The sequence below is a fragment of the Achromobacter sp. UMC46 genome (genome assembly GCF_014170335.1).
Classification (GTDB): domain Bacteria; phylum Pseudomonadota; class Gammaproteobacteria; order Burkholderiales; family Burkholderiaceae_B; genus Achromobacter.
In genome coordinates, this window is record NZ_LZZS01000006.1 from 1 (window position 1) to 57,274 (window position 57,274).

A 57,274-nucleotide genomic window follows, 5' to 3' on the forward strand; every position below is an offset into this window, starting at 1 on the left:
CCTTCCCCACCGCCCGCTCCTGCGCCTGCTGGCCGCGGCCCTGCTGCCGCTGGCCCTGGCCGCCTGCAATGGCAATGGCGATGACGACGATGACACGCCAGCCGTCGCGCCCCCACCCGTAGTCGTCGATCCGGCGCCGGAAGTCGAAACGCCTGCGCGCAACACCGCCTATCTGAAGGCCAAGGCCGGCGACGTCATCCAGGTTCGCATCGAAGAGCTGCGCCCCACCCAGGCCGCCATCGGCTACGACCAGATCTTCTACAAGCTGGGCCGCTGGCAGGGCGACTTCAACCGGTCCACCTGGGCGGCCGACGCGGCCTTGCAGCTGGACTACCTGGACCGCACTGTCGGCAAGAAATTCGACGACTACTGCGAAGACATGGGCGGTACCGAGCGCGCGCAGAAATTCGCGGACATCGCCGCGGCCCGCGCCGCGCGCCTGGACCAGCCGGCCACCTTCGCCTGCAAGGACGCGCCGGGTACGCATACCGAAAACCTGAAGACCGTCGTGGTCGGCTGGGACGGCAACCTGTACCTGACCGACGGCCACCACACGTTCTCGTCCTTGCGCACGATTTTCGACGGCGGCCCCAAGTTGCCGGTCTGGGTGAAGGTCGACGCCAACTACAGCGACGTGGCCACCGCCGCCGCATTCTGGCAACGCATGGTCGACGAGCGCCGCGCCTGGTTGCGCGACGGTCAGAACCAGCCCATCACCGTTGACCAGTTGCCCAGCCGCCTGGGCATGGCCAGCGCCGACGAGGCCGGCGGCATGCAGGAAGACCGCTACCGCTCGCTGGTCTATTACACCCGCGACGTCGCCTACAAGAACGGCAGCCTGCCGGAGTTCGCGGAATTCCTGTGGGGCGACTGGCTGCGCCGCCAGGCCGCCGCAAGCCAGTTGCCCGCGCTTGACCAGTACAAGATGCAGGCGCCCGCCACGCCCGCGCAGATCCTGGCGGCCAGCTCGTTCAATGCGACGCTGGCGCCCGGCGGCGCGAACGACAGCTACGCCGCCGCCGTGCGCGACGCGTCGTTGAAGATGGGTGCCCTGGCTGCTACGGACATCGTTTTCGACGATCGCACGGCCGCGAGCCTGGGCGGCATCCCCTTGACGGCGAACGTCGCCGCAGGCGTCTCCGTCAAAGGGTCACGAGACACGCTGGACGAGCTGGCCCGCAACGACGTCAAGAGCGATGGCACGCCGCGCAATGCCGGCAAGCTGTGGTTCGCCGTCAACTACCGCGCTTGCGGCAAGCCCGCGGCAGGAACCTGCTGGGGCTGGTAGGACGGCTTGCCGTCCTAGGCGGCGATCTGCATGGACGGCCGGGCGTTGACCCGGTCGCACCATGCCTGCACATGCGGGTGATTCTGCACGGCGCCCATGAAGGCGCTGTACCCGACCACCGATCCGACGACCAGGTCAGCCAGCGAATACGTCGCACCCAGAATCCAGGGACGCTGGGACAAATGGCCGTCCAACACGGCCAGCAGCCCATCCATATCCTCCAGGGCGATCTCGGCCTGCCGCGCATCGCGACGCGTGTCGTCCCCGTAGGCCGCGTGATACGCCCGCCCCAGCACTGCGCCATACGACACATAGCTCCACGCGCACCATGACATCGCCAGCAAGCGCTCCGGCGTGTTCGGCGCCGGCCAAAGCCCGGCGTCGACGCCATAGCGTTCGCCGAGCCACAACTGAATCGCCAGGGACTCGAACATCGGCGCGCCATCCACCGTCAGCGTCGGCACCTTGCCGTTGGGGTTTAGCGCCAGGAATTCCGGACGGCGCTGCTCGCCCGCTTCAAGATCGACCACGACGCGCTCGTGGGGCACGCCCAGTTCGGTCAAGGCGCAGGCAATGGGGAGTGCGCTGGACTTGGGATGCCAGTAAAGGACGACGGACATGGGCAAATCTCCTATTCATCTGCAGAAAGCTTCGTCCGCGGCGGAATGCCACGGTCAGCAGGCGCCACTGTAAAAGCCATTGCGGACAGATTCCGCCCTCGATTCGCGTTATCGTAGGCGATGCTTACCGCCAGCAATCGCCTGCTCCGCCTGCTCTCGCTGCTGCAAACCCGCCGCCACTGGGCGGGCGCCGACCTTGCCGAGACGTTGGCCATCCACCCGCGCACCCTGCGACGCGACATCGATCGGCTGCGCGAGCTGGGCTATCCCATCCAGGCCAGTAGCGGCGTGGCGGGCGGCTATGCCTTCCGCGCGGGCCACGCGTTGCCGCCGCTGCTGCTGGACGACGACGAAGCCCTGGCGGTGGCCATCACGTTGCGCACGGCGGCCACCGGGTCGGTAGGGGGCATCGAGGAGTCCGCGCTACGTGCGCTGGTGAAGCTTGAACAGGTCATGCCCACGCGCCTGCGGCGCCGGGTGGAAGCATTGAAATCGGTCATTGTTCCCATAGACCGTGGCGGCCCCACTGTCGACGCGGGCTTGCTCGCCACGCTGGCCGCCGCCTGCCGCGACCAGTTCCTGATCGAGTTTGGCTACACCGACATCCGTGGACGTACCAGCCGCCGGCATGTCGAGCCGCACGGCATGGCGCACACGGCACAACGCTGGTATCTGGTGGCATGGGATCCGGCTCGCGACGACTGGCGCACATTCCGCATCGACCGCATCGCGGGCGCGCCGCGCGTCGGCAACCATTTCACGCCACGCCCGCCGCCCGAAGGCGGAGACTTGCGGGCGTTCGTCTCACGGTCGATCAACTTGGCGCCCTATGCCACCCAGGCGCAAATCATCCTGTATGCGCCACTGCGGGTCATGGCGCAGAAGCTTGCCGAATCCGCCAGCCAGCTTCAGCCCCTGGACGATGCGCGCTGCCTGCTGCAATGCGGCGCCGATTCGCTGGATTCCCTGGCGTATTGGCTGATGACGCTGGATGTCGATTTTCATGTGCTCGCGCCTGCCGCGCTGCAAGACCGCCTGAAGGCCGTAGCGCAGCGCCTCGCACGCAGTGTCGAGCGCGCAGAAGGCGGTGCCGTCCGCAGCGCGGCACGCTAACGCCGGACCACCCGCGCGGATGGCGCGGTCTGACCCCCGATCCTGCCGCTTTTCGCGCTATTAAGATCGGTGTATTTTTCACGCGCTTCGAGTATCTTGTGGCTCTTTCCGCCCTTTTCGAGACCCGAACAATGAGCATCGATTCCCTCTCCGTCCAGGACAAGTCCGCCGCCCCCGGCGCCGACGCCTTTCTGCAATTCCTGGTCAACCTGGTGAACAACGGGAGCCAGATCGAAAGCATCGGCGTAACGTTGCAGATGGGGGGCATGATGGTGTCGGGCTCGATCGTGTCGGGCGCGGAATACTTCGACCGCTTCGCCGCCAGCTTCACGAATTCGCTCAGCACGGTCGACGCGGAGACCCGCGCCAGCGTGCATACGTCGTTGGCCGAATTGGGCGACGTATTCCGCGTGCCGCAGCCCGCCGACCCGCTGCCCAACTACATCCACCTTGCCGACGCGCTGTTCTTCGCGGCCGACGGGTCGCCTGTCGCCGGGCAGCCCACGCTGTGGCGCGGCCGCACCAGCGCGGTGGACGGCTTCATCCTGGGCCGCATGCAGTCCGACACGGCAAGCTGAACCGCCACGGGCAATAGCGCCATGGCCGCCCGAATCCCGATTCGGGCGGCCATGGCGCCACGTCAGCTGGCATAGCGCGTCGTACAGGCAAGGAATGACCGCCACGCGCCGCTATCGGCTTGCAGCCAGGTATCCAGGCATTCGGGGCTGAGCGGCGCGGACATCGCGGCACCGCGGAACAGCAGATTGCTATGCAGGCGCATCCATGCGAAATCGCGGATATCGTCCACACCGCTTGCGACCACTTGCAGGTTGGCGCTCCAGGCGCGCTCCATCAGGGTGAAGAACCTTCCCTGCAGCGGACGGTCTTCGGACAAGCCCAGGGGTATTTGCACTTGCAGCCCTTCGGCGCGCAACAGCCCGTATTCGGATGCGACGCCATTGATGAGGCTGGGCACCAGGCGCACGCGCAGACGAGGCAAGAAGTCCGGATAGCGCGTCAGGACGTCCGCGCGCTTGGACAGCCTGCCGCTAAGCGGCAGCGTGAACGTGATGCGTGATGCCGCGACCGTCAGGGGCGCGATACCGTCGTGGCAAGCCTGCTTGTTGACCCATATCGCTTCGTTGACCAGCCCGATGCCGAGTTCGACGCACAGGCGTTCCGCCAGGCATCCTGCGGCATTCACGTCCAGCGCGTGTTCGAACGACAGTTCGATCGGGGCGTTGAACCGCTTGAAGAACGCCACGCCGGCCTGTAGCCCGGCCCCTCCTCCGGAAGACCTCAGCCCGTTCCACAGGGATGCCCGGCTGCGCCCCAGCACCGCGTATTCGTGGAGTTGGCCTTGCGCCGTGAAGACGGGCTGAAAGCGCAGTAGAACGGATGCGTCCTGCAGCGGCCAGGATCGGGCGTCATCCTTCATGGGTCAAAGTCATTCTGTTCTCGATTAGCGTCTGGCCGCGGCACAACGGCGGCTGCACAGCACGTGAACCGGCCGCGTTGCGGCATCGTGGAGGAATCCGAGTCAGGAGTTCCAGGTCGTGCCAATACTGCCCACGCCTGCTCAACAAATGAACAAGAAAGTTCTTAAAGCGGCAGGCCAGACGATCCATGTCAAACCGGAGCGCGCCTGCGTACGCGAGTCAAGTCACGTCACCGCCCCCCCGTTCACTTTGAGATTCTTCTTATTCCTCTGGTAAGCAGGTGTTTCTATCATGGGAGCAATGCTGGTAGAAGACCGCGGCGCTCTCGCCCTTGAACCTCAGGCCGCGCCGCGCGCGGCTTCCTTGCTGCTGCATTTCCTTGCGGTGGCTTTGCTCGCGTGCATCGCCGCGGGCGCCACGCTCTACCTGTACTGGGCCTTCAACGACGTCGTGTCCACCTACCGCCGCCACATGAATGCGGCCGCCTACGATGCGCAGCAGTTCTTCGACCAGCGCGAGGCGCTGCTCCGGTCCGTTTCGGCATCCGCCGTGCGCAACAACGGCTCCCGATTCATGGAAGAAGCGCTTGCCCGCGCAGGTGCGGCCCCGCAGATCGAGGTCTTGCCGCTGCAATCGACGCCGGGCGCCTACGACTGGGCGCTGGTGCTGACTCACCGCGACCTGCAACGCGTGGCGCTGGCCAGCACCAAAGTGGTCTACAGTTCGCCCCGCGATGCCAGCGCGCTGCGCGTATCCGCCCGCGACCCGCTTACCCTGTCCCCGATCTCCACGGATATCCAGGAATGGCTGACGCGCACCCTGACCAATATCGATATCCGCCCGGCCACCCACGGGCAGTCCCGGATCATCTGGCTGCACCCGCCGCAAGACACGGCCAAGCGGCTCTTCCTGTTCACGCCGCTGGACCCCGGCGAACCCGAAGCGGGCTGGATCGGCCTGGAAGTCCGGGGCGTCGAATCCGCCGTGAACATGCCCCGGGCGGGCGCAGGCAACTACGTGCTGTTCGACGAGCGCAGCCGTCCCGTGCTGCATAGCCCGGGCGGGACGGCCGCCGACCGCACGCTGGCCCACACCACGCGCGAGGACGCCTTCGGCCTGCAGGGCCAAGGGTGGATCCCCGACTATCTGGTGCTGAGCAAATCAGTGGGGGAAGACGGGTGGCGGCTGGTGTATTACACGCCGTTCCTGCGCGTGCTGCAGGACAACGCCGTCGCCTTGCAGACGGCGGCCTTCGCGTCCCTGCTGCTGACCATCGCCGTGGTCCTGCAGGTGCGCTACATCCGCCGCCAGCTCGTCCTGCCCGCGTTGCGCCAATACGAAGCCCTGGCCGACAGCGTATCGCTCAATCAGAAGCTGATCGAGGTCGCGCCGGTAGGCCTTTGCCTGCTGCGCCGCACCGACGGCGCCCTCGTGCTGTCCAACGACATGGCACGGCGCTGGTTCCGCGGCACGCCGGGCTGGCGGGCCGAAATCCTGTCCCGCGACGGCAACGAGACCACCCGCGAGTACAAGCTTGGCGACGGCCGCAGCGCTTACCTGACGTTCGCCCCCACCACCTATCGCGGCGAAGCCGTGGTGCTTTGCGGCATCAGCGATATCTCGCCGTTAAAGCGCGTGGAGCAATCGCTGCTGCAGGCCAAGCGCGACGCGGAAGCCGCCAACGAGGCCAAGACCGTCTTTCTCACCACGATGAGCCACGAGATCCGGACACCACTCTATGGCATTCTCGGCACGCTCGAATTGTTCTCGCTGACCTCGGTCAGCGGCCAGCAGGCGCAATACCTCGAGACCATTCAGCAGTCGTCGGCAAGCTTGCTTCGCACCATCAACGACACATTGGACATCTCCCGCATCGAAGCGGGCCATACGGCACTGCAATGCGCCCCGTTCTCTCCGGTCGAACTCATGAACAACGTCGTGGCCAGCTTTGCCGCGCGCGCGCATGCCAAGGGCTTGCGCGCCTATGCCGTCGCCGACCCCGACTCCCCAGCGGCGGTCATCGGCGACGCCACCCGAATCCGCCAAATCCTCGACAACCTTGTCAGCAACGCCATCAAGTTCACGGAATCCGGCCAGATCGTGTTGCGCCTGAAGCTTGACGGCAGCGATCTCGAAGGCGCCGACCTGAGTTTCCAGGTGGCGGACACCGGCCCCGGCATCGCTTCTGCACACCAGAGCCGACTATTCGACCCTTACTATCAGATTGCGGCTGACGGCCCGGCAGCGTTGCCTGGAACCGGATTGGGCCTGTCCATCTGCCGCCGCCTTGCTGAGATGATGGACGGCCAGCTCAATGCCGTCAGCGAATCCGGCCTTGGCACGAGCGTCACATTCGAAGTCCGTCTGCCGCATGCCCCGGACGCACCCGAACCGGCCTCCCCCCGCCTGGAGGGCACGGCGGTGTATGTACTGGGCGCGGTGCCCGAAATCGTCAACAACCTATGCGAGTGGCTACGCCGCTGGGGCGCGGTGGCGTTGCCCTATCCCGCAGGCGGCGCCACGCCGCCGTGTCCCGGCGTGCTGGTGCACGCGTGGCCGCACGCGTCACGGCGCGGCCAATGGCGCGAGCCCCAAGTCATCATCCACCCCCCAGGCCTGCCCGCGCAGGGTGAAGACAGCCCCAGCACCTGGTTCGCCAACGCCTATAGCCTGGCCAGCATCCGCCACGCCGTCCTCCTGGCGCAAAGCGGTTCTGTCCGCAGCCTGACGCCTGACGCCAAGACGCCGATCGACACCTTGAATCTGCGGGTGCTCGTCACCGAAGACAACCCCATCAGCCAGTTGATCCTGCGCGAACAACTGGAGCACCTGGGCTGCGCCGTCGTCTTGGCGGGCAATGGCGAAGAAGCGCTGAACCTGCCCGACCTGATGCGCTTCGATGCCGTGCTGACCGACCTGAACATGCCCCGGCTGGACGGCTACACGTTCACTCGGCGTTTGCGCCAGCGCGGTTATGCGGGCCCTATCCTCGGCATCACCGCGAACGCCTTTCCCGATGAGCAGCGGCGCGGCATGGAAGCCGGCATGACCTGTTTGCTGGTCAAGCCCCTGGCGCTGGACGCATTGCGCCAAACCCTGCAATCCATCAAGACCATTCCGAACTGACAATGCAATCTGCTTGCCGTGCCACGAAAGGGAACGGACATTCGTTTCGATGCGCCGCCGGGCTTCGACCGGTGTTCCTGGAAACCATGAACAGCGATCTGGCGGCATTGGAGCAATCGATCGCAAGGCGGGACGTGCAGGCGGCGCGGCACACCCTGCATCGCATGCGAGGCGCGCTGTCCATGGTAAAAATGACCGCGCTATCGGCTGACCTCGAATTCGTCGAATCCAGGCTCTGCCGCCAGGGCTGGGGCGCGCAGGTGTCCCGGAAGGCCCGCAGCCTGGTGCAGGCGCTTCGGAAATTCTTGGTTCAAGTGTGAACCGTGGCGCAAAATGATTCCGATGCTCTACCCGTTCATTTCACAGCCCCCTCGCATGGAACGAATCAGAATAGTTCTTGCCGACGACCATCCGCTGGTGCTGATGGCCATGCGCGACCTGCTCGAAAAAGAGCTCAGCTTCGAGATCGCCGCGACACTGGCCAGCCCGACGGCGCTGATCGAGCATCTGCGCCGCGACCTGCCTGACGTGGTCATCACCGACTATTCGATGCCGGGCGACGAGACCTATGGCGACGGCATCCGTCTGGTCAAGTACCTGACACGGCACTTTTCCGGCGCGCAGGTCGTCGTGCTGACGATGGTGTCCAACCCCATGATCATTTCGGCCCTGTATGACACGGGCGTATCCGCCGTGGTGCTCAAGCGCGACCATCTGGGCGAAATCGTGACGGCCCTGCAGACGCTGCGCGCCGGCCGCACGTACTATCCGCCGGATTTTCAAGGCGAAGGCACCACGGATTCACGCACCAAATTCATCGGCGAACGCATCAACAGCCTGTCGCCCAAGGAATTTGAAGTGCTGCGCCATTTCGTCCAGGGCGAATCCATGATGCAGGTCGCCGAAACGCTCCAGCGCAGCGTGAAGACCGTCAGCGGACAAAAAATCTCGGCCATGCGAAAGCTGAACGTCCGGACTGACCAGGAGCTCGTGGCGTTTTGCGTCGAAATCGGAATCTTCCAATAGCTTTTGCGGACGCATGCACCCGCCCCCCGCTTCAACGCCAGGCGCTGCCCACCTGGATGTAGAACGCGTTCTGGTCCTTGCTGTGCGCCACGTCTATCCCGACCGACAACCCCATCTTCCTGGCGATCAGGTAGCGGAAGCCCGTGCCCACGCTGACGACCGTGGAGGCCTCATTGAACGAGTGCCAGCGGCCATAGGCCTTGCCCAGGCCCGTGAACCCAAGCAACGACCAGCGGGGCGTGACGTTCCAGCGCAGTTCCAGTTCGGTCGCCAATGCGGTCTTGTCCTGATAGCGGCCTCGGGACACGCCGCGCAGGTCGATAGAGGGCTGGGCGTAGAACGGCACCGCGCCGCTGGTCGTCTGGCCATCCGCGCGCACGCCCAGGTTCCATTTCGGATTCAGCGGGATCCAGGTGTAGCCGCGGGCGCGATAGGTCTCGAACGACTGCGAACTGCCCAGCCAGCCGCGCGCGAACTGCGCTTCCAGCTCCGCGTAGCTGCCCTTGGTGGGGTAGAACATGTTGTCGCGGTTGTCGTAGTCCACCACCAGGCCCAGCTTGCCGATGCGCCGCTGCTGGTCGGCCGTATTGAGCTCGGAAGCGGCCTCGCCGGTAAAGCGCGTATCGGAATTGAAGTAGGTGTAGCGCGGCCCGATATACCAGCGCGAGTCGCCCACCCGGGCCAGCAGTTGCTGCACCAGGAACGTGCCCTTCAATTCATAGCTGCGGCCGCGGTTCAACAGGCCGTAGTAGTCCAGGTTCATTCGCCCCTGCGCAAGCGCGCCCAGGTAGCGGTATCGATCGCCGCCCCAGGTATGGAAGTGGAACAGGCCGCCAAAGCGGCTGCCGTTCTCGGTCAGCGCGCCGCCGACGCCCGTGACGTTGGGCGGCGCCAACGTGCCGCGTTCTTCCTGGGCTTTGCGCTCGGCATCGGCCAGCGATTCGGAGAAGTACAACAGCATCAGCCCGCCGCCGTAGCCCACCGCCGGCTCCGTGATGATGGCGGGCACCGGCATGACGCCTTTGCGATGCAGCAGGAAATCGCTGATGTCGAACGCGCCGTCTTCCGGGTCTTTGAACGATGAGGAATCCGCGGCAACGGCATTGAACGCCAGCCCCAGGGCTGCGATAGCCGCCATTGCCGCCATGGCGGCGGACGCGCGCCGATGGCGTGGCGCCTTGAGGACCGCTGTCCGGGAAACTGCTGGCGAACGGTTTACCGGGACCTCGCATTGCACGAGCATAGGCTGTTCCTTCCGACTCGATTCGACTTGCGTGAACAGGGTGAAGAGAACTTGCGACCTGCGAACTAGCAGACAAGACAGTATCGAAATGGAAGGCATTCGACAAGTCGCGGAAACGGGCCAAACAGGATTGGGTATCCTAGAGGCCGCCCCGGCGCGCGTGGAGCATTCCGGCCCCGCCCCGGCGCATCAAACCGAGAGTTCAGGCATGACGCAAGACACAATTGAAACCGTGACCGACCTAGAGATTGACCGCAAGGCGATGGAGGCCTTGATCGAAGGCGCGGCGGGCCGTCCGCTGTCGTTCCAGGACTGCGATTTCCAGGATGCCGATTTTTCGCGCCTGGACTTGCGCGGCGCGCAGTTCACGGCCTGCGCCATTGCAGGCGCCTCGTTCCAGGGCGCCACGCTGGCCGACACGTCGTGGGTGCGTTGCCGCGGCGGACAAGCCAATTTCGCGTCGGCCGATGCCAGCGATGCCGTGTTCCAGAATTGCGACCTGAACAACGCCAACTGGCGCCGGGCCCGGTTGGCGGCCGCCACGTTCCAAGGCTGCAAACTGACTGGTTCCGATTTCGACGGCGTCGCCTGCCTGGGCTGGACCGTGGAGGAATGCCTGCTGGTGGGCGCGCTGCTGCGCGGCGTGTCGTTCCGCAAGTCCAACATCATGCAGCTGGACTTCTCGGACGCCGACCTGGCGGGCAGCGATTTCCGCGACACCGTGTTCCATGGCGGCAGCCTGCGCAACGCGAATCTGAAGAACGTCCGCTTCGAGGGCGCCGACCTGCGTGAAGTGGACTTGAGCGGCATCGACCTGACGGTTGCCGCGCGCCTGGCTGGCGCCACCATTTCCAAAGCGCAGGCCGCCGTGCTGCTGGCCGAGTTGCGCATCAGCGTGATCTGAGGCGCCGGCCATGGGCTACCGCCTGACAGCAATCGCCCATAGCGCCCCAGGTGCGGCCTTTGCCTACTCGCCCGACCCCATCGCCGGATCGCTCACCGTGTGCTTGCCGGTCTCGACGCGGCCCGCAAAGCGACGGTAGTAAGCGGGATCGCTTGCGCAGGTGACGGCAAAGTCATACCACTGCGCACTGCCCTCCAACGACCAGTGCAGCGACGCCGTCGCCTTGCCCGCCACCGTCTGGCGCCACGGCCCGTCCTGGCGATACGCCATGGCGGTCACCGTGAAGTCGGCGGCCTTGGCGCCGGCGTTCATCAGTTCGGCGTAGACGTCGCCATTGGCGATGTCGTAACAGACCCGGATCTCGGGCGCGACCTCCGCATCGGCGATGCGGCTGGTGTCGCCCTTGAAGTGGCGGTGCAGGCCATTGGGGCCCAGTACCCACAGGTCGTAGCGGCCCAGATTGTCCCGGAACGCGTTCCAGGCATCCGACAGCGACTTCTCCGCTTCCACGACATACCGGCGCGGGACGCGGGACAGGTTCAACCGGTCATAGACATGGAAGACCGCCGCCTGCTTGCCCGTGTTCGAAAACAGCAGTTCGACCATGCCTTCGGCGCTGCAACGCGCGCTGACATGCAGCTCGTAGGGCAGCGCCCGCGACGGGCGCGTGCCGCTGGCCTGGACGGGCAGCTGCATGTCGGTCGGCAAGGGCATGGCGGGCAGGGCCTCCTGCGCGCTGCGCAACTGGTCAGCGGCGCTACGGGTGCTGCGCCCGGCCAGGGTCGGCAGCGTTTCGGTATTCGGCGTCTGGAAGTTGAAGGCGCTGGTCAGGTCGCCACAGACGGCGCGGCGGTACGGACTGATATTGGGTTCCTTGACCCCGAAGCGGGTCTCCAGGAAACGCAGCACCGAGGTATGGTCGAACACCTGCGAATTGACCCAGCCTCCGCGGCTCCAGGGTGAAATCACGAACAAAGGCACGCGCGGGCCGGGGCCATAGACCCGGCCGTCCGGCGCGGGCTGGCTGCGGCTGCCCGCTGGCGCGGCATGCGAGAAATACTCGAACGCCATGTCGATATCGCTCAGGGTCGACTTGCCCGCCTTGGGCAGGCCCGAATCGGGCGACGGCGCCGACGGGGACGGCACGTGGTCGAAGTAGCCGTCGTTCTCGTCGAAGTTCACCAGCACCACCGTCTTGCTCCAGACCTCGGGCACGGCGGTCAGGGCGTCCAGCACTTCCTGCAGGAACCAGGCGCCTTGCACCGGACTGGACGGGCCGGGATGCTCGCAATAGATCGACGGCGCGTTCATCCAGCTGACCTGCGGCAGCTTGCCTTCGCGGATGTCGCGCTTGAAGGCGTCCAGATAGTTCTCGGGCGCGGTGCCCGGCAAGGTGTTGGCGATGCCCTTGTACAGCGGGTTGCGCGCATTGTCGGTCGCGGCATCGTAGGCATGGTAGGGCAGCGCCTGGCCGGTGTTGGCGTATGGCACGCCCGGCTCGCCGCCGCTGGACACCGGAAAGCCCGACGCGATGTTCGCGCGGCGGAAATTCTGGAACGCGCCCAGCATGTTGTCGCCCCATTCGTCCGGCATGTTCTGGTACGAGATCCAGCTGACACCGGCGGCTTCCAACCGTTCGGCGTAGGTCGTCCAGGTGTAGCCCCGGTTCTGGGTGGCGGCTTGCCCGTCGATCCAATCCCATTCGTTGTTGACGAACGACGCGCCGCCTGCCGAGGCGCCATTGGTGCCCGTCAAGTGGAAGGACCGGTTGGCGTCGGTGCCGGTATGCATCGAACAGTGATAGGCGTCGCACAACGTAAAGGCGTTGGCCAGCGCGAACTGGAACGGGATTTCGCGCTCTTTGAAATAGCCCATCGAAATATCGGTCTTCTCGGCGGGCCACCGCGTCATGCGGCCGTGGTCCCAGGCGGCCTGGCTGTCCACCCAGGTATGGTGCGCGCCGTCCGCGCGCTGCGCGTTGTTGGCGCTGCCGTCCAGATGGTAGGGCGTCAGCACGGCGCCGTTGGCGCGTTCCTGCTGCCAGACTTTGCGCCCGTTGGCCAACGGGATCGTGAAGCGGTCGCCAAAGCCGCGCACGCCTTTGAGCGTGCCGAAGTAGTGGTCGAACGAGCGGTTCTCCTGCATCAGGATGATGACGTGTTCCACATCGGTGATGGTGCCGGTGGCATTGTTGGCCGGAATGGCCAGTGCGCGGCGGATGCTGGGCGGGAACGCGGCCAACGCGGCCGCGGCAAAGCCCGCGCCCGTGGTGGTCTGCAGGAAGTTGCGGCGAGAGGTCATGTTCGGGATTCGGAGTCGTTGGAGTCGGGACGAGACGGGTTGGGCCGGCGTGGCTCGGATCAAGGCGCGCAACGCAGCAACGGTGCCGGCGGCTTGGGTTGCTCCGTGACGGGAGGCTCGGGATTGGCCGTCGAGGGGTCGCCGTTGTCATCGCCGCCACAGGCGGACAAGGCGACGACCGCGAGCAGCGTGGCCGCAAGCATTCTTGCTAGGCTTTTGGAGGGCATGGGAAGTTCGGAGTGGATAAGGGGAGCAGGCCTTCATACCGCTGTCAGCCGGCATGCCCCCGGGAGTCTAGGAACGCGACGTGACATCCCCGTGAATAGGCGGGCACGCCCGGCACCGGTGATGTATCGGCGTATTTCCGCAGCGCATATAGCCAATCGGCTGGCGCCCCCATACACTCCCGATTTCCCAGTAAGCCGTCGAAGCCAGCCTTGTCTACCAGGAGCGAACATGCTCAGCACGGACAGCATTCAAGCGCGGAAGCAGCACGGAGTGAAGGCCCGGGCACGGGCCAAGCGATCGTCCCACGGCATCGCCGGCAATACCGACCGGGACCCGGTCAAGCTCTTGCGCATCAGCAGCGCCGACCGGGTGACGGCGCTGATCCCCTTGCGCTACGGGCGCATGGCGGCTTCCCCCTTCACTTTCTTTCGCGGCAGCGCCATTCTTCAAGCGCACGATCTGGCCGGCACGCCCGATACCGGCATCGACATCCCCGTCTGCGGCGACGCCCATCTGCTGAACTTCGGCGGTTTCGCCACGCCTGAACGGCAGTTGGTGTTCGACCTGAACGACTTCGACGAAGTGGCTACCGGCCCATGGGAATGGGACCTCAAGCGGTTGACCGCCAGCTTCGCCATCGCCGGGCAGCACCTGGGCTTCAGCCGCGGCGACGTGGCCGACGCCGTGATGGCCGCGGCCACCGAGTACCGGCGGCGCATGGCCGAATATGCGCAGAACAGCGCGCTGGACATCTGGTACGAAGGGATCACGTTCGACCGCATGCTGGAAGATGCGCAGACCCCGCAAGGGCGCCGGCTGATCTCCAAGAGCATGGAGAAGGCCGCCGGCCGCACGCATGACAGCGTGCTGCGAAAAATGGCGTTCAAGCAGGACGGCCAGTGGCAGATCCGCGACGCGCCCCCTGCCCTGTTCCACCCCAATGGCCCCAACTCGTTGCTGGATGGCCCGAACGCCTGGCCCGACACGGCAACGTGGAAGAAGAAGATGGCCAAGTGCTATGGGCACTACCTGGACAGCCTGGCCCCCGACCGCCGTGAACTTCTCAAGCACTTCACCACCCAGGACGTGGTGTTCAAAGTCGTGGGCGTGGGCAGCGTCGGCACGCGCTGCCTCGTCATGCTGCTGACCGACAGTTGGGACAACCCGCTGTTCCTGCAGGTCAAGGAAGCCCGGCGCTCCGTCGTCGCCCGCTATTCGCGCGCCAAGTCCGAACCGCACGAGGGCTATCGCGTCGTCACCGGACAACGGCTGCTGCAGGCGGCCAGCGACATCTTCCTGGGTTGGGCCAGCGGCCCGCGCGGCCGGGACTATTACTTCCGGCAGTTGCGCGACATGAAGGTTTCGGCCGACGTCGAGAGCTTCGACGCGCGGCTGTTGGCCGGCTACGCGCGCATTTGCGGCTGGGCGCTGGCGCGCGCGCATGCGAAGGCCAGCGGCCGCGCCATTGAACTGGCGGCGTACATGGGCCGCGGCGACGCCTTTCCCGACGCGCTGGTCGAGTACGCCCGCGAATACGCCCGCCAGAACGAAAAGGACTACCGCGCCTTCACCGACGCCTGCCGCTCGGGCAAGTTGCCGTTGCGCACGGATGAGGACATGGCTGCGGATTTTCGGGTTTGATCCCGAACTTCCTGACGGGCTTGATTCCGGGTTCGGTCCGGATCAGCGGCGGCGCAGGAAGCGTTGCTCGACGACCACGCTGCCCCATTGGCGGCCTTCTGATTCTTCGGTCAGGACAAACCCCGCCGCCTCGTACAGGTGGCGGGCCGCGTCCAGCCCTTTGAAGGTCCACAGGTAAGTCTCGTCATAATGCGCGTCGGCGAACGCCAGCGCCCGGAGAAGCAGCGCCCGGCCCACGCCCATGCCGCGCAGCGACTCGTCGACGATGAACCAGCGCAGGTGCGCCTGGCGGCTGGCCAGGTCGCCGTCGATCACAATGGACGCCAGCACCCTGCCCCCGTCCACATACAGCCACAGGCCTTTGCCTTGCGCGGGCAGGCCCTCGGCGAAGGCGCCCAGTTCGCTGGCCACCTTGCGTTCGAAGTACACGCCGAAACCCGAGGCCTGCGCGTAGTAGCGCGCATGCAGGCTGGCCACGTCGCCGATGCAGCCCGGCACATAGCCTTCGAGGATCTGGTCGGCGATACCCGTAGGCGCGCCCGGCGCCACGTTGGGATTTTCGCGCGACAGCGCAGCGGCGTACAGGGACAGGAAGCGGACCAGCGATTGCTGGTCGTCCGGCGCCAGCTGGCGCAATGCGCGCGACACCTGATCGGTGGCGAACTGGTCGATGCGTGCGCGCAAGGCGCGTCCCGCGTCGGTCAGCGCCAGGCGGGAAGCGCGCGCGTCATCGGCGTCGGTTTCACGCGTGACCAGGCCCGCGGATTCCAGTTTGGCCAACTGGCGGCTGGTGTTGGACTTGTCCAGCCTGAGGATGCCCGCCAGATCGCGGGCCTGGATCCCCGGCTGCAAGCCGATCTCGATGATGGCATGCACGGCCGACGGCGCAAGATCGCTGCCCGCCAAGGACGTGCGCATGAAGCCCAGTTCGCGCACCAGCTTGCGGGAAAACTCCCGCAGGTCCCGAATGGTGTCTTCGCGGGACTGGGAGGGAAAATCGATGAGATCCATGGCGGCCTCGGCAAGTTGCGGTTCGCAACCAATATACTTGCGAGTCGCAACCAAATCAAGCTTTTCCCCGCCGCCCCCTACCAGGCATAGCGCACCCCCAATTGCCCCGCCGTGCCGCGCACATATCCACTGTCCACGCTTGTCGTGTAGGAAACCTTGCCGTAGAAGCCCATCCGGTCCGTCATCTGCGCCGTGACGCCCAACGCAAACTCCAGCGCTGTGCTGCTGCGCGGCGTATCCACGCCGTCACTGCCCAGCACGACCCGATTCGTGCCGCTGAATGTGCGCCACAAGTTGGCCCGCGCATAAGGCCGCCATTGCGTGCCCGCCGATTCATACGCGCCCTGCAGGCGCACGCCGATGCGACCGGTCAGCGCGTTGTCGTTGCTGATGCTGACCGGGGAGACATCGTCCTCGAAATCGTCGACCCGCGTGCGCTGATACAAGATCTGCGCCTGCGGTTCCAGACGCCAATTCTGCGATACGGGGAACGGCATGCCGGTTTCGACGGATGCCGTGAATGTCGACCCATTGGTGCTGGCGGTGCGCTGCGCTTTGGAGTCGGTATCGATATCCAGCCAGGTGTTCATCAGTACTGAATCCACATACCAGCCAGATGCGCCGATGCGGGTCCAGTATCCGCCCAGGCTATAGCCGTCTACCGTCAGCCTGCCGGCGCCGATATTGCTGCGGCCCGACACCGATCCCGTCACATCGCCGCGCGCATGCGTGTAGCCGGCGAATAACCCCAGCCGGTCCTGCGTATTGGTGTCTCCGGTCCTCGCGTACAGATCCTGACCGATCTGCAGACCGGTCAGATCGCCGTCGAACGCCGGTTGCGCATCGCCGTCCAGCGCCTCCTTGAAACTGCCGCCAAAACCGCGCGCCCAACCCGAGGACCGGGCGCCGTCGCGGCGCAACAGATCCTGATCGCCTTGCCGGTCGTGAAAGGTGGACAACTGCGTCAAGCCGACCTGCCGCGCCACCATCGGAATGGCGCTGTAAAGCGCCACTTCCGGCCGATAGAAGTTCACGGATGCGATAGCAGGCGCCTCCCCTCCCGTTTGCCCGGCGATTTCCGCGGCGATGGCCTCGGCTTCCGGCAAGCTGCCGACCACTTGCCCGTCCACGGCATAACCGCGCGATCGCAAGAACCAGCTATCCGGGTCGCCACCCAGGGCGCCGCCGCGGTACAGGTGGTAGTCGTAAGCACCCGCCGTCAGCGGCGTGGCCAGAGAGAAGGCGCCCGTATTGGTGGTGGCGCCGTTCACGGCCTGCACCACGGCAATGCCGTCGGCCGCAGTCAGCGCACCGGCGCCGCCGCGATTGACGACCGTGATGGGCGTGGCGCCACTGGCCTGCCCACCGTCGATGACAAGGCGGTCGGACGGCGAATTGTCGGCGCCCAGTTGCGTGTTCAATGTCAACGAACCGCCCGCGCCGACGTAATTGCCGCGTACGGTCAAGGCGCCGAAGCCGGTGCCGTCGTTCGGGCCTGGTCGGATTTCACCGGCATTGTTCAAAGCGCCCGCGAACGTGCCGGTGCCCGCCAGGACCGCGCCGGCAGCCAGCGAGTTGGCCGGGCTGCCCAGTGTCCCGGTCAGGAAGAACGTGCCGCTTTGCAGCGAAATGCTGTCGGTGAATGTGGAATCGGATGTCCACCGCCACTGCTCGCCCCGCATCGTCAATGTGCGAAAGTTGGTGAACGCGTTGTCGGCCACGCCCTGCCCTTCCAGATAGGCGTTGCTGGCGGCGCCGCCCCCGTCCGCCACGCCGCGGATCACGGACCCCGTGCGAAGGATCAGCGTGCCCGTTCCCTGTGGCCCCATGAACACCGCCGTGTTGCCGGAAGCTCCCCCGTAGCCTTCGACATACCCCGCGTTGATGAACGTGTCGTTGCCGTTATGGCCGCGATAGGCGTAGGAATGGTCTGCGATGATCGATCCGCCGGGCAGGTTCTCCACGCGCGAGAAAAACCCGTTGGGGTTGGTCGTATTGACGTACACGCCATCGGCCCCAGCCGTGCCATTGGAGCTGGCACCCCGGGCGCGGATCGAGCCGCTGTTGATGAGCACATTCGCCAAGCCGCTGCCGCCTTGCAGGAAAACACCTTTGGCATCCGTGCCGCTGACATCGACAGTACCGGTGTTGGTCACCAGATTGCCGGGCCCGTTGACGGCGATGCCATGCCCGCTGGTGCCTGACGTGACGATGCTGCCGGCATTGGTCACCCGGGTCCCGGTACTGCCGGTGTTGGGGACTGAAATGCCGCGCACCAGCGCACCGGCCATCGCGATGGAACCGTTGTTGATCAGCGTGTTGTTGTTGCCGAAGCCCACCATCGCGCCACGCGACGATCCCGATCCGCCCTGGACGGTGATGGTGCCGTTGTTGACGATAGTACTGGCGTCTTCCACCGAAAAGGCGCGCGTCGCATTGGTGATGAAGCTGGCGCCCGGCGCGACGGTGATCGACACGTTCTGGCTGCCTGCGGCGGCCTCGACCGACCCGCTGGCCGTCGCCCCTGTACAGGTCACGCTTTGACCGGTGCCCGGCGAGGTCGTGGGACTACAGGCCGCCGCCGCCAACCCCGGCAGCAAGGCCGGGCTTAAAAGCAGCGCCCATAGCGCGGGCCGCGACCACTTGGGAAAATAGGACGAATATTGCGAATGGAACCGGCGTGTCGAAACGATCAATCTCTGCTCCAGAGTGCCGCTGCAAGGGTTCAATTGCTTTATTTCGCTCGAATACTGGCGGATTCCTCCTCCTGCGGCAATCGAATTGATGTACGGAATCGTGTCACGTCGGCATTGCGCCGCAGCATCGATCCGGCATGCCCACACGCTACCCCGGCCGCTTGAAAGCAGCCCGGGCGGCCTCGATCGCCGGCCGGCATGCGCAACCGCTCATGTGGTCGTTGACCATGCCAACAGCCTGCATGAAGGCGTACATCGTGGTGGGGCCTACGAAAGTCCAGCCACGCTTTTTCAAGGCGCGCGACAGGGCGGCCGACGCCGCCGAAGTCGGGTTCCGGTTCCAGTAATCCAGGTCCACCGCCGTCGGCCGCTCAGAGGCGGGCGGCTCGTGGCGCCACAACCAGCCGGACAGCGATCCCGTTTCGTCGGCCAGCGCCAGCGCCCGGCGCGCATTGTTGATGGTGGACAGGATCTTGGCGCGATTGCGCACGATGGCGGGGTTGCCCATCAGCCTGTCCACGTCGTGGTCCGTATAGCGCGCCACCCGCTCAAAGTCGAAGTCGTCGAACGCCTCGCGGAAGGCATCGCGCTTGCGCAGGATGGTGATCCACGCCATGCCCGCCTGGAAACCTTCCAGGCAGATCTTTTCATACAGCCGGCGATCGTCCCCGACCGGGCGGCCCCATTCGTGGTCGTGATAGTGGGGCATGGACGGCTGCCAGAAGCAGCGCGGCACGCCCTGCCCGTCCAGCACCAGCCCGGCGTTGTCCGCACCGCCCGCGGGATCCGCGGCGCCTGGCACCGTCATTGCCTGCCCGGCACGGGGCAGCTCAGGTCGCCTTCCTCGCACTTCAGGTAAGCGTCGAGTTCCTTGGTGCGCGCCTGCGTCAATGTGTCCAGGCATCGGCTCAGCACCATCGGGTAGCCGCTGCCGCCTGTCGTGCCGCTGGCCGAGAACGCGCATTCCGCGTCGCGGAAGAATAGCCAGGCCTTCTGGGCGGCTTGCAATTGCGTCGTCTTGGTCCGGTCGTCTTTCAGGCGCTCGATCACGGTCTTGTAGGCCTTGTTCAGCGCGGCGTCCGACTGCCTGTAGGCCTGATCGGCGCACAGGTTCATGTCGGTCTGCGTAGCGGCATTGGCGCAATTCAGCGGTTGCGCCTGGGCGCTGGCCGCCAGGATCAGCGCGGCGGTGGCAATCGCAATACGCATGGGCGTTCCTCCTGGTTGTCGGGGTGAGTGGGCGGTTCCGATGGGAAAGTGTCGCATAAGATATCGGGCATGAAGATCCAACTGCTCTCCGACCTGCATCTAGAATCCGACCCGACCTTCCTGGCGCGGCCCACGCCGGGCGCCGACCTGCTGGTGCTGGCCGGGGACATCGGCTCGTACCAGCGGGGGTCGAAACTGAATGGCTCGGACTTCGGCCTGGGCAGCTACGCGCCGCGCAACGGCTGGCCCACGCCCGTGGTGTTCGTGCCCGGCAACCACGAATACGACAACCTGGATTTCGATGAAACGCACGACCGCCTGCGCGAACTGTGCCACGCGCTGGACATCCAGTGGCTGGAGCGCGAAACCTGCGTCATCGACGGCGTGCGGCTGGTGGGCACCACGCTATGGACGGACTTCGACGCGTTGGCCGCCGACAGCGACACCCTCGGCGCCGCGCTGACCAAGCGCGCCAAAGCCTTCCGCGCGGCCGACTTCTATCTGGAAAAGGCCGCGATGCACCGCCACGGCGCGCCCTTCATGGCCGAGCAGATGCGCGAACAGGGCCTGGCCTGTCAGCAATGGCTGGACGCGGCGCTGCGCGTGCCGTTCGACGGCCCGACCCTGGCCATCACCCACTTCGCGCCCACGCTGGCCAGCGCCGATCCGCGCTATGGCGTCACGCCCGGCACCGCCGGATTCTGCAACGCGCTGGACGCGCTGCTGCCGCTGGCGCACACGTGGATGCACGGCCATCTGCATTGCGCGCACGACTACGTGAAAGACGGCTGCCGCATCGTGGCCAACCCGTTGGGCTATGCCAAGAAAGGCGAACAGGACGACTTCGCGCCTGATCGCCTGTGGGAAATCAACGCCTAGGGCTTCAATCCCGCCACGGGCAACGCAAACAGCACCACTGCGGGATTGGCGACCACAAAGCCGGTGCCTGCCAGGAACGTGACGGGCGACAGCAATTTCATGGCCTCCGCGCTGCCCTGGGAATCCTGCACGGTGATGAGATAAGGCTTGTCCAGCACGGTCTGCCGGCCCAACCCGGCCTGCGCCGGGCTGGGCGTGCCAAGCTGCGCGACGTAGCGTTTGCCTTCAAGGTGGAACGTGTAATAGACCAGGCCTTCCTTCGTGGTCTGGTAGTGCATGGCGTACGCCTGTTGCCGATCACGGTCGGTGGCGTCGTCCGTCAACTGCAGCCGGACATATCCCCAGGCATGCCCGCCGGCCCCCACATGGAAATCCCGAAGGACGACGGCGGTCAGCCGCGTCCGGAAATCCGACGTCAACGACTGCGCCATCGCCGGCGGCATCTCGAACAGGTAGTGGTACTTCGGCCCCAGGACCGCGAAGGTCTTGCTGTCCGAAGACACCATCAGCGCAGAGACCGATTCGGTGTAGGGCTTGGTGGAAGCGCAGCCCGCCGCGGCGGCGGCAAGCGCCGCCGATAGCAGCGATGCCAATACGCGTGTCACGCGCCAGCGGGCCGCTTGCGGCATCAGGGCGCCGGATTCGGATGGCGCACGTGGATGGCGTCCACCGCCTTCAACACGTCGGGCGACAAGGTCACGTCGACGCTGTCGATGTTCTCTTTCAACTGCTCAAGCGTGGTGGCGCCGATCAGGTTGCTGGTGACGAACGGACGCTGGTTCACCCAGGCGAGAGCCAGGTGCGTGGGCGACAAGCCGTGCTCGCGCGCCAGCGCCACGTATTCGGCGGTAGCGGCTTCGGCCTGCGGATTGCTGTAGCGGGTGAAACGCGTATAGCGGGTCAAGCGCGCACCCTCGGGACGCGCGCCGTCCAGGTACTTGCCGCAAAGCATGCCCATGGCCAGCGGCGAATACGCCAGCAAGCCCACGCCTTCATGATGGGTGAACTCGGACAAGCCGATCTCGAACACGCGGTTCAAGAGGCTGTACGCGTTCTGGATCGACACGATGCGCGGCAGCGCCTGGTTGTCGGCGTGGCGCAGGAACTGGCCGACGCCCCACGGCGTTTCGTTGGAGACGCCCACGTGGCGCACCTTGCCGGCACGGACGAAGTCCTGCAGGACCGACAGCGTTTCCTCGATCGGCACGGTGTGGTCGTCGTCCACCCAGGGATAGTTCAGTTGGCCGAACGTGGCGGTGGTGCGGTCGGGCCAGTGCAGCTGATACAGGTCCAGGTAATCCGTCTGCAGCCGCTTCAGGCTGGCGTCCAGCGCCGCCGTCAGGTTCTTGCGGTCCAGGAAGGTCTTGCCATCGCGGATGTGGCCGGGGCGCTTGGGGTCGCGCACGGGGCCCGCCACCTTGCTGGCCAGCACGATGTCCTGGCGGCGCTTGCTGCGCGCCAGCCAGGTGCCGATATAGGTTTCGGTCAGGCCTTGGGTCTCGGGCTTGGGCGGCACCGGATACATCTCGGCCACGTCGACCAGATTGACGCCGCGCGACAGCGCGTAGTCCAGTTGCTGATGCGCTTCGGCCTCGGTGTTCTGTTCGCCCCAGGTCATGGTGCCCAATCCAATCAGGCTGACATCCAGGTCGGTACGGCCGAGTTTGCGGGTTTTCAAGTTCTGCTCCGTGCGGGGGGTCTTGGTCGGGAATCGACACCTTACTCCAAGATGTTGGCGTTTCGCTGACAAGCCCCCGGGGATCCGGCAGCTTGCCTGCCTGCCGCAATCCGCCTACGCTGGCGTGTCCGCGAGGAGGGGCGCCATGCTCAGGAATTTCGACGAATCCTATCTGTTCTTCATCGGTGTCATCGTCTTCCTGGGCATCATCGAGCTCTGCTTCCGGCTGGGCCGCCGGCAGCGCAAACCGGCCGACGAGTCGCACCGGACGCACATCACCGCGCTGCAAACCGCCTTGCTCGGCCTGTTGGCCTTGCTGCTGGGCTTCACCTTCGCCATGTCGGTCACGCGATTCGAAGCCCGCAAGAACCTGGTGCTGGAAGAGGCCAACGCCATCGGCAACGCGTACTGGCGCTCACAACTGATCGCCCCGTCCGCGCGGGCGCAGGTGCCGCGACTGCTGTTGGAATACACGAAAGCGGGCCTGGAACTGCACGACGCGGAAAACGACATTCCCCGCTTCGACGCGGCCAGCGCCACGTCGCGCCGCATCGAACGCCAGATCCGCACCTTGGCCGCCGACACCGCCGACAACCCGCCGGCCGTATCGACAATCATGTTCATCCAGGCCATCAACGAGATGGCGCAGGTCAACGAAAAGCGCCGCGTGGCGCTGGAGAATCATGTGCCCGAGCCGGTGTTCTATCTGCTGTTCATCGTCAGCGCGGGCGCCGTGGCCTACATCGCCTACGGCACCGGCCTGCACGGGCGCAGGCGGCTGACGTCGACCGGCCTGTTCGCCGCCCTGATCGCGCTGGTGCTGACCTTCATCGTCGATATCGACCTGCCCGGCACCGGCGTGATCCAGGTCAACCAGGAAAGCATGGAACGGATGCAGAAGACACTGGAGCAAGAGCTGTAGCGCACCTGCTCAACGGTCGCGCAGGGAGACGGCTCAAGTACCGGATGTCAAAAAAGATACTCCAGCACCTCGTCGCCCGCCGCGTCGAACGAGCCTGTCGACCGCCATCCCAGATGGCGATAGAACCCGTAGGACCGCACGGCCGGATCGGTGGCGCAGCCCAGAAACAAGCGCGCGAAGCCGCGCTGGCGCAAGAGATCGGCCGTCATGCGCAAGACCGTCTTGCCCACGCCCTGGCCCTCGTATTCCGGCAGCAGCGCAAGCACGACGATTTCTCCCGTGTCACGGTGCCCGAAGCAGTAGCCGGCCAGCGTGCCGCCGTCGACCGCGACCGCGCCTGGATACAGGCCTGATTCGATGCCGGCGCTCCAGGTCGCTTGCGTGATTCCGGCGCCGGCCAATTCGGCTTCGGTCACGGCGTTCTCGCGAGTGAGGCCGCGCAACACGATGCATGCGGCGGCGTCTGCAGGGAGGGCAAAACGGTAGGTTAGGCTCATCGGGAGGCTTGAAACAGTGTCTTCAGGAAAGGGGCCGTCGCCCCGGCGCCGGCCTGGCTGACAGCACGCGGCGTGCCTTCGGCGACGATACGGCCGCCCTCTTCGCCCGCGCCAGGGCCGACGTCGATCATCCAATCGCTGCCCGCGACGACGCGCAGGTCGTGTTCGACGACCACGACGGTATTGCCGGCGTCCACCAGCCCATGCAGTTGCGCCATCAGCTTATCCACATCCGCCGCGTGCAAGCCGGTCGTGGGTTCGTCCAGCACGTAGAGCGTGTTGCCGCGCTGGCTGCGCTGCAGTTCGGTGGCCAGCTTGATGCGCTGCGCTTCGCCGCCGGACAGTTCGGTGGCCGGCTGCCCCAGGCGAAGGTAGCCCAGTCCGATCTCGTGCAGCAGCGCCAAGGGGCGTTGCACCACGGGTTCGTCCTGGAAGAAAGCCCGGGCCTCATCCACCGTCATCGCCAGGACTTGCGCGATGTTGCGGCCGTTCCATTCGATTTCCAGCGTCTTGGCGTTATAGCGACTGCCGTGACAGGCGGGGCAAGGCGCATAGACGCTGGGCATGAACAGCAGCTCGATATGGACGAAGCCCTCGCCCTCGCAGGTGTCGCACCGGCCTTGGGCGACATTGAACGAGAAGCGGCCGGCGCCGTACCGGCGCGCCTTGGCTGCCCGGGTTCCGGCGAACAGCTTGCGGACGTGGTCGAACAGGCCCGTGTAGGTGGCCAGGTTGGAGCGGGGCGTGCGGCCGATGGGCTTCTGGTCCACGTTCACCAGCCGCTTGATGGCATCGGCGCCCCCGTCGATGCGGCCCGTCGTGCGGGCCAGGCCGCCGGGTTGCGGCAGATCGCCTTCGGTGTCTTCGACGGCGGGTTCGTGGCCCAGATGCTCGCCGATCAATTCCACCAGTGCCTGGCTGACCAGGCTGGATTTCCCCGACCCCGACACCCCGGTCACCGCCGTGAACGCGCCCAAGGGGAAACGGGCGTCCAGCCCATGCAGGTTGTTGCGGTGGATACCCCGCAACGACAACCATCCCGCGGGTTCCCGGGCGGGCCGGACGGGTGCCGCCGCGCCGTTGAACAGGTACCGCGCGGTCAGCGACGCGCCGACTTTTCGCAGACCCTCGGGCGGGCCGCTGTACAGCACCTGCCCGCCATGCTGGCCGGCGCCAGGCCCTACATCCACCAGCCAGTCGGCACGCCGCAGCGTGTCCAGATCGTGCTCCACGACGAACAGCGTGTTGCCGGCCGCCTTCAACTGGTCCAGCGCGCGGTGCAGCGCCTGCCCGTCCACCGGGTGCAGGCCGGCGGACGGTTCGTCCAGCACATACACGACGCCAAACAGGTTCGACCGGATCTGGGTCGCCAGCCGCAGCCGCTGCAGTTCGCCTGGCGACAGGGTGGGCGTGGAACGGTCCATCGCCAGATACCCCAGGCCCAGCGCCTGCAAGGTCCCGATGCGCTCGACCAAATCGTGCGCGATGCGCTGGGCTGCGACGTGGCGTGCACCGTCGGCCGCCGCCCCGTCGGCATGGCCGCTGGCGGCAGGGGCCAGGACCTGTGCAATCCGGGCTAGCGGCAGCCGCGACAGCGAGCCGATATCCAGCCCCGCGAACGTGACCGACAGCGCTTCGCGCTTGAGGCGCCGGCCGTCGCACACGGGGCATGGCGCCCCGGTCATGAAGCGCGCCACGCGCTTTTTCATCATGGCGCTCTGCGTGGTGGCGAACGTATGCATCACGTAGCGCCGTGCGCCCGTGTAGGTGCCCATGTAGCTGGGTTCTTGCTTGCGGCGCAACGCGGCGCGGGTTTCGGCCGGCGTGAAGCCCGCGTAGACCGGCGCCGTCGGCTGCTCGTCGGTGTACAGGATCCAGTCGCGGGCCTTCTTGGGAAGGTCGCGCCACGGCTTGTCCACGTCGTAGCCCAGAGTGACCAGGATGTCGCGCAAGTTCTGCCCGTGCCAGGCAGGCGGCCACGACGCGATGGCGCGCTCGCGGATGGTCAGCGACGGGTCGGGCACCATGGACTGCTCGGTCACGTCGTAGACATAGCCCAGGCCGTGGCAATTGGGGCACGCGCCCTGCGGCGTGTTGGGCGAGAAATCTTCGGCATACAGCATGGGCTGACGCGCGGGATAGGTGCCGGCTCGCGAATACAGCATGCGCAGCATGCTGGACAAGGTGGTGACGCTGCCGACCGTGGAACGCACATTGGGCGTGCCGCGCTGCTGTTGCAGCGCGACCGCCGGCGGCAGGCCATCGATGGCGTCCACATCGGGCACGCCGACCTGGTCGATCAGGCGCCGCGCATAGGGCGACAGGGATTCCAGGTATCGCCGCTGCGCTTCGGCGTACAGCGTGCCGAAGGCCAGTGACGACTTTCCCGATCCCGAAACGCCGGAAAACACCACCAGCGCATCGCGCGGGATGTCCACATCCACGTTCTTCAGATTGTGTTCGCGCGCGCCGCGGACGCGGATGCAGGCGTCGGCGCGGGTCTTGGGGGGTGTCTTCCGCTGGCTCATGGAGCCATGATAATGGACGCCGCCCGGTACGCAGCGCCGGACAGCGTCGACGTCCACGCGGGACGGGGGATCAGCGCAAGCCGGCCACTGAGCGCGCCAAGTCCAGGTACTTGCGGCGCAGGATCTCTTCAGCCTGATCGCGCGGCGTCAGCATATCGGCCGGGTCCTCTTCCAGCTTCGCGGCCTGCACCAGCGGCAACAAATCCCGATTGTTGGAATCCGACATTGGCGTGAGGGTCTGATCCATCCGCTTGCCCTTGATGTACATCGTGACCTGCGTAGACTGGCTGCGCGACTCGCTTAACGACGCCGACTTCAGCACGCCTTCTTCATAAGCCAGATTCGTCGTGCTTCGGGTCGTATCGTGAATCTCGTAATACCGATAGTTCTGTGATTCTTTATCCTTGGTCAGGGCCAAGGTCATTTGGGGAGTAAGCGCCCTGTGGAAGCTGGCGGTCAGCGTGCTCTGCTGCTCTTGCGACACGGCAAGATCCCACCGGGCTTGCCCCGAGACCGTGCTGCTTTGCGAGGTCTGGAACGAGTATCCGTCCACCTCTTTCGGTTGCGCCGGATTCTTGGCATCGCGCATTTGTTCGATCGACGCCGAGAAATCCGCCAAACCGGACAACAGGCTGCGATGCGCATCGGACGCCGGCAGGCGAACGACGGTTCGATCCGAAGCGGCCGCTGGAACCTGCGCCGCGCCATAGCTTCCGTGCATGGCCGAGAACATATCCTTGAACGTGGCGGTCAGCCCTTCGTCGCCTTCCCCCCGCCGCTGGGCACGGTCAAATTGCTGCAGGTATTTGCCGATTGCCGCCGACTGTTGTTCGGCCGAACCAAGCGTCACCGGCTTCGTCAGATCGACGGCCACCTTGACAACGCCCATCAGCCCCGAAACGGTCATCGACCGCTGCGTGCTGTCCGCCTCGAAGTCGATCGTTTGCACGACCACGCCCGCGACCTGGCGGGTCTCGCGCAAGCTCATCGATGACAGCAGCGGCGAACTTGCATTGGCCAAGCGAGCCAGCGACCAGCGCGGCGGGTCTTCCGCCAAGCCGTCCAGGGCATCCTGGAAAGCGCCCGACAACCCCGCGATCGCCTTGCGCTCGTCTTCGTTCAGTTCCCCGTCGGCCACTTCGATCTGCACCGCCATGCCCTGGGCGCCGCGCTCCAACGTGAGATCGACCTTGACCCCACTGGCGGTGGCGATCCGCAAAGAAACGGTGTTGTCAGCGCGCAGCGCCGCTTGCGACGTCGTGTCCGCCACGCCATCCGGCGCCCCGATCGTCTGCGCGGCCGGCACCCACAGGGAAAGGCTTGTGCCGTCCGTCCTGAAACGGTTCAGCAGCGCGGCTCCCACATCGGTGAAAGGTCCGGCCATGCCGCGAGTGCCGACATTCCGGCTCATCAATGCCGAAATCCCATCGGTAGCGGCACCCGTTTCCGTATACGTCGAGGCCCGGATGTCGGCCGGGCCTTGGCGCAACTGCACAACGGCCGAGGCAGGCGCCTCAGTGGGCAGTGCGGTGTTCGCGATGCGCGAGTTGGTGATGGGGGTACTGAGCGCGGCGATGCTCTGCACATTTCCCGACGAGCTGATGGTAGTCATGGGCGATGTCATCCAAACGCGTGGGCAGTTCCTGCCCGGATTCTGTCGATATCTCTTCGAGTTGTAACGGCAGGTGGCCCGAAAACTTAATGAATGACACGCCGTCCTTTTCCCTAAGGCTGATCCAGAAACGCGCGCACCGCGTCCAGCACGGCGTCTTCACGCTCGCGGTGGGGCACATGGCCGCAGCCGGGCATCGGCAGCATCGACGACGGTCCGCCCGCCAGCGCCACCAGCTTTTCGGGATGGCGCATGGACCCGTATTCGTCGTTTTCGCCATGGATGGCCAGGAGCGGCACCGTCACGCGGGGCAAGACCGCGTCCAGGTTCCAGCCGGCGAATTCGGCGGATTGCCAAGTCTTGACCCAGGCGTCCAGCACCCATTGCGCCTTGTCGCCGTGATAGCGCTTGAGGCGTTCCAGCTGCGCCGGGTCCTTGAATTGCTCGCCCGCCACCCGAATGCCTTCCAGGGTGCGGTCTTCCACGAACTCCTGGGCCGATTCCGTCATGACGCCGAGGCAGCGCCGCGGGAACGCCGCAGCGACAGACACCGCCATCCCGCCGCCGACGCTATGGCCGAAAACGAGGAAGCGGGCCAGATTGAAGTGGTCCGCCAGCGCGGCGAAGGCGTCCCGGGCTTCGTCGGCCACGAAGTCCGGCAGAAGACGGCCGGGGTGCGGGTCGGACTGGCCGAAACCCAGCCGGTCGTAGGCGATCACGGCGCGACCCGTGGCCTGCGCCAGTTTGGCGGGAAAGTCCCGCCACAGGTCCACGCATCCCAGCGAGTCATGCAGCAGGACGATCGGCGCGCCGCCCGCCTGCCCCGGCACCTGCCAATAGCGGGCGTGGATCCGGCCGCGCGCGGTCGGGATCATCGTGTCTTCGGGCGCGGCGGCGGCAGTATCGGCCATCATTCATCCATCCTCGGTGCAGTTCATGGGAATGAGGAATTCTGCTTCCAACCGCGCCGGTGGGCAACTGCGCGCGATCCTTAATCCACGCGAATGCGCTCGACCTGGTTTTCCAAGGTGCCCCTCGCCGACGTCACGCGCGTGGAGATGGCCAAGTTGTAGGCCGTCAACCAGACAAACTTCAGCTCCGTCTGCTTGACGCCGTTGCTATTGAAATCCGTGCAAAGCAAATCGATCGCGCGGCCCGGCGTCCCCTGGATAAAGCGATTGGCGTCGTAGAAGGTCTGGGACTCGCAATGCCGATTCCTAAGGAACGACTGCGCCAGCGGATCCCGGATACTGGAGGAACCCTCGAACGAGTAGACCGAATTCTCGCGCACATCGGCCAGGGAATCCCAAGCCTTCACGCTGCGCAGGAACATGATCGGGTGCGCGGTTTGATTGCGCAGCGCGGCGACCTGGATGGCCATGTTCGCCACGCCGTGGTAGTTCAACTCGAAAGACATTCCGCTGGGCAGGCCGTTCGAGAAGGTCTGCTCGATGATGCGCACGGCGCCATTGTTCCCGTCATTGATGTAAGTCGTCTCGTAGGTGACCTTGACCGCGTCCGGTTTCTTTTCGGCCCCGGCCACGAGCGATTCGCCATAGACGGTCAAGCGTTTGAAACCCAGCCGCTCGGCGCCCGGCGACGCCAGCACCCCCGGCGGCACAACCACTCGCGCCGACGAGAAATTCGTGGCCGAATAGCCTTCGGGATCCGCCACCATCGGTTTCACCTGAACCGGGCCCGCGCAACCGGCCAGCACCCCTGACAAGATGATCGGCACCGCCAGCTTGGCCGAAATCGAACGCATCACCATCATTACTCCTAATCATGAATCAGAAAACGGGATATCCGCCGCCCGGCGGGACTTTCCAGAACCGCCTGCGGCTATTCGACGACCACGCTGTCGTACTCGTAGCGGTCGGAGGCCTGCGCGCGTTTGGTCGACAGGTCCAACGCCAGGCCAAATGCCGCCAGGAATACGTGCGCGGTCTCGGCGACCATCACGTCCTTCTCATCGAAGTGCCTGCACGTCAGGTCGATCGCCCGGCCGGGAATGCCCGGCCTGAACGTCGCGGCGTCGTAGAACACGCCGGAGGCGCAACGCAATGATCTCGGGACACCCAGGTCGAACAGCTCTGGCGTCGCGGCTTTGTAGTCGAATCGGTAGTCCGTCTTTTCTCTGATATCGGCCAGGCTGGCGAACGGCCGGTCGCCGCGCGAATACAGGATGGGGTAGCTGAACCATTCGCCGGTCCGGGCGCGCTGCCAGGCGGCCGGCACCAGTCCGCGATACGAACTGCTGAAGTAGTAATCGACCGGAATGCCGTTGGAGTCGGTCCGGGCCAATATGCGCACCGCACCGCTGTCGCCTTCGTTGAGATAGCTTTGCTCGAAGGTGATCGGCCGCGCCTTGCTGGCCTCGGCGTCTGCCCCGATCGTGCGCCCCTTGACGACCAGGCGCTTGAAGCCCAAAGGCTCCGCATTCAATGCGGGCAACAGACGGCGGGAAGCCTCCGGGAGCTTTTCGCGGGCGAAATATGCAGTCGAATAGGCGTCGGGATTGGATACCATCGGCTGGGTCGAAGTCGGCCCAAGGCATCCGGTAAGAAGGGTGGCGGCCATGGCCGCCGTCGTCCCCAGCTTGAACGGGATCATCTGCAAAACGCCCCCTAAAAATGTAAGTTAATTTTACGGAGGGGCATTCTACTCTTGTCCGGCAGACCCTGGGCGCATGGGAATCCGCACCGGCGAACCACGCGCCCAAATGCCCGCTACCGGGACCGGACCCTAGGCCGCCGAAGGCAACGCCAACCGTTGGGAGGCTGCCTTGTGCCTATCGTCGCGCAGCTTGAAGCGCGCCACGGTATCGGCCAGCACCCGCGCCTGGTCGCTGAGCATGGCCGACGCCGCGGCCGACTCTTCCACCAGCGCCGCGTTCTGCTGCGTCGCCTGGTCCATGTCCGCCACGCTGCGGTCGATCTGGCTGATACCGACGCTTTGCTCGGTCATCGCGCCGTGGATCTCCGCCACCAGGCGCTGCACCCGAGAAATGCCTTCGACGATCTCGCTCATGGTGGAACCCGCGGCCTGCACGCGTTCGGTGCCGCTCTTGACGTTTTCGACCGACGCCTGGATCAGCGTCCGGATCTCTTGCGCCGACGCCGCGCTGCGCTGCGCCAACGTGCGGACTTCACCCGCCACCACGGCAAAGCCGCGGCCTTGTTCGCCGGCGCGCGCCGCTTCCACGGCCGCGTTCAACGCCAGGATGTTGGTCTGGAAAGCGATGCCGTCGATCACGCTGATGATTTCGGTGATGCGCTGCGACGATTGCGAAATCGCGCTCATCGTCGTCACGGCGTCCGTGACGACCTGGCCGCCACGTTCGGCAGCCGAACTGGCTTCGGTGGCCAGGCGCGTGGCGTGCTGCGCGGCCTCTTCGGTCTGGCGGACGCTGGAGGTCAATTGCGTCAGCGCCGACGAGGTTTCCTGCAAGGAGCCTGCGGAGGTCTCGGTGCGTTGCGACAGGTCGCGGTTGCCCATGTCGATTTCGCTGGTCGCCGCCGACATCGAATGCACGCCCGTGCGCACGTCCAGCATCACGGTGCTGATTTTGTCGACAAACGCGTTGAACGACGAGGAGATCTGCGCCACTTCGTCATGGCCCACGACTTCCAGGCGATGCGTCATGTCCCCGTCGCCGGAACCGATGGTGTCCATCGCGTCGCGCACCGCCGACAGGCGCTTGAACGCGCGCGACGTCGCGACACTGGCGATCGCGACCGCCACCAGGGTCAGCACCACCAGCGAGATCAGCGTGGCGTTCAGCACCTGCGTCAGGCCGGCAGTGGCCTCGGCGCTGTCCAGCGCGATCACGAGCGACCAGTCGGTGCCCGGAATGCGGCGGGCCTTCAGCAGCTTCGGCACCCCGTCCAGATTGATCGCAAGGGGCTCGGCACCATCGCGCAACATGGCCGACAGCGCGGCAGGCGTCAGTTCAGGCGCCACATCGGTAGAGGGCTTAAGCGCCAGCTTGTCGTTCACGTGCGCGATGACCTGTCCGTCGGTCGCCACCACGAAGGCCAGGCTGGACGGCGTGGGGCGGATCGCGCGGATGATGGCCTGGATGCCGTCCAGCGCCACCGCGCCGCTCAGCACGCCCGTCGTCTGGCCGCCGCGGATCATCGGCGTGGTGAACGCCACGTAGAGCTTGCCCGTACCCGAATCGCCGTAGGGCTTGGTGACCGTCAGCTTGCCGGCCGCCACCGCGCTTTTGTACCAGGGGCGCGCCGTAGGGTCGTAGTCGGCCGCCACCTGCGTCGTCGAGAAAAAGGTCTTGTCGGACCAGCCGATCGTGGAAATGGGGAAGCCGTTGGTCTCGCCCATCAGTTTGGTCAGCCCGCGCGGATCGCCTTTTTCCACCACGGCCGCGGTGGCCACGACGGCCTGGGCCTTATCTTCGGACCAGCGTTCGATGGCGCGGCCATTGCCGGCCGCAATGGCGTCCAGGTTGCCGGAGATCGTCGCCATCATGTTGCTGCGGACAATCTGGTAAGTCGTGATCCCCGAAAGGACCAGTGCGCCGACAACGGTAAAGCAGGTAATCAACAGGATCCGGTTGCGCAACGAGGTAATTTTCATGCTTGCCCTATTTCAGCCACTGCCCATATCGGAGGACACGGGTCCGCGGCCCGCCGGCGAAAACCGACAGCCACGAAGGGCTTACGGCATGCGCGGCCGGGACTTTAGGGAAAACCCTTAAACTCCCACCGATTACCTGCTTCCAGGGATAGCCGTCCCCGCCACCGCCGTCTCACAATTAGAATCCGGCGATCCCGCCCCTTCCCCCCGTCGCCCTATGTCCACCGCTCTGCAAACCCCTGAACTGACGCTGCCCGCCCCGGTGCTGCTGGTGGAAGACGAACCCCTGGTCTGCCGCCGGCTGGAAGGCCTGCTGCTGCAGCTTGGCTATCAGCCCGACGCCCTGGTCTTCGCCGGGTCGCTCGCCGAGGCGCGAGCCTGCCTGGCCGAGCAGCCGGTCGCCCTGGCGCTGGTGGATCTGGGCCTGCCGGACGGCAGCGGCATCGAACTGATCGCCGAAATGCACGCCGCGGACCCCGGCCTGGCCATCCTGGTCATTTCCGCCTGGTGCACGGAAGATGCGATCCTGGCCGCGCTGCGGGCCGGCGCCACGGGCTACGTGCTGAAGGAACGCGACGATATCGAGGTCTCGTTGTCCCTGCGCAGCGTGCTTCGCGGCGGCGCGCCGATCGACCCCTTTGTCGCCCGCCGCATCATCGACGAACTGCGCCCCCGGCAGACGGAACCCCCCGGCAACGCAAGCGGTGAGATACTTAGCCCCCGCGAAAGCCAGATCCTTCGCCTGGTGGCCGAAGGGCTTGCCAATCGCGAGATCGCCGAGCAGCTGTTCCTGTCGCGCTACACCGTCGAATGTCACATCAAGCACATCTACCGCAAACTGGCCGTCTCCTCGCGCACGCGGGCGGTGCATGCCGCGCGCGCGCGCGGTTTGCTGGACTGAGATGGCTGCTGGCATGCTGGCTGGCGCTGTGCGCCCTTCCGACCCTGGCCGCATCCCCGGCCTGCGCGGTCCAAGTGTTGTCCGTCGCGGCCGCCCAGGGCACGGCCGACGGCAGCCGGCCTGACGCGTCGCCCTGGCAGCCGGTCACGCTGCCCGACGACTGGAGCAAGCGATGGCCGGACTACAGCGGCACGGTCTGGTACCGCATCGACTGGCAACGCCAATGCCCCGGCCAGCAAGACGGACCGGTCGGCCTGACGCTTGAATCCGTGGTCATGGCCGGCGAGGTCTTCATCAACGACGAATTGATCTGGCGCGACCCGCACCTGACCGAACCGCTGTCGCGCAGCTGGAACATGCCGCGCTACTGGCGCCTGCCCGAAGCTTTGCTGCATGACGGCGTGAACACGCTGTGGGTGCGCGTGGTCGGCGTATGGCAGCAGACGCCGGGGCTGGGCCCGGTCCATCTGGGCGAATCGCGGGCCATGCAGGCGCTACAGGAAGACGTGTGGTGGACCAACCGCACCCTGTACGTGCTGAACCTGATCATCTCGGGTGTGCTCGGCGCCTTGTTCTTTTGCATCTGGATCGTCCGCCGCGAACAGACCACCTACGGCTGGTACGCGCTGATGGCGCTGTTCTGGGTACTGTTCATCGCCAACGTCCTGCTGACCAGTCCCTGGCCGTTCGCCGACACCCTGATGGCCTCCCGGGCCAACGCCATGGCCCTGGTGCTATACACGGCCTGCTTCTGCCTGTTCACCTGGCGCTTCGGTGAACAATCGCTGCCCCGCACCGAACGCGCGCTGTGGATCGCTTCGGCCACCATGCTGGCCATGCTGGCGATGACGCCCGATACCGCGCTGCCCCTCGCGCTGACCACGGGCACGTTGGGATGCGCCGGCATTTTCCTGAGCAACTGCCTGCAATTCTGCTGGCACGCATGGCGCACGCGACGGCCCGAACACGGCATGCTGGCGGCGTGCCTGCTGATCATCTTCGCCGTCAGCATCCACGACTTGCTGCGGCTGATGAAGCTGATCGGTCCTGGGCCGACCTATACCTCGTTCTCCAGCATCGTCGTCACGATCTGCCTGTCCGCCATCCTGGGAATGCGCCATGCCCGCAACGTGCGGCGCATCGAACGCTTCAACCACGAACTGGCCGACGGCATCGCCCAGGCGCGTACCGAGCTTGCCACCACCCTGGCGCGCGAACACGCGCTGGCCATGAGCCATACCCGGCTGCAGGAACGGCTGCAGATCGCGCACGACCTGCATGACGGGCTGGGCGGATCGCTGGTGCGGATGATGGCCATGGTCGACCAGGCCGAAAAACCCCTGCAGGGCCAGCAGTTCCTGTCCATGCTGAAGCTGCTGCGCGACGACCTGCGCCAGACGATCGACACGGGTTCCAGCGCCGGCGTCAAGGTGCCCGCGACGCCGCCGGAATGGGCCGCCCCGCTTCGCCACCGCTTCGTGCAGCTGTTCGACGAACTGGACCTGGATTCCAGCTGGCAGTTTCCGCCGCAATGGGCCACGCCGCCGACACCCCTGCAATGCCTGGCGCTGACCCGGCTGGTGGAAGAGGCCCTGACCAATGTGGTCAAGCACAGCCGCGCCCGCCGCGTGCAGCTGCAGTTGGTGCAGCCGGCACCGGACGAGCTGCGGCTGCGCATCGAAGACGATGGCGCCGGCTTCGACGTGGAGGCCGTGCGGCAGGCGGGTGTCAGCGTCGGCATGCGCAGCATGCACGACCGCATCTCCCGCGTGCACGGGACGCTGGATATCCGCTCGGCGCCCGGCCGGACCGTCTTGACCGCCGTGCTGCAAATACGCCCCGCCACGCCGCAATCGGTCTAAAATCCGCCAACGTTCCGCACCGGGTCTTCCCGGTCCAGGCCCCTCCCGCGCGGAGCCCTCCCCGACCCGAGCAGCCCGCTATCGGCCCGACTCCCTCCGCCTCCGCGCCCGCCGCATTGCACGCCCCGTCGCACGCCGCCCGCATCCATCAGGTGCAGGTGGAAGCCTTGCGCCGCAGCTTTCCGTTCGCGCTGGCGGGATCGCTGATCAGCGCCTGCTTTTCGGCCTTTGCCTTGCACGGCGTGCTGCCCCTGGATGAAATCCTGTGGTGGATCGGGGCGACGCTTGCCGTAGGCGCGCTGCGATGGGCCGCCATGTTCGCCTATGACCGCCGCCGCGCCGATCCGGCCGCCGCCCGGCGCTGGCTGCGGCGCATGCTGGCGGGCAACCTGTGCTCGGGCATCCTCTGGGGCCTGCCGTTCGCCTACTGGACCTTCTTCGTTCCACTGGAATACCAGCTCTTTTTCATCGTCGTCCTCTTTGGGCTGGGCACAGGCGCCATCTATTCGAATTACATGGTACTGCCGGTGATGTACGCGTTCGAGATCCCGGCCTTCGCGCCCATGTTCATCGCGCTGGCCGCACAGCCGTCCGCCATCCATCTGGCGCTGGTGTTCGGCGGGCTGGCGTACCTGGTCGCCACCCTGGCCTTCATCCACCGCATGAACCGCACCCACCTGGACGCCTTGCGGCTGGGATACGAGAACCTGGCGCTGCTGGAGCAGGTGCGCCAGGAGAAGATCGCCGCCGAACGCAGCGACCTGGAGAAATCCCGGTTCCTCGCCGCCGCCAGCCATGACTTGCGCCAGCCGGTCCACGCCGTGAACCTGTTCCTGGGCCTTTTGACCAACGAGCCCCTGTCCCGTCATGGCCACTATCTGGTGGACAACATCGCCAGCGCGATGTCGGCCATGGGCCAGCTTTTTGACGCCTTGCTTAACCTGTCGCGGCTGGATGCCGGCGTCATCGATCCCCGCTGGCAGGGGTTCCCGGTGAATCCGCTGCTGGACCAGTTGCGCGCCGAATACGCGCCGCAGGCCAGGGAAAAAGGCATGTCGCTGCGTGTGCGCGCCTGCTCGGCCAGCGTGTTTTCGGACCCGGTGCTGCTGGAGCGCATTCTGCGCAACCTGATCAGCAACGCGATCACGCATACGGCCGGCGGCCGCGTCCTGGTCGGCTGCCGCCGCGCGGACGGCCAGTTGCGCATCGAAGTCTGGGACAACGGGCCCGGCATCCCCAAGCCCGAGCAAGAGCGGATCTTCTGGGAATTCCACCAGTTGGACAACCCGGAACGGGACCGCAGCAAAGGCCTCGGGCTGGGCCTGGCCATCGTCCGGCGCACGGCGCGGCTGCTGGGCCACACGCTGGAACTGCGTTCCGATGAAGGCCGGGGCACCGTATTCAGCGTGGCCGTGCCGTTGTCCCGCGCCGTTGACGCCGTTCCGCCTGCCGCCAAGGCCGACGCGGCAATCCTGCGGCCGGTGGCACCGGAAGGCAGGCTACAAGGCCAGTTGGCGCTGCTGGTTGACGATGATGCGCAGAACCTGGCCGGACTGAGCATGCTGTTCGAAAGCTGGGGGTGCCGCGTCATCGCAGCGACCAGCGGCAATGCCCTGTTCGAACGCGTGTTGCCGCTGGCCGAACGCCCCGCCTTGATCATCAGCGACTATCGCCTGCGCGAACACGAAACCGGCATTCACGTGATCGAACGGCTGCGCGAGGAATACAACGATCCGGACCTGCCCGCCCTGCTGGTCAGCGGCGACACCGATCCGGCGCGGCTGGCCGAGGCCGCCGCCCGCGGCATCCCCCTCTTGCACAAGCCCGTACAGGTGCAGGCGTTGCGCGAACGCGTCACCGCCATGTTGCAAGAATCCGCCGCCCCCCCCAAAAACGGAGACGCCGAATGAAGGCCGTACTGCTTGTTGACGACCACGCCATGTTCCGCGAAGCCCTTGTTATGGCGTTGGCGCACGCCATGCCGGCGTTGACGGTGCATCCCGCCGCCAACGGACAAGAGGCGCTGGACGTGCTGGACCGCCATAACGGCATCGGCAACGTCATCATGGATTACTACCTGCCGGACATGGCCGGCGCGGAACTTCTCAAGCGCCTGCGCCAGCGGCGTTCGCAACTGCGCGTGCTCGTGCTGTCTGCCTCGCAGGACCCCGAAGACGAGCGCCGCGCGATGGAAGCGGGTGCGCGCGGCTTTCTGAACAAGGCGGCCAGTTGCCAGGAGCTGGCCGCGGCGCTGGAAGCGATCAACGCGTCCGACGCCCCGACCGGCGCGGTCGCCACCGGCACGCCGGGCGGAGCGCGGGACGAGGCCGCCCTGCTGCGCACACTGACCCCGCGCCAGAGCGAAGTGCTGCGGCTGATGTGCGACGGCCTGCGCAACAAGGAAATCTCCGAGCGGCTGAACATGACGGAGAAGACCGTCAAAACGCATGTGTCGGCCATCCTGGGCACGCTGGGCGTGCTTAATCGAACACAGGCGACGCTTGTGGCTCGGCGCGGCGGCGTGTTCGGGAAGCCGGCTTAAGCGCGCTGCTGTCGGCGGCGACCTTGCCGGCCACGAGCGCAATCTCGCGACCGGCCGCGGCGATGGTGTCCGGCCGATGCGCCACGATCACCCGCGTCATGTTCAGGCGGGCGATGGCCATGTTGACCACCCGTTCCCGCGTGATGTCCAGATGGCTGGTCGCCTCGTCCAGGAACAGCATCGCCGGCTGCTTGTACAAGGCGCGCGCCAGCAGCACGCGCTGCTTCTGCCCGCCTGACAACACCGTTCCCATATCGCCGACCAGCGTGTTGTAGCCCATGGGCATCGCGCAGATGTCGTCGTGGATGGCGGCGGTTGCCGCGCATTGCGAAGCCCGATCGGCATCGTATTGCGGGTCGAAGAAGCTGATGTTCTCGCCGATGGATCCAGCGAATAGAACATCGTCCTGCAGCACCGTGCCCGCCATCCTGCGCAGGGCGGCTGCGCCCATCCCGCGCACCGGCACGCCATCCACAAGCACTTCGCCTTCGGTGGGGGTCAGGATGCCCAGCAAGATATTGATGAGCGTCGTCTTGCCGCCCCCGGAAGGGCCGGTGATGGCAACGGACTCGCCCGGCTCGATGCGGAAGCTGACGTCGTCCAGCACGTAGGGCTCTTGCGGGCCATAGCGAAAGCGCAGGTTGCGCACCTCGATGGCCGGCGATTGCTTCAGGGCGCCGTCCGCGCGCGGCATCTCATCGATCGGTTCCGGCGCCTCGCGGACGATGTCGGCCAGGCGCTCGCCTTGCAGCCGCAGCATTTTCACTTCCACGAACTTGTCCAGCAACGCCGCCACCCGCTTGTCGAACAGGGTCTTGTAGACGATGAAAGCCAACAAGGCGCCAACGGTGAACTGGCCGTCCAGTACCAGCCGCGCCCCCAGCCACAGGATCGCGATCGACGACAGCCCGAACAGCAGGCCGTTGAAAGTACGGAAGAACAGCGCCCATTTCTGTACACGCAGGTCCGCATTGATTTCATTGACCAGCAGCGCCAGCCAGCGCGAGCGCCGGTCGTTCTGGTGCTGGAACAGCTTGATCGCCTTGACGCCGCGCACGGTCTCCAGGAAATGCGATTGCTCTTTCGCGGCGTGGATGATGTGTTCTTCGGTGGCATAACGCAAGGACGCATAGCCCGACCAGCGCGCCAGCCCGTACAGCGTCATCGCGCCGACCGCGATCCACGCCAGCGGCGGGCTGTACAGGAACATCAGCACCAGCGTGATCACCATGACGATGCCGTCCAGCAACGCCTCCAGGAACGAGGTGGTGACGGTGCGCTGGATGGTGTCGATGGCGCCGAAGCGCGACACGATGTCGCCCAGGTGCCGCTTTTCGAAATAACCGACCGGCAGCCGCAGCAAGTGCGTGAAGACATTGCTGCGCCATTGCAGGTTCAGCGTCGTGCCCATGAACATCAGCATCCAGCTGCGCGCCACCGACGTCAGCTGCAGCATCACCATCAACAGGCCGAAGGCCAGCGCCAGCGTGGTCAGCAAGTCGCGGTCGCCCGTGTTCAGCACGTGGTCCACGACCCATTGCAGGAAGAAGGGCTGCACCACCGTCAGCACTTCCAGCGCCAGCGCCAGCAGCATCACTTGCGCAAACGCCGCCCCCAGGCCCGTGACGCGCCCCGTCAGTTCCCGCAGGCGCACCGGCTTGTTCTCGTTGGCCGTCTGAAAATCCGGCGTCGGCCAAAGCTCCAGCGCCACGCCGGTGTACGAGGCGGAAAGTTCGCTGATGGCGCATTTGCGGATGCCCGAGGCAGGGTCGATCAGCGTGGCCCAGCGCGCGTTGATGTCGGTCAGCACCACGAAGTGGTTGAATTCCCAATGCAGAATGCAGGGCAGCTTCAATTTGGCTAGCGCCCCCAGGCCGGCCTTGACCGGCCGGGACGCCAGCCCCAGCTGGCCGGCCACATGGATCAGCGTCGCAAGCGTGGCGCCCTTGAGCGACACCGGAAAACGGCCGCGCAGGCTGGCCAGGCTTTGGTGATGGCCGTGAAAACCCGCGACCATGCCCACGCAGGCCAGCCCGCATTCGGCGGCTTCGGTTTGCAGCAGCCGGGGCACGCGCCGTTTGACGCCCAGCGTCAGGCGTTCAAGCATCGTCACAGTTTCCCCGACAGTCGGTAGGCGGGATCGAACGCCCATTGGTACAAGCGGCGCGTCTGCTGAAGCAGGTCCGCGTCCAGCCGCATGCCGGGCCGCAACGCCAGCGCCTGCCCCTGAGGGCCGCGCGCCGGCGTGTCCAGCGACACGGTGATCCGGTACATCGATTCCTTATCACCCTGGCCCGCGGCGCCGTCGGTCATTTGCCATTCCGGCAGCGCGCTGCGCGTTACCGTCTGGACCACGCCGCGCTGCTGGCCGAACGTCTGGTACGGATAGGCCTCCAGACGGATCAGCACGGCATCGCCCGGCGCCACGAAGCCCACCGCGCGGCTGGGCGCAAGCAGTTCGGCCAGCAGCCTGGCGCCGTCGGGCACGATCGTGGCCAGCGGACGCCGGGTATCCACCGCCTGCCCCACTTCGGCCGTCATCGCGGTCAGCACGCCCGCCTGCGGCGCCGTCACGACGACACGGCGCTTGGCCTCGCTTTGCGTCAGGTCCACCGCAACGCCCGCCAAGTCCCGGTCCAGTTGCGCCAACTGATTCTGCTGGCGCAACGCCAGGTCGGCCAGCGAGGCTTTCCGGTTGGCGAGGTCCATGGCGATGCCGATGCGGTCGCGCAGCAAGGCCTGCAACTGGTTGCGCTGCTCCAGCAGTTCGGCGCGCTTCTGGTCGGATTCTTCGGGCGACAGATAACCCTTTTCCATCAGGTTGCGGTAGCGCTGCGCGCTGTCCTCGGCCAGCTTGATCCGGCCGCGCTGGCCGTCGATCTGGCTGTCGATCGCCGTCAGCTGCGAGCTCAGGCCCGCAATGCCGGCGGCGACAGTGCCGTGCTCGCTTTGTTGCAGCAGCAAGGTCTTCTGGCGCGCCTGGCGCAAGCTGTCTTCTCGCTGCCGGATCTGCCCGCTGATGGCTTGCTGGGTGTCGCCCAAGGCGCTTTGCTGGTCGCCCGACACGACATACAGCACGTCGCCCGCCTTGACGTGCTGACCCTCGCGGGCCGGACGCTCAAGCACCACGCCCGCCTGCGGCACATAGAGTTTGAGCAGCCCGGTGTCGGGCGCAAGCTGGCCGCTGACCGTCGCGCGCTTGGTATAGGTGCCGAACGCCAGGAACAGACACACGGCCAGCACGAAGCCGGCCAACACGACAGTGACGAGCGCGAACGACACCGGCCGGATCAGGACGATGTCGCCCAACCCGACGGAACGTTGCGCGGCAAGCGCCTGTTTGCGATAAAGCGACATCGTGCAAGGCCTGAGGCAAGCGAAGAGGGAAAAAGCCCGCGACGGCCACGCCGCCGCGTTTCAAAAGTGCGGCCAGGCTCCCTGGCTTACCCGAAGAAGCTCCGGCGGGTCGGTCCTATTCCCGTCGGAGCGGCAGAGGCCTTCTGGCCCTGACCGAGGATGGTGGCTTTCCTGCTGTTCGCCCCCCCGCTCACTTCCAGGACCTCGCGCTCGCAGAGCGGTTGGACCTGGTTTTCCGAGGCGTCGTCGGTCGACAACACAGGTATGGTCTTTTGCATGGATTACTCCTGTTGGCGCGTAATGAATGACGCAGCCGGTTGAATCATTTTGCGAAGTGAAGCCCTTTGCCGCTAAGCGACGCGCTCCCCCGGGAAAAGCTGTCAGTGCGTTGCAAGACGGGCATAAGCATGCGGCTCTGGCCCCCACCGCCGCTGACCTGCCCGATTTCTTCTGCGGTCAAGGGCTGCACCTGAAGGTCCTGCGCCTTGTCCGCCTGATCCGCTTTGTTGGTTTTCTGCATGATGATCTCCTGCTTGCTGGCAAAGGAAGGCCGCGCCAGCGCCGGCCGGGCAACCGCGAACGCCCGGCTCCCGCCGCGTTGCCGTGCAACCGGAAGGTCGGAGCCTAAGCGGCTGGACTGCTCCTGGCGGACGGTAACAGCGGACCAGTACGGACACATCGGTCTTTAGTCCTAGAGCCGCCATGCGGTCCGCATGACGGCGGCATGGCGCAGCGCTTGCGGCCCGGGTATATTCCCATCCGACAGAACGTTTCAAAATCTAAAATTTCGTACAGATATGATCGTCGGCATCGACCTGGGAACGACCAACAGCCTCATCGCGTACTGGAAGGATGGCGCCGCCCATCTGGTTCCCAATTCGCTGGGCGACACCCTGACCCCCTCCTGCGTCAGCCTGGACGAGGACGGCACCATCCTGGTCGGGCAGGCCGCCCGGCAGCGCCTGCAAAGCCACCCGGGCCAGACCGCCTCGCTGTTCAAGCGCCATATGGGCAGCAACAAGGAATTCCGGCTGGGAAAGCAGCGCTTCCGCCCGGAAGAACTGTCGTCGCTGATCCTGCGGGCGCTGAAAGAAGACGCCGAGGCGCATACCGGCGAAGCGGTCACCGAAGCCGTCATTTCGGTTCCGGCGTATTTTTCCGACGGGCAGCGCAAGGCCACCCGGGCCGCCGCCCAACTGGCCGGCCTGCATGTGGAACGCCTGATCAACGAACCGACCGCCGCCGCGCTGGCCTATGGGCTGCATCAGCGCGGCGGAGAATCCCAGTTCCTGGTGTTCGACCTGGGCGGCGGCACCTTCGACGTGTCCTTGCTGGACATGTTCGACGGCGTCATGGAGGTGCGCTCCACGGCGGGCGACAACTTCCTGGGCGGCGAAGACTTCGCCGAAGCCATCACGCGCTGGTTCTTCGACGCCTCCGGCATACCGGCCAAGGCGCGCGACGACGCCCAGTTCATGGAGCTTGTCTCGGCCCGCGCCGAAGCCGTCAAGCGCCGGCTCAGCGACGAAGCGTCCGCCGAGCTGGCGGTGGAATGGCGCGGCAAACCCTATGCGCTGACGCTTTCCGACAGCCGCTACCAGGAACTCGTCGAACCCCTGCTGGCCCGTCTGCGCACTCCACTTGAACGCACGATGCGCGACGCGGGCGTGCGCGCCGCGGACATCGACGAAGTCGTGCTGGCCGGCGGCGCCACCCGCGCGCCGATGATCCGCACGCTGGTCACCCGCATGTTCGGGCGCTTTCCGTCGGTCGCCTTCAACCCCGACGAAGTCGTGGCGCTGGGCGCCGCGGTCATGGCCGGGCTGAAAGCGCGCGACGAGGACTTGCGCGAAGTGGTCATGACCGACGTCTGCCCGTATTCCCTGGGCGTCGAGGTCGTGCAGCAGTTGGCCGGCGGCGGCATGAGCGAAGGCCATTTCTCGCCCATCATCGAACGCAACACGGTCATCCCCGCCAGCCGGGTCGCGAACTATGCCCCCACGCAGGACCGCCAGACGGCGCTGCTGCTCAAGGTCTACCAGGGCGAATCCCGCCTGGTCCGCGACAACATCAAACTGGGCGAACTGCACATCCCGCTGGAAGGCGGCACGCGCGAAGACGGCGCCTTCGAGGTGCGCTTCACCTATGACGTCAACGGCATCCTGGAAGTCGAAGCCACCCGGACCCTTACCCAGCAGATGTACCGGCTGATCATCCGCGGCAACGAGGACGCCCTGGACGACGAACAGATCGCGGCGCGCTTCGCGGCGCTGGCGCAACTGAAGATCCATCCCCGGGACCTGCTGGAAAACCGGACGCTGCTGGCCGAAGCCGAACGCGTCTACACCTTCCTGCGCGATATCGAGCGCGAACAGATGGCCGCCGAGATCCGGAGATTTGAATCGGCGCTGGAACGTCAGGACGACCGGACGACCGCGCAGGCCCGTGCGCGCCTGCGCGAAGTCATCACCTATTTCGAACGCGCCAAGGTGTTTTTTCCCGAGACGGATCCCACTTGAGGTAGCGCATGTTTGACGTGCTTGGCATTGCGCCGACCAATGACCTGAAAGCGATCCGGCGCGCCTACGCGGCCGCGCTGAAACAGATAGACCAGCAGACGCAGCAGGCGGCGTTCGAGCAGCTACGCGCGGCCTATGATCGGGCGTTGGCCTGGGCGCGCCATCAGCAGGAGCACCCGGCGCCGGAAGGGCGCGTTGAGGCTGAAGCCGAGGCCAGGGCCCAATTCGACGCCACGGCCCGGGATGCTGTGCCGCCAGACGCCGGCCCGCCCGCGGCTGCGCCCGTCGACTTCCGCATGAATCAACCCCAGGTCAAGGTCCACGTGCAGGCACACGGGGACGGCCAGGACAACACGCGGCGGATGGCACGCCAGCGGACCCGCGCGATCGAACGATGGGTGCAAGCGCTGATGCAGGCGGATGCCGAGCAGCTCGACGATCTGTGGCGCCAGGTCCAGGCGGATCCGGCCCTGCTGCATCTGGACGCGGCCGACGAGATGTCCGCCGCGCTGCTGCATGCGTTGGCCCAACACCCTGACGGCCGCATGCCACTTTTCCGGGACGCCAGCGCGCGCTACGGCTGGAACCAGGCAGGCTTCCAACTGCATGGCCGGCCCGGCGTGCCCGCGCTGGTCGAACAGCTGGAGTACGAGCGGGCGATATGGCGCGGCCATGCGCGCGCCTACCGCAAGGGCCACGAACGCGTCATCAGATTGCTGCAGAAGAAGCCCGCGCCGTCCTGGCGGCTGGGGCGCCGCGTCGCCGGCCACATCCATCGCATGCGCAACCAGGTTCCCCTGTGGTTTACGCTGCAGGTTCCCCCCGGACGGCCGGAAGCCTACCTCGACGCCGCGATGCGCGTGCCGCGCTACGCGGTGGTGCTGGATGCCATCACCGCCTTTGTACGCAGATGGTGGTGGCTTGCCCTGATCATTCTGGTCGTTGCGAATGGCGTGTACAAGGAAGGCACCCCCAAGGGGCTGTACTCGCAGCAGGGCGCGGGGCAGAACGCGGAGGCCGCCGGCCCGTTGTTCCCTTCCGCGCAATCATCGGACCGGAAGGTCGATGAACGGATCGTCATAACGCAGGAGGCCGTGCGGCCCAATGGCGACCGCGTCTTCCTGATCTCGGCCAGCATCGTGCCCACGACGCGGAACTTCGCCCCCAGGCTGATCGTGCCGCCCATGAACTATCCTTTCTCGTCCGTGCTCAGGAATCAGGAAGGCCAGGTGGTGCTTGGCCTGCACCTTTCGGCTGCCGGCGTCACCGACGCATGGGTCATCAAGTCGTCGGGGTTCGGCGAAATCGACCAAGGCGCGCTGTGGACGCTGCGGCGCGCACGGACCGAAGGCGACTTCCCGCCTGCGGGCATCGTGGCTCCGTTCTCCGTCACCTTCACGTCATCGAAGAAGAAGTAGCAGCCTCCTGCGGCACTTGCGCAACCGCGGCGCGCGTTTCCAGCGATTCCAGCAATTCGGCGGACGGCACGAAGAACAGGCTGCCCGTGACCGCGCGGCTGTAGTCCAGCAGGCGGTCGTAGTTGCCCGCCGGGCGGCCCACGAACATGTTCTCAAGCATCTGTTCGATCGGCGCGGGCGAACGCGCGTAGCCGATGAAGTACGTGCCGAACTCGCCCACGCCCGGACGGCCGAACGGCATGTTGTCGCGCAGGATCTTCACTTCCTGGCCGTTCTCTTCCAGCGTCGTCAGGGCGCTGTGCGAAGACGCCGGCTTGATATCGTCGTCCAGCTCCACGTTCGACAGCTTGTGGCGGCCGATGATGCCTTCCTGGTTCTCGACGGTCAGCGCGTTCCACCCGGCCATGTCGTGCAGGTACTTCTGCACCAGCACATAGCTGCCGCCGGAAAATTCAGCGTCCTCGTCGCCGATCACGGTGAAATCGACGGCTTCGCGCCCTTCGGGGTTTTCGGTGCCGTCGACGAAACCGATAATGGCGCGGCGGTCGAAGTAGCGGAAGCCATGGACCTCGTCGACCACGGTCACGGCATCGCCCAGGCCGTTGACCAGCAACGTCGCGAGTTCAAAGCAAAGATCCATGGAGTCCGCGCGGATGTGCAGCAGCAGATCGCCAGGCGTGGACACCGCGACGCGCGCGCCGTCGCCGAATACGCGGAAAGGATGCAGGGACGCCGGGCGCGGCTGACCGAACAGCGCGTCCCAGGCGTCGGAGCCGAACGCACAGACACAGGACAGGTTCTGTTGCGGAGAACGCGTCCCGACGGTACGCGTCAGCGCGGCCACGTCGGCGCACCAGCCGCGGACGGTTTCGGCAGCGGCAGCCCCCGGGTTCAGCGTGGCGACGATGAAGATCGCGTGGCGCGTGGTGGGGCTGTGGACGGCTTGAGGTTCGGATGGAAAGTCGGGCATGGGATCGGATCCTCAGGACGGGGGAAGACAGAGATTCTGGCGGAAATTGTATCTGCTCCCCCCAGCATCCCGTCACCCGTCCCGGCGCATCCGCCCTGCCCGCCGGTCAGAAGCGGTACGCCACGCCCACCGAGCCGAACACGTTGGTCTTGCGGTCCGTCAGCGGGCTGTCGCGCGCGTCGCCCAGCATGGTGTTGACGCCGATCGTGGACACCGTGCTCCAGCTGGGATTGATGCGATACAACCACGTGGTGTACAGGCCGACGTTCTTGAACCCCGACGACGGCGAATAGGTCGACAGGCCCTCGCGGCTGCGGGCCGCTTGCGACGACGTGACGCCGTACCAGGTCTGCATGTAATCGCTGTTGGCCCATTCCGTGCGGATGCCGACCTGAATGGTGTTCTGCTCGGTCATCAGCGCCGCGTACGACGCACGCAGTTCCAGCGTGCCGCCGTAGCCGCTGCGGGCCGCCTGCTTGTAGCCCGCGCCCAGCGAGTACCGGCCCGGACGCCATTCCACATAGGCGCCGTACGCGCCGTGGAACTTGATGTCGTCCAGCCCCTTGGTGAGGTCGGCGTCGTCGGCCTTGCGCCCCAGGGCCATCCCCACGAAAACGCCCGCGTCCAGGTCGGAGGCCAGCGAGGTCTTCAAGCCCATCGCGGGCAGGCCCATGCGGGGGGTAATGAAGAAATTGCCGGATTGGTAGTTGATCAGCGGCACCGGCAGCGCCCGATATTCGCTGGAGCCCTCATAGACGGGAATCGCTCCGACCCCCAATCCGATGAAGTTTCCGCTTTGCGCGTAGACGGCGCCCGCCCCGGTGAACATCGCGCCCGCGAGCGCGCCTCTTGCTAATATACCCATCCGCATCAGGGCTTCCTTCAGTGTTATGACAGTGGCCGTGGGCGACCGCCCCCGGGCTTGGCCTGCATTGTCCTGAGCAACTTTTAATAATTCTTTAAGGCTCCGGCGCAACCCGCCGGAGACGGCTCTGGAGCTTGCTTGCGTATCTTGCTGGTAGAAGACGACCCCATGCTGGGCGATGCCTTGCGCGCGGGCCTGATTCAAGACGGCGCCACGGTGGATTGGGCGCGTGATATGCCCGAGGCGCACCTGGCGCTGGTGGACCACGGCTATCAAGCCATCCTGCTGGACCTGGGATTGCCCGACGGCAGCGGCCTGACGCTCCTGAAAGCGCTGCGCGCCCGCTTCGATACGACGCCCGTCCTGATCATCACTGCCCGCGACCGCCTGAGCGAGCGCATCCAGGGCCTGGACGCCGGCGCCGACGACTATCTGGTCAAACCTTTCCAGCTGGACGAGCTGCTGGCCCGGATGCGCGCCGTGCTCCGCCGCAGCAGCAACAGCGTGGTGTCCGCATTGCGTTGCCGCGATGTGGTGCTGGAGCCCGCCCGCCGCACGGTGACGCAGGACGGCGCCGAAGTCAGCTTGAGCGCGCATGAGTACCACACGCTGCTGGCCCTGATGCAACGCATGGGCAACACCGTCAGCCGCGATCAATTGGAAGTCGCCGTCTATGGCAGCAGCGGCACCATCGAGAGCAATACCGTGGCCGTGTACATCCATCAATTGCGCCGCAAGCTGGGCGACGGGCTGATCGAGACCCAGCACGGCCTGGGATACCGAATCGTGCCGGACGCCTCGCCATGAAGACACTGCGCAAGCAGGTCGCGGTCACGCTGTTCCTGGCCATGCTCGCCACCTGGGTGGCGGTTTTTACCCTGATTTATCTGGAACAGACCCGCGCCGAGACCGGCATGTCGGACCAGAACCTGCGCGACGGCGCGCAGAAGGCGCTGCTGTCGGTGCCCACCAGCCTGCTGCAGGCCTCGTCGACGGGCGAAGACCGGTTCGAATTGCCAGGCGCCGCCCGTTTCGCGCTCAGATCCGTCCATCTCCAAGTCTGGTCGCTGGCCGACAAGCGGCTGCTGGTGCAATCGCCCTGGGCACCCGACGAGCCCATGGTGCCGGACTTCAGCAACGGTTTCCACGACATCACGCTGGACGGCAAGCCCTGGCGCGCCTATGCGGTGTCGGACACCGACGGCCGCGTGCAGGTGCAGTTCGCCAAGTCGGCCGCGCAATTGCGCGATGAGACGACCCGCCGCATGTGGAGCGGCCTGGTATTCCTGAGCGTGCTTTTCCTGATACTGACCGGCCTGACCTGGCTGGTCATGCGCCGAGCGTTCCGCCCCGTGGACCGTGCGCGCGACACCATCCTGGGCCGCTCCGGCATGGACCTGACGCCGCTGCCCACCGCAGGCATGCCCGGCGAACTGCAGCCGTTCATCCGGTCCATCAATGATCTGCTTGAACGCCTGTCGGCTTCGCTGGACCGGGAACGTCGCTTCCTGGCCGACGCCGCGCACGAACTGCGCACGCCGTTGGCCGCCCTGAGCGCCTATGCGGAGCTGGCGGCTCGCAGCGACACGCCGCAGGCGCGTGATCAAGCGGTCGACAAGCTGCGCGATGTTGCCACCCGCACCACCCGCCTGGCCGAGCAACTGCTGGACCAGGCCCGCACCGAGGCGCTGAACGAAGGGCCGGCGGACCCCGTGGCACTGAACCGGCTGGCCGAAATGATCGTGCGCGACAGCGAGGCGCTTGCCAACCGCAAGAACCAGCGCATCAGCCTGGAAGCGGACGCGGTGGAAGTGCACGGCGGCGTCGACGCCCTGGGCGTGCTGCTGCGCAACCTGCTGGACAATGCCTTGCGCTACACGCCGGAGGGCGGCCGCGTAGCGGTGTCCTGTGGCCCGCTGCCCGACGGCGGCGCGCGGTTGTCCGTGGCCGACAACGGGCCGGGCATCGCGCCCGCCGAACGCGAACGCGTGTTCGACCGCTTCTACCGCAAGCCCGGCACGGTCGAGCGCGGCAGCGGCATCGGCCTGTCGCTGGTGGCGCAAGTCGCCGCCAAGCACAACGCGCGGATCGAATGGGGGCCGGGCCTGGACGGGCGCGGCGTGGGCATCACCGTCACGTTCCCCGCCAGCGGCGCCTGAGAGCTGCCGGCGGCGTTTCGGACGTGCCCGCTACCGCACGAATTCGCGCAGCGTCGCGGCCAGCGATGCCGGCAGCATCTCGCCGTGGCCCAGGCCGGGAAACACCCGCAATCGGGCCTGCACGCCGGGGACGCCGCCCAGCGCGCGCACCACGCTTTCCGGGCTGTCGGGCAGGTCATCGCGGCCTTGCGCCTCATCGCCGGCCATTACCGTCACATCCACGCCCGGCTCCGGTACCGGGGCTGGGTGCGCCAGCGCTTGCAGGATGAATCGGCCATTCCACCAGATCGACGGGCTGGCCGCCACGTAGTGCCGGAACGCCTGCGGCCGGCTCAGCGCCACATGCAGGGCAAACAGGCCGCCGTAGGAATGGCCGTACAGCGTGCGGTTGCCGGCGTCGACGCGATAGCGCCGTTCCACCAGCGGCTGGATGCGCTGTTGCAGGATCGCCAGGAAGCGGTCGGCGCCGCCACCAGGCTTCGCCCAGCCTTGCGCATCAGGATCCCGCGGCGAACCGCGCGGCGCGTTTGCGTCGGGGGAAGGCGGCGTGTAGTCATAAGACCGCGCCGTCACGTTGAAGCGCTCGGCATCGTCGTAGCCGATGCCGACCACCACCGCTTGCAGCGACGTGCCGGGCGGCAAGGCAGGCGGCGTCCGTGTCAGGCTTTCAAACACGGCGTTGCCGTCCAGCATGTAAACGACCGGATAGCCGCCTGCCGGCGGTTGCCCAGCGGGCGGCGCCCAGACCGACACGCGGTACTCGGGTCCGCCATCCAGCGCGGCCAACACGTAGCGCTGCACCTGCGCGGCAGGCACCCCGACCGCCAACGCCGGCGGCTGCGCCGCCATGGGGCGGGCATGCCCGGGTTGCGCATTCGCGGACGCGGCCATGCCCAGGGCCAACACGGCCCCTGTCAGAACGAAACGGATGTGTTCAGCCATAGACGGCGACCCTCATCGACTTGCCAGTTTCCATCCAGACCGGTCGTGCGGGTGCGGTAGTCCACCGGCACGCGCTTGTCGGTCAGGTTCATCACCGCCAGGCGGAAGGTGACGTGCGAGTTCAGCTCATAGCTGCCGCCCAGGTCGAACGTGGTGGCGCCGGGCCGCCGGCGCGTCGTCGCCGACACGTTGCGGTAGTTGGCCCAGTACTGCTCGCTTTGCACATTCGCCGACGCGTACAGCGACAAGGCGTCCGACGCCCGCCAGTCCGCCCGCACGTTCAGCACATGGCGCGGCGTGCGGTCCAGCGGCTGCCCCTGCAACGACGTGCCGTCATAGGCCACTTCGTCATTCGATTTCCGCTTGGATTGCGTGTAGGTGTAGTTGCCGGTCAGCGTGACCGTGCGCGACAGCGGCAAGGTCAGGCTGGTCTCGGCGCCACGCAACGTGGCACGCCCGATATTGCCCCATTCGTAGGTGGCGCCCGAGGTGCCCGCGCAGCCGGTGACGCACTGGCTGTAGATCTTGTTCTTGAATTCGTTGTTGAACAGCGTGACCCCGGCCGCATATCGGTCGTCGTCCTGATAATGCAGGCCGATTTCCGTGCTGGTGCTGGTTTCGGGCTTCAGGTCAGGATTGCCGGCGATGCTGCCGCGCGGTGCGCCCACGGCGCCGCCGGTCGCCTGGATATAGTCCGCCGAACTCTGGCGCAGTTCAGGCGCGCGGAACGCGCGCGACACGCCGCCCTTGAGCGTCCAGGCGTCCGACAGGTGATAGACGGCGTACCCGCGCGGACTCCAATGCTGGCCATACCGTTCGTGGTCGTCCAGCCGGACGCCGCCAGTCAGCGACAGGTTATCGGTCACGGCCCATTCGTCTTCGCCGAACAAGGCCCAGGACCGTGTGCTCAAGCCCGACACGATATTGCGCGCCGTGGTCGAGGCGGCCTCCTTGTCGGTGCCGTACAGGCGCGTGTCGATGTACTGTCCGCCCACCTTCAGCATGTTGCCGGGCAGGGGCAGCGTCAACGTCGCGTCCAGCGTGGTGTTGACCAGCCGCGTGTCCGGGTATGACGTCGTGTCCTTGTCCCCGATCGTGTTGCTGGCCTTGCCCTCTTCGCGCTGCAGCGACACATTGGTCGTGCCGAAATTCCAACGGCCTTCATGCGAGACCGAATAGTGCGTATGGCGGTTCTTCAGGCTGTAGTCGCCCGTATCGGTCGCCGCCAACGACTTGCCCACGGTGCCGTAGCGGTTGTATTCGTCCTGCCCCGCTTCCAGCTGGATGTCCTGGTCTTTCGTGGGCGTGAGCGTCAGCCTTGCGGTCAGCCCGCGATCGCGGATGCCATACGAGCCGTCCACCACATCGGCTTGCGTCCGCTGGTTGGACTTGCCGAACAGCTGCAAGCCCAGCTTCTCTTGCTTGATCGGGCCCGCCAGGTAGAAATCCGCCTGCCGGCTGTTGCCCAGCTCGCTGTGCTGCTGCAAGGTGGCGCCCAGGTTGATCTCGCCGGTCCACGCCTGCGGCACCTTGCGCGTGATGATGTTGACCACCCCGCCGATCGCGTCGGAACCGTACAGCGACGACATCGGGCCCCGCACGACTTCGATCCGCTCGATGGCGGCCAGCGGCGGAATCTGGCTGGCCTGCACCATGCCCAGCTCTTCGCGGTTCAGCATTTCACGCGTGCCCTGGCGCTTGCCGTCCACCAGGATCAAGGTGTATTTGCCCGGCATGCCGCGGATGGAGATGTCCTGCTTGTTGGCATTGGCGCCGACGATGCTGACGCCTTCGACGTTGCGCAACGCGTCCTGCAGCGTATTGAAGGGCTGCCTGGCCAGGTCTTCGTGCGTCAGCACGGTGATGCTGGCGGGCGCGTCGGCAATGGATTGGTCATAGCCGCTGGCGGTCACGACCACGGGGGAAAGGGATTGCACGGGGCTTGCGGCGGCCTCGCCCGACGGCGGGGCGGTCTGCGCCTGGACGGCGCCAGTCATCCCGGCGATGGCCAGGGCCATCATCATCCAGGGCCGGCGGAGGACGAAGACGGCGGGACTTTGGGTCATAATGGTACTGATTCTCATGGTCATTTGGAAATTTTGCCCATGATTCCACGGAAATCGGGCAGGCATGTTTGCGCAAAGCGCCAGATGCTTTGCGGCAGCGGGCAGCGGGCCGCCCGCACGCAACGCGTGCGCGGCGCAGGTATTTTTTGGAGCAGCAATGGCGGGGCCGCGAAAACGGGCGGAAATGGCGGGCGGGATCTCATCCGCTCAATTGCGGGCGGCAGGGACGCACGTAGGCGGATCGCACGATATCGAGTCCCGCCACGGCGCGGGCGCGAAGACCCCGCTGGAAGGCAGCTTCCAGGTATTGCCGATACGGCCCGGCCTGATGCTGCGGCGCGCGGACGTGCGGGACTGCGGCGACAACGTGGTGCGTTCGACGCTCACGCCCGGCTTGAAATTGATCGTGCTGGAGCAAGGCGACGTCGAGCTGGAATTCGGCCATCACCATTTGCGCCTCAAGGGGCCCGCGCCCGGCGAAGGGCTGCAGGCGCGCCTGCTGATGCTGACGGCGCCCGCCAGCTTCATGCGGCGGGCGGCGCGCAACCACCGCGAACGCTCGATCACGCTGACGGTCGCGCCGCAATGGCTGCAAGACGGCGGACTGGCCGCTGGCGGATCCGCTCCGGACGCCGTCGACACCTCGGCCATCCAGTCCTTCCTGCAGACGCATCTGGCGCTGCATGCCTGGACGTTGACGCCGCGCGGCGTCACGCTGGCGCAACGCATCGCGCGCCCTCCCGCCCACGAAGACGGGGTGGACCGTCTGATGCTGGAATGCCGCTGCCTGGCGTTGCTGGGCGAGGGGTTGCGCCACGTGGCTCTGGCTGCGGCCACGGCGGGGGCAGCGGTGGGTCAAGGCGCCAGCGCGCCCGCCCCCCGCATCGAGCCGCGCCACGCGGCACGCCTGCTGGACCTGCGTGCCCGCATCGACGCCGGAAAAATTACCGGCCCCGGGCGCCTGGCCGACCTGACCGCCCAAACCGGCTTGGGCGTGCGGGCGCTGCAGCAGGGATTCCAGGCGCTGACCGGATCATCGGCCGTCGAGTATCTGCGGGAACAACGGCTGAAAGCCGCCCAGCGCGCGTTGGTGAGCCAAGGCGTCAGCGTGGCCCAGGCCGCCGCGACGGCCGGCTATTCCAGCGCCGCGAACTTCGCCACCGCGTTCAAGCGCCTGTTCGGCGTGTCGCCCCGCGATGCGCGGATGCACGGGTGATCCGGCCTATACCCTTCGGGTATAGTCTGGATCTCTTTGCGCCCTCAGGAATCCTGCGCCACCATGACCAGCGCCCGCGACCTTGTCTATGGGGAACTCCGCCGACGGCTGATGTCCGGCGTGTTCCTGCCTGGCGAGCACCTGCGCGAAGAGCACATCGCGGCCGAGCTTTCCGTCAGCCGCACGCCGGTGCGCAGCGCGATCGAACGGCTGATCACCGATGGCCTGGTCAAACGCGAAGGGCGGCGCGGCGCGGTGGTGCTGGGTTGGGTGGACCGCGACATCAACGAGGCGTTCGAACTGCGCCTGCTGCTTGAACCCTATGCCGCGCGCAGCGCCGCGGAACGCGCCACGCCCGAACAGATCGACCACCTTGAGCAGATCAACCAGCGCATGCTGGCCGCCATCCTTTCCGACGACACCGACCGCGTGGCGCGGGTCCAGCACTGCAACAACCTCTTCCACCATGCCTTGCTGGACGCGGCGCAATCCGCGCGGGTGCGCACGATGGTGGAGAACCTGCTGGACATGCCGATCATCATCGGCTCGTTCTACTTCTACACGCATGACGACATGCTGCGCAGCGTGGAGCACCATCGCCAGATCATCGCCGCGTTGCGCGCCCGCGATCCGGGATGCGCCGACATCGCCATGCGCTTTCACCTGACCACGACGCACCTGCTGTTCCGCAGCCAGCGCAAGCCGCCGGCCGATCCGTCGGCCGATACTCGGGCCGACACCCCGGCCGCCTGATGCCCGCCGCGGCGTTCAGCCTTACCCTTTATCCGCTTTCATGTATTCGCCCCAGATCCTCGTCGCCCTTTTCGTCCTGCTGCTGGCCGTGGCCATTCCGCTGGTCACGGTAGCCGTCCACCTTGCGCAGCTGTTGCGCTGGTCGTTCCACGCCGACCCCGCCACACGGGGCGAGCGCCCGCATTTCACGGGGCCCATGCTGGCCCTGCTGTTCAGCGTGCTGGCGGCCAGCGACTTCACGTCTTACGAGCCGATGCGGACCATCGCGGAACTGAATCCGGTGCCGATGGCCGCGCGCGCCTACTTCACAGTGGCCATGCTGGTGCTGGCGGTGCTGTCCTGGGCGTACGGCGGCGCAGTCAAGGACCGGATCCTGCGCCACCTGGGAATCGTCAAAACCTGACGGCAGCGCCGCGGGCGCGGCGCCGCGGGCTCAAGGCTTCCAGCCCTGCGCCTTCAGCCGGGCATCGATCCACGAGGTATCCAGCGTGCCGGCGGCGATCTGCGCCAGCATCTGTTCTTCGACCGCGTGCTTGGCCGACGCGGCCTCATACAACGCGGGCACCAGGTCATACGGCAAGGACAGCAAGCCGTCTTCGTCGCCCAGGATCAGGTCGCCCGGTTCGATCGTCATGCCGTCCAGCGCAATGACGCCGTTGATCTCGCCCGGACCATCCTTGTAGGGGCCCCGGTGCGTCACACCGGCCGCGTACACCGGGAACGAGCCGCGCCGGATGGTGCCGCTGTCGCGGATGGCGCCGTTGATCACGATGCCGGCCAGGCCGCGCGTCTGCGCATAGGTCGTCATGATTTCGCCGATGATGGCGTTGGTGAGGTCGCCGCCAGCGTCCACCACCACCACATCGCCGGGCTGCGCCAGTTCCAGCGCCTTGTGCACCAGCAGGTTGTCGCCCGGGCGCGAGCGCACCGTCAGGGCGGGGCCCGCCAGCGGATGGCCGTCATGCATGGGCCGCAGGCGCGCGCCGCCCGCCGTCATGCGCGACATGCAGTCGCTGATGTTGGCGACGGGGATGCGGCGGAATTTCTCGACGAACTCGCTCGAGACCGCGCGCTTGCGCGGATGGATGTCAAAACCGGTCATTCGGGTGCTCCTGGTGCGTTGCCTGGGGATCTGAAAGGATCATTGTTTCGGGATGCCCGCTTCCTGCACGACCTTGCCGAAGATGTCGTGGTCAGTACGGTGGCGCTTGCCCAGATCCGCCGGCGTGCCCGTCATGACGCTGTAGCCGGAGTCTTCCAGCTTCTTCACGACGTCGGGCTGCGCCTGCGATTTGTTCAACGCCTGGTTCAGGGTGGCGACCACGTCGTCCGGCGTCTTGCCGGGCGCCATCAGCCCCCACCAGATCGTCTGGTTGATGGTCTTGAAACCGCTTTCGGCGAAGGTCGGCACATCGGGCAAAGCGGGCGAACGTTCGTCCGCCACCACGGCCAGCGCGCGGACCTTGCCGCCGCGGATCTGCGGCAACAGCGACGCCACGGAACCCGTGTAGAGGTCGATGCGGCCGCTGGCCAGATCCGGGAATGCCTGCGACCAGCCGCGATACGGCACGTGCATCAGTTCCATGCCTGCCGCCTTGCGCCACAGATGGCCGATCAGGTCGCCGCTGCCGCCGATGCCGGGGATGCCCAACGACACCTGGCCCGGCCGCGCCTTCGCGGCCTTGACCACGTCGTCCAGCGTCTTGTAGGGAGAGTCCGGCACCACCACGAACACGCTTGGCGACGAGGCCACAAGGCCCACCGGCTTGAAGTCCTTGAAGGTGTCGTAGCTGAGCTTGTTGTACAGCCACGGGTTCAGCACGATGTTGTCCGTCTGCGCCATGACCAGCGTGTGGCCGTCGGGTTTGGCGCGCGCCGTGGCGTCAAGCGCCAGGTTGCCGCCCGCGCCCGGTTTGTTCTCGACCACGATGTTCCAGCCCGTGTCCTGCGCGATGGCCGAGCCGATCATTCGAGTCAAGGTGTCGGTTCCCCCGCCCGGCGGAAACGGAGAGATCAGCGTGATGGGGGCCGAGCCCATATCGGCCGCGCTGGCCACGGCGCAGGACGCCAGCAGCGCCGACGCCAGCAGAGTCTTTACGGATGTCATTGTCTTCCTCACATGTATTTGGAATAGGCGCGGCCCTCTGCGGGGCCGCGCTGCGCGAATCAGGATTGGCGCGCCAGGGGCGTCAGCCATGCCAGCCGGTCCGCGACGGAATCGGGAACATTGAACGAACCGGCGTCGCGCGCCGCTTCGATGCCCTTGGCGGTGCGGGCGAAGAGCCGTTCGACCCCGTCCAGCACCAGCGGCTGCAAACCGGCTTCGACCAGTTGCTCGCGCGCTTCACGCACCTCGGCCAGGCGGCGCGGCGCGTGCAGCACATGCGAACGCACGAACGAATCGACGAATGTCGTCAGCGGCGTCCGGTCCATGTCGGACAGGACTTCATACAGCGACGCCCGCAGGCCCATGCTTTCAGCGGCGACCAGGCATTCGACGGCCAGGCTTTCCATGCCTTTGGTCAGGATGCTGCGCAACAGCTTGAGGCGGACGGCATCGCCAGCCTGCCCTTCGATCGCCTGCGCGGGCGCGCCGCAGCCCAGCGCGAAGGCCGCCACGGCGGGTGCGCCCGTGCCGGCGCACAGCAGCGGCGTGCGTGCGCCCAGCAACGCGATGGCGCCCATGATCGCGACATCGGTGAAGGGCACGTCGCGTTGCGCGGCGATGTCGGCGGCGGCACGCATGTCGGCCGCGCTCGCGGTCGTGAAATCGGCATACGACGCGTCGGCGCGCAGATGCGGCAGCGCCTGGCCGGCGACCTTCAGCGCCGCGTGGCCGAAGACTGCCGACACCACGAGGTCCGCTTGCGCCAGCCACGGGCCGGGTTCGCCATGCAACGCGCTGCCGTGCGAGGCGGCTCGCGCCTGCATCTCGGCGTCTTGGCGCAATTCGCAGATGCCGACGATCGAATGCCCGCCAGCCACCCACGCCTGCGCATAGCAGTCGCCCACTTCCCCACATCCAATCAGAGCTATTTTCATGTTCATAAATACAAAAAAAATACAAACATGGTTATAGCGCGGCAGAAAGGACCCTTATTACTAGGGCAAACCCGGGTATTTACAAGAGAAACTGAACATAAAAAG

General features: G+C 66.2%; 49 protein-coding genes. 21 read left to right on the plus strand and 28 right to left on the minus strand.

What is annotated here, in order from left to right:
- Positions 1–1,288: ParB/Srx family N-terminal domain-containing protein (locus A9973_RS10875; protein WP_370539476.1), on the plus strand; the 1,288-nt coding region annotated here is incomplete at its 5' end.
- Positions 1,289–1,302: 14 nt separating this feature from the next.
- Here A9973_RS10875 and A9973_RS10880 read toward each other — a convergent pair.
- Positions 1,303–1,908 (minus strand): glutathione S-transferase family protein, encoded by a 606-nt coding sequence (locus tag A9973_RS10880; RefSeq protein ID WP_183013800.1) that lies wholly within the window; start codon positions 1,906–1,908, stop codon positions 1,303–1,305.
- Positions 1,909–2,028: 120 nt separating this feature from the next.
- Between A9973_RS10880 and A9973_RS10885 the strand changes: the two genes are divergently transcribed.
- Together A9973_RS10885 and gvpU are read left to right on the plus strand one after the other, a co-directional pair.
- Positions 2,029–3,021, plus strand: a complete 993-nt coding sequence (locus tag A9973_RS10885) for a YafY family protein (protein WP_183013801.1) — start codon at positions 2,029–2,031, stop codon at positions 3,019–3,021.
- Between the two features lie 131 nt (positions 3,022–3,152).
- Positions 3,153–3,599 (plus strand): gas vesicle accessory protein GvpU, encoded by a 447-nt coding sequence (gvpU, locus tag A9973_RS10890; RefSeq protein WP_183013802.1) that lies wholly within the window; start codon positions 3,153–3,155, stop codon positions 3,597–3,599.
- 62 nt (positions 3,600–3,661) lie between these two features.
- Here the strand turns inward: gvpU and A9973_RS10895 are convergent, their stop codons facing one another.
- A complete protein-coding gene (locus A9973_RS10895) occupies positions 3,662–4,459 on the minus strand; it encodes a hypothetical protein (protein ID WP_183013803.1) in 798 nt (265 codons plus the stop codon).
- Between the two features lie 292 nt (positions 4,460–4,751).
- On the opposite strand from A9973_RS10895, the gene A9973_RS10900 reads away from it, so the two are divergent.
- From A9973_RS10900 to A9973_RS10910, 3 genes are read left to right on the plus strand one after another with little or no spacing between them, the layout of a single operon-like run.
- A complete protein-coding gene (locus tag A9973_RS10900) occupies positions 4,752–7,586 on the plus strand; it encodes an ATP-binding protein (RefSeq protein ID WP_370539477.1) in 2,835 nt (944 codons plus the stop codon).
- 2 nt (positions 7,587–7,588) lie between these two features.
- Complete coding sequence (locus A9973_RS10905) at positions 7,589–7,906, plus strand: Hpt domain-containing protein (RefSeq protein WP_255469120.1); 318 nt, start codon at positions 7,589–7,591, stop codon at positions 7,904–7,906.
- A 55-nt stretch (positions 7,907–7,961) separates the two neighbouring features.
- Complete coding sequence (locus A9973_RS10910; protein WP_183013805.1) at positions 7,962–8,612, plus strand: response regulator; 651 nt, start codon at positions 7,962–7,964, stop codon at positions 8,610–8,612.
- A gap of 31 nt (positions 8,613–8,643) precedes the next feature.
- Here the strand turns inward: A9973_RS10910 and A9973_RS10915 are convergent, their stop codons facing one another.
- Complete coding sequence (locus A9973_RS10915; RefSeq protein WP_255469121.1) at positions 8,644–9,750, minus strand: BamA/TamA family outer membrane protein; 1,107 nt, start codon at positions 9,748–9,750, stop codon at positions 8,644–8,646.
- Positions 9,751–10,063: 313 nt separating this feature from the next.
- Between A9973_RS10915 and A9973_RS10920 the strand changes: the two genes are divergently transcribed.
- The gene (locus A9973_RS10920) at positions 10,064–10,759 is read left to right on the plus strand and encodes a pentapeptide repeat-containing protein (RefSeq protein ID WP_183013807.1); all 696 of its coding nucleotides are present in this window, start codon (positions 10,064–10,066) and stop codon (positions 10,757–10,759) included.
- Between the two features lie 63 nt (positions 10,760–10,822).
- Here A9973_RS10920 and A9973_RS10925 read toward each other — a convergent pair whose 3' ends face one another.
- Both A9973_RS10925 and A9973_RS10930 read right to left on the minus strand, forming a co-directional pair.
- Complete coding sequence (locus A9973_RS10925; RefSeq protein ID WP_183013808.1) at positions 10,823–13,060, minus strand: phosphocholine-specific phospholipase C; 2,238 nt, start codon at positions 13,058–13,060, stop codon at positions 10,823–10,825.
- Between the two features lie 59 nt (positions 13,061–13,119).
- Entirely contained in the window at positions 13,120–13,287 is a 168-nt protein-coding gene (locus A9973_RS10930; RefSeq protein WP_183013809.1) for a hypothetical protein, read from the minus strand.
- A 229-nt stretch (positions 13,288–13,516) separates the two neighbouring features.
- Here A9973_RS10930 and A9973_RS10935 point away from each other — a divergent pair, with 229 nt between their 5' ends.
- Positions 13,517–14,929, plus strand: coding sequence for a DUF2252 domain-containing protein (locus A9973_RS10935; RefSeq protein WP_183013810.1), 1,413 nt, complete (start codon positions 13,517–13,519; stop codon positions 14,927–14,929).
- Positions 14,930–14,971: 42 nt separating this feature from the next.
- Here the strand turns inward: A9973_RS10935 and A9973_RS10940 are convergent, their stop codons facing one another.
- The 4 genes from A9973_RS10940 to A9973_RS10955 form a co-directional block, all read right to left on the minus strand.
- On the minus strand, positions 14,972–15,940 hold the full coding sequence (locus A9973_RS10940) for a helix-turn-helix domain-containing GNAT family N-acetyltransferase (RefSeq protein WP_183013811.1): 969 nt from the start codon (positions 15,938–15,940) through the stop codon (positions 14,972–14,974).
- Between the two features lie 77 nt (positions 15,941–16,017).
- Entirely contained in the window at positions 16,018–18,636 is a 2,619-nt protein-coding gene (locus tag A9973_RS10945; protein ID WP_183013812.1) for an autotransporter outer membrane beta-barrel domain-containing protein, read from the minus strand.
- 148 nt (positions 18,637–18,784) lie between these two features.
- Positions 18,785–19,444: a DNA-3-methyladenine glycosylase I gene (locus tag A9973_RS10950; protein WP_183013813.1), complete on the minus strand. Its 660-nt coding sequence runs from the start codon at positions 19,442–19,444 to the stop codon at positions 18,785–18,787.
- On the minus strand, positions 19,441–19,845 hold the full coding sequence (locus tag A9973_RS10955) for a lysozyme inhibitor LprI family protein (RefSeq protein WP_183013814.1): 405 nt from the start codon (positions 19,843–19,845) through the stop codon (positions 19,441–19,443). Before A9973_RS10955 ends, A9973_RS10950 begins: the two co-directional genes overlap by 4 nt.
- Before the next feature lie 69 nt (positions 19,846–19,914).
- On the opposite strand from A9973_RS10955, the gene A9973_RS10960 reads away from it, so the two are divergent.
- Positions 19,915–20,724 (plus strand): metallophosphoesterase, encoded by an 810-nt coding sequence (locus A9973_RS10960; protein ID WP_183013815.1) that lies wholly within the window; start codon positions 19,915–19,917, stop codon positions 20,722–20,724.
- On the opposite strand, the gene A9973_RS10965 is transcribed toward A9973_RS10960, so the two are convergent.
- On the minus strand, positions 20,721–21,353 hold the full coding sequence (locus A9973_RS10965) for a hypothetical protein (protein WP_183013816.1): 633 nt from the start codon (positions 21,351–21,353) through the stop codon (positions 20,721–20,723). The genes A9973_RS10960 and A9973_RS10965 overlap by 4 nt on opposite strands.
- Positions 21,353–22,402: an NADP(H)-dependent aldo-keto reductase gene (locus A9973_RS10970; RefSeq protein WP_183013817.1), complete on the minus strand. Its 1,050-nt coding sequence runs from the start codon at positions 22,400–22,402 to the stop codon at positions 21,353–21,355. Before A9973_RS10970 ends, A9973_RS10965 begins: the two co-directional genes overlap by 1 nt.
- A gap of 145 nt (positions 22,403–22,547) precedes the next feature.
- On the opposite strand from A9973_RS10970, the gene A9973_RS10975 reads away from it, so the two are divergent.
- On the plus strand, positions 22,548–23,324 hold the full coding sequence (locus A9973_RS10975; protein ID WP_183013818.1) for a hypothetical protein: 777 nt from the start codon (positions 22,548–22,550) through the stop codon (positions 23,322–23,324).
- Between the two features lie 47 nt (positions 23,325–23,371).
- Here the strand turns inward: A9973_RS10975 and A9973_RS10980 are convergent, their stop codons facing one another.
- The 7 genes from A9973_RS10980 to A9973_RS11010 all read right to left on the minus strand — a co-directional run bounded on the left by A9973_RS10980 (position 23,372) and on the right by A9973_RS11010 (position 32,557).
- Entirely contained in the window at positions 23,372–23,821 is a 450-nt protein-coding gene (locus A9973_RS10980; protein WP_183013819.1) for a GNAT family N-acetyltransferase, read from the minus strand.
- A complete protein-coding gene (locus tag A9973_RS10985) occupies positions 23,818–26,349 on the minus strand; it encodes an excinuclease ABC subunit UvrA (protein ID WP_183013820.1) in 2,532 nt (843 codons plus the stop codon). Before A9973_RS10985 ends, A9973_RS10980 begins: the two co-directional genes overlap by 4 nt.
- A gap of 70 nt (positions 26,350–26,419) precedes the next feature.
- Positions 26,420–27,961, minus strand: coding sequence for a hypothetical protein (locus tag A9973_RS10990; protein WP_183013821.1), 1,542 nt, complete (start codon positions 27,959–27,961; stop codon positions 26,420–26,422).
- A 113-nt stretch (positions 27,962–28,074) separates the two neighbouring features.
- On the minus strand, positions 28,075–28,875 hold the full coding sequence (locus tag A9973_RS10995; protein WP_183013822.1) for an alpha/beta fold hydrolase: 801 nt from the start codon (positions 28,873–28,875) through the stop codon (positions 28,075–28,077).
- A 77-nt stretch (positions 28,876–28,952) separates the two neighbouring features.
- The gene (locus A9973_RS11000; protein ID WP_183013823.1) at positions 28,953–29,726 is read right to left on the minus strand and encodes a hypothetical protein; all 774 of its coding nucleotides are present in this window, start codon (positions 29,724–29,726) and stop codon (positions 28,953–28,955) included.
- Between the two features lie 77 nt (positions 29,727–29,803).
- On the minus strand, positions 29,804–30,574 hold the full coding sequence (locus A9973_RS11005) for a hypothetical protein (RefSeq protein WP_183013824.1): 771 nt from the start codon (positions 30,572–30,574) through the stop codon (positions 29,804–29,806).
- 132 nt (positions 30,575–30,706) lie between these two features.
- A complete protein-coding gene (locus A9973_RS11010; protein WP_183013825.1) occupies positions 30,707–32,557 on the minus strand; it encodes a methyl-accepting chemotaxis protein in 1,851 nt (616 codons plus the stop codon).
- Between the two features lie 217 nt (positions 32,558–32,774).
- Between A9973_RS11010 and A9973_RS11015 the strand changes: the two genes are divergently transcribed.
- From A9973_RS11015 to A9973_RS11030, 4 genes are all read left to right on the plus strand, one after another.
- Positions 32,775–33,458 carry a response regulator transcription factor gene (locus A9973_RS11015; protein WP_183013826.1) on the plus strand — a complete coding sequence of 228 codons (684 nt, stop codon included), beginning with the start codon at positions 32,775–32,777 and terminating at the stop codon, positions 33,456–33,458.
- A 74-nt stretch (positions 33,459–33,532) separates the two neighbouring features.
- Positions 33,533–35,320 (plus strand): 7TM diverse intracellular signaling domain-containing protein, encoded by a 1,788-nt coding sequence (locus A9973_RS11020; protein ID WP_370539479.1) that lies wholly within the window; start codon positions 33,533–33,535, stop codon positions 35,318–35,320.
- Between the two features lie 116 nt (positions 35,321–35,436).
- Positions 35,437–37,230, plus strand: a complete 1,794-nt coding sequence (locus A9973_RS11025) for a hybrid sensor histidine kinase/response regulator (protein ID WP_220805462.1) — start codon at positions 35,437–35,439, stop codon at positions 37,228–37,230.
- Positions 37,227–37,862, plus strand: a complete 636-nt coding sequence (locus tag A9973_RS11030) for a response regulator transcription factor (protein ID WP_183013828.1) — start codon at positions 37,227–37,229, stop codon at positions 37,860–37,862. Before A9973_RS11025 ends, A9973_RS11030 begins: the two co-directional genes overlap by 4 nt.
- Here the strand turns inward: A9973_RS11030 and A9973_RS11035 are convergent.
- The 3 genes from A9973_RS11035 to A9973_RS11045 all read right to left on the minus strand — a co-directional run bounded on the left by A9973_RS11035 (position 37,801) and on the right by A9973_RS11045 (position 41,739).
- Positions 37,801–39,975, minus strand: a complete 2,175-nt coding sequence (locus A9973_RS11035; RefSeq protein WP_370539480.1) for a peptidase domain-containing ABC transporter — start codon at positions 39,973–39,975, stop codon at positions 37,801–37,803. The two genes, A9973_RS11030 and A9973_RS11035, sit on opposite strands and share 62 nt — an antisense overlap.
- The gene (locus A9973_RS11040) at positions 39,972–41,219 is read right to left on the minus strand and encodes an HlyD family secretion protein (protein ID WP_183013830.1); all 1,248 of its coding nucleotides are present in this window, start codon (positions 41,217–41,219) and stop codon (positions 39,972–39,974) included. Before A9973_RS11040 ends, A9973_RS11035 begins: the two co-directional genes overlap by 4 nt.
- 322 nt (positions 41,220–41,541) lie before the next feature.
- On the minus strand, positions 41,542–41,739 hold the full coding sequence (locus A9973_RS11045; RefSeq protein WP_183013831.1) for a hypothetical protein: 198 nt from the start codon (positions 41,737–41,739) through the stop codon (positions 41,542–41,544).
- 277 nt (positions 41,740–42,016) lie between these two features.
- Between A9973_RS11045 and A9973_RS11050 the strand changes: the two genes are divergently transcribed.
- A complete protein-coding gene (locus tag A9973_RS11050; protein ID WP_183013832.1) occupies positions 42,017–43,738 on the plus strand; it encodes a molecular chaperone HscC in 1,722 nt (573 codons plus the stop codon).
- An 8-nt stretch (positions 43,739–43,746) separates the two neighbouring features.
- Positions 43,747–45,156: a TonB family protein gene (locus A9973_RS11055; protein ID WP_183013833.1), complete on the plus strand. Its 1,410-nt coding sequence runs from the start codon at positions 43,747–43,749 to the stop codon at positions 45,154–45,156.
- On the opposite strand, the gene A9973_RS11060 is transcribed toward A9973_RS11055, so the two are convergent.
- Together A9973_RS11060 and A9973_RS11065 are read right to left on the minus strand one after the other, a co-directional pair.
- A complete protein-coding gene (locus A9973_RS11060) occupies positions 45,134–46,126 on the minus strand; it encodes a Dyp-type peroxidase (RefSeq protein ID WP_183013834.1) in 993 nt (330 codons plus the stop codon). The genes A9973_RS11055 and A9973_RS11060 overlap by 23 nt on opposite strands.
- A 106-nt stretch (positions 46,127–46,232) precedes the next feature.
- Complete coding sequence (locus A9973_RS11065; RefSeq protein WP_183013835.1) at positions 46,233–46,997, minus strand: MipA/OmpV family protein; 765 nt, start codon at positions 46,995–46,997, stop codon at positions 46,233–46,235.
- A gap of 132 nt (positions 46,998–47,129) precedes the next feature.
- Here A9973_RS11065 and A9973_RS11070 point away from each other — a divergent pair, with 132 nt between their 5' ends.
- Both A9973_RS11070 and A9973_RS11075 read left to right on the plus strand, forming a co-directional pair.
- Positions 47,130–47,798 (plus strand): response regulator transcription factor, encoded by a 669-nt coding sequence (locus A9973_RS11070; RefSeq protein WP_183013836.1) that lies wholly within the window; start codon positions 47,130–47,132, stop codon positions 47,796–47,798.
- A complete protein-coding gene (locus tag A9973_RS11075) occupies positions 47,795–49,150 on the plus strand; it encodes an ATP-binding protein (protein ID WP_183013837.1) in 1,356 nt (451 codons plus the stop codon). The genes A9973_RS11070 and A9973_RS11075 overlap by 4 nt, the downstream gene beginning before the upstream one ends.
- A gap of 30 nt (positions 49,151–49,180) precedes the next feature.
- Here the strand turns inward: A9973_RS11075 and A9973_RS11080 are convergent, their stop codons facing one another.
- Together A9973_RS11080 and A9973_RS11085 are read right to left on the minus strand one after the other, a co-directional pair.
- Positions 49,181–50,092, minus strand: a complete 912-nt coding sequence (locus tag A9973_RS11080; RefSeq protein ID WP_183013838.1) for an alpha/beta hydrolase — start codon at positions 50,090–50,092, stop codon at positions 49,181–49,183.
- A complete protein-coding gene (locus A9973_RS11085) occupies positions 50,065–52,158 on the minus strand; it encodes a TonB-dependent receptor domain-containing protein (RefSeq protein ID WP_183013839.1) in 2,094 nt (697 codons plus the stop codon). Before A9973_RS11085 ends, A9973_RS11080 begins: the two co-directional genes overlap by 28 nt.
- A gap of 157 nt (positions 52,159–52,315) precedes the next feature.
- Here A9973_RS11085 and A9973_RS11090 point away from each other — a divergent pair, with 157 nt between their 5' ends.
- The 3 genes from A9973_RS11090 (at position 52,316) to A9973_RS11100 (ending at position 54,530) form a co-directional block, all read left to right on the plus strand.
- On the plus strand, positions 52,316–53,374 hold the full coding sequence (locus tag A9973_RS11090; protein WP_183013840.1) for an AraC family transcriptional regulator: 1,059 nt from the start codon (positions 52,316–52,318) through the stop codon (positions 53,372–53,374).
- Between the two features lie 63 nt (positions 53,375–53,437).
- Entirely contained in the window at positions 53,438–54,127 is a 690-nt protein-coding gene (locus A9973_RS11095) for a GntR family transcriptional regulator (RefSeq protein ID WP_183013841.1), read from the plus strand.
- A 40-nt stretch (positions 54,128–54,167) separates the two neighbouring features.
- Positions 54,168–54,530, plus strand: coding sequence for a hypothetical protein (locus tag A9973_RS11100; RefSeq protein ID WP_183013842.1), 363 nt, complete (start codon positions 54,168–54,170; stop codon positions 54,528–54,530).
- 30 nt (positions 54,531–54,560) lie between these two features.
- Here A9973_RS11100 and A9973_RS11105 read toward each other — a convergent pair whose 3' ends face one another.
- From A9973_RS11105 to A9973_RS11115, 3 genes are read right to left on the minus strand one after another with little or no spacing between them, the layout of a single operon-like run.
- Positions 54,561–55,229, minus strand: coding sequence for an RraA family protein (locus A9973_RS11105; protein WP_183013843.1), 669 nt, complete (start codon positions 55,227–55,229; stop codon positions 54,561–54,563).
- 39 nt (positions 55,230–55,268) lie between these two features.
- Positions 55,269–56,234 carry a tripartite tricarboxylate transporter substrate binding protein gene (locus tag A9973_RS11110; RefSeq protein ID WP_183013844.1) on the minus strand — a complete coding sequence of 322 codons (966 nt, stop codon included), beginning with the start codon at positions 56,232–56,234 and terminating at the stop codon, positions 55,269–55,271.
- A 59-nt stretch (positions 56,235–56,293) separates the two neighbouring features.
- Positions 56,294–57,169 carry an NAD(P)-dependent oxidoreductase gene (locus A9973_RS11115; RefSeq protein ID WP_183013845.1) on the minus strand — a complete coding sequence of 292 codons (876 nt, stop codon included), beginning with the start codon at positions 57,167–57,169 and terminating at the stop codon, positions 56,294–56,296.
- Positions 57,170–57,274 lie beyond the last annotated feature (105 nt).

Excerpts from the sequence above, each read along its gene's own strand:
- A9973_RS10880 (WP_183013800.1), bottom strand. The coding sequence starts at position 1,908 with ATGTCCGTCGTCCTTTACTGGCATCCCAAGTCCAGCGCACTCCCCATT.
- A9973_RS10885 (WP_183013801.1), top strand. The coding sequence starts at position 2,029 with ATGCTTACCGCCAGCAATCGCCTGCTCCGCCTGCTCTCGCTGCTGCAA.
- gvpU (WP_183013802.1), top strand. The coding sequence starts at position 3,153 with ATGAGCATCGATTCCCTCTCCGTCCAGGACAAGTCCGCCGCCCCCGGC.
- A9973_RS10895 (WP_183013803.1), bottom strand. The coding sequence starts at position 4,459 with ATGAAGGATGACGCCCGATCCTGGCCGCTGCAGGACGCATCCGTTCTA.
- A9973_RS10900 (WP_370539477.1), top strand. The coding sequence starts at position 4,752 with ATGGGAGCAATGCTGGTAGAAGACCGCGGCGCTCTCGCCCTTGAACCT.
- A9973_RS10905 (WP_255469120.1), top strand. The coding sequence starts at position 7,589 with ATGCAATCTGCTTGCCGTGCCACGAAAGGGAACGGACATTCGTTTCGA.
- A9973_RS10910 (WP_183013805.1), top strand. The coding sequence starts at position 7,962 with ATGGAACGAATCAGAATAGTTCTTGCCGACGACCATCCGCTGGTGCTG.
- A9973_RS10915 (WP_255469121.1), bottom strand. The coding sequence starts at position 9,750 with ATGGCGGCTATCGCAGCCCTGGGGCTGGCGTTCAATGCCGTTGCCGCG.
- A9973_RS10920 (WP_183013807.1), top strand. The coding sequence starts at position 10,064 with ATGACGCAAGACACAATTGAAACCGTGACCGACCTAGAGATTGACCGC.
- A9973_RS10925 (WP_183013808.1), bottom strand. The coding sequence starts at position 13,060 with ATGACCTCTCGCCGCAACTTCCTGCAGACCACCACGGGCGCGGGCTTT.
- A9973_RS10930 (WP_183013809.1), bottom strand. The coding sequence starts at position 13,287 with ATGCCCTCCAAAAGCCTAGCAAGAATGCTTGCGGCCACGCTGCTCGCG.
- A9973_RS10935 (WP_183013810.1), top strand. The coding sequence starts at position 13,517 with ATGCTCAGCACGGACAGCATTCAAGCGCGGAAGCAGCACGGAGTGAAG.
- A9973_RS10940 (WP_183013811.1), bottom strand. The coding sequence starts at position 15,940 with ATGGATCTCATCGATTTTCCCTCCCAGTCCCGCGAAGACACCATTCGG.
- A9973_RS10950 (WP_183013813.1), bottom strand. The coding sequence starts at position 19,444 with ATGACGGTGCCAGGCGCCGCGGATCCCGCGGGCGGTGCGGACAACGCC.
- A9973_RS10955 (WP_183013814.1), bottom strand. The coding sequence starts at position 19,845 with ATGCGTATTGCGATTGCCACCGCCGCGCTGATCCTGGCGGCCAGCGCC.
- A9973_RS10960 (WP_183013815.1), top strand. The coding sequence starts at position 19,915 with ATGAAGATCCAACTGCTCTCCGACCTGCATCTAGAATCCGACCCGACC.
- A9973_RS10965 (WP_183013816.1), bottom strand. The coding sequence starts at position 21,353 with ATGCCGCAAGCGGCCCGCTGGCGCGTGACACGCGTATTGGCATCGCTG.
- A9973_RS10975 (WP_183013818.1), top strand. The coding sequence starts at position 22,548 with ATGCTCAGGAATTTCGACGAATCCTATCTGTTCTTCATCGGTGTCATC.
- A9973_RS10980 (WP_183013819.1), bottom strand. The coding sequence starts at position 23,821 with ATGAGCCTAACCTACCGTTTTGCCCTCCCTGCAGACGCCGCCGCATGC.
- A9973_RS10985 (WP_183013820.1), bottom strand. The coding sequence starts at position 26,349 with ATGAGCCAGCGGAAGACACCCCCCAAGACCCGCGCCGACGCCTGCATC.
- A9973_RS10990 (WP_183013821.1), bottom strand. The coding sequence starts at position 27,961 with ATGACTACCATCAGCTCGTCGGGAAATGTGCAGAGCATCGCCGCGCTC.
- A9973_RS10995 (WP_183013822.1), bottom strand. The coding sequence starts at position 28,875 with ATGATGGCCGATACTGCCGCCGCCGCGCCCGAAGACACGATGATCCCG.
- A9973_RS11000 (WP_183013823.1), bottom strand. The coding sequence starts at position 29,726 with ATGCGTTCGATTTCGGCCAAGCTGGCGGTGCCGATCATCTTGTCAGGG.
- A9973_RS11005 (WP_183013824.1), bottom strand. The coding sequence starts at position 30,574 with ATGATCCCGTTCAAGCTGGGGACGACGGCGGCCATGGCCGCCACCCTT.
- A9973_RS11010 (WP_183013825.1), bottom strand. The coding sequence starts at position 32,557 with ATGAAAATTACCTCGTTGCGCAACCGGATCCTGTTGATTACCTGCTTT.
- A9973_RS11015 (WP_183013826.1), top strand. The coding sequence starts at position 32,775 with ATGTCCACCGCTCTGCAAACCCCTGAACTGACGCTGCCCGCCCCGGTG.
- A9973_RS11030 (WP_183013828.1), top strand. The coding sequence starts at position 37,227 with ATGAAGGCCGTACTGCTTGTTGACGACCACGCCATGTTCCGCGAAGCC.
- A9973_RS11040 (WP_183013830.1), bottom strand. The coding sequence starts at position 41,219 with ATGTCGCTTTATCGCAAACAGGCGCTTGCCGCGCAACGTTCCGTCGGG.
- A9973_RS11045 (WP_183013831.1), bottom strand. The coding sequence starts at position 41,739 with ATGCAGAAAACCAACAAAGCGGATCAGGCGGACAAGGCGCAGGACCTT.
- A9973_RS11050 (WP_183013832.1), top strand. The coding sequence starts at position 42,017 with ATGATCGTCGGCATCGACCTGGGAACGACCAACAGCCTCATCGCGTAC.
- A9973_RS11055 (WP_183013833.1), top strand. The coding sequence starts at position 43,747 with ATGTTTGACGTGCTTGGCATTGCGCCGACCAATGACCTGAAAGCGATC.
- A9973_RS11060 (WP_183013834.1), bottom strand. The coding sequence starts at position 46,126 with ATGCCCGACTTTCCATCCGAACCTCAAGCCGTCCACAGCCCCACCACG.
- A9973_RS11065 (WP_183013835.1), bottom strand. The coding sequence starts at position 46,997 with ATGCGGATGGGTATATTAGCAAGAGGCGCGCTCGCGGGCGCGATGTTC.
- A9973_RS11075 (WP_183013837.1), top strand. The coding sequence starts at position 47,795 with ATGAAGACACTGCGCAAGCAGGTCGCGGTCACGCTGTTCCTGGCCATG.
- A9973_RS11080 (WP_183013838.1), bottom strand. The coding sequence starts at position 50,092 with ATGGCTGAACACATCCGTTTCGTTCTGACAGGGGCCGTGTTGGCCCTG.
- A9973_RS11085 (WP_183013839.1), bottom strand. The coding sequence starts at position 52,158 with ATGACCCAAAGTCCCGCCGTCTTCGTCCTCCGCCGGCCCTGGATGATG.
- A9973_RS11090 (WP_183013840.1), top strand. The coding sequence starts at position 52,316 with ATGGCGGGGCCGCGAAAACGGGCGGAAATGGCGGGCGGGATCTCATCC.
- A9973_RS11095 (WP_183013841.1), top strand. The coding sequence starts at position 53,438 with ATGACCAGCGCCCGCGACCTTGTCTATGGGGAACTCCGCCGACGGCTG.
- A9973_RS11100 (WP_183013842.1), top strand. The coding sequence starts at position 54,168 with ATGTATTCGCCCCAGATCCTCGTCGCCCTTTTCGTCCTGCTGCTGGCC.
- A9973_RS11105 (WP_183013843.1), bottom strand. The coding sequence starts at position 55,229 with ATGACCGGTTTTGACATCCATCCGCGCAAGCGCGCGGTCTCGAGCGAG.
- A9973_RS11110 (WP_183013844.1), bottom strand. The coding sequence starts at position 56,234 with ATGACATCCGTAAAGACTCTGCTGGCGTCGGCGCTGCTGGCGTCCTGC.
- A9973_RS11115 (WP_183013845.1), bottom strand. The coding sequence starts at position 57,169 with ATGAAAATAGCTCTGATTGGATGTGGGGAAGTGGGCGACTGCTATGCG.